General features: G+C 58.3%; 58 protein-coding genes, 1 other RNA gene and 2 pseudogenes (1 of these 61 only partly in view). 18 read left to right on the top strand and 43 right to left on the bottom strand.

All coding sequences use genetic code 11. The features are described from left to right. Nucleotides 1-655, bottom strand: a pseudogene (secA, locus tag AO277_RS29840) (preprotein translocase subunit SecA) (its annotated part extends 1,052 nt beyond the left edge of the window); the annotation flags it as partial. A 304-nt stretch (nt 656-959) separates the two neighbouring features. On the opposite strand from secA, the gene AO277_RS00850 reads away from it, so the two are divergent. After that, entirely contained in the window at nt 960-1,415 is a 456-nt protein-coding gene (locus AO277_RS00850; protein WP_005733432.1) for a DUF721 domain-containing protein, read from the top strand. A 117-nt stretch (nt 1,416-1,532) separates the two neighbouring features. Here AO277_RS00850 and lpxC read toward each other — a convergent pair whose 3' ends face one another. From lpxC to rsmI, 18 genes are all read right to left on the bottom strand, one after another. Then, nucleotides 1,533-2,444, bottom strand: a complete 912-nt coding sequence (gene lpxC / locus AO277_RS00845; protein ID WP_002555040.1) for a UDP-3-O-acyl-N-acetylglucosamine deacetylase — start codon at nt 2,442-2,444, stop codon at nt 1,533-1,535. Nucleotides 2,445-2,556: 112 nt separating this feature from the next. Continuing rightward, nucleotides 2,557-3,744 carry a cell division protein FtsZ gene (gene ftsZ / locus AO277_RS00840; protein ID WP_002555041.1) on the bottom strand — a complete coding sequence of 396 codons (1,188 nt, stop codon included), beginning with the start codon at nt 3,742-3,744 and terminating at the stop codon, nt 2,557-2,559. A 100-nt stretch (nt 3,745-3,844) separates the two neighbouring features. Continuing rightward, nucleotides 3,845-5,101, bottom strand: a complete 1,257-nt coding sequence (gene ftsA, locus AO277_RS00835; protein ID WP_002555042.1) for a cell division protein FtsA — start codon at nt 5,099-5,101, stop codon at nt 3,845-3,847. A 14-nt stretch (nt 5,102-5,115) separates the two neighbouring features. After that, nucleotides 5,116-5,985, bottom strand: coding sequence for a cell division protein FtsQ/DivIB (locus tag AO277_RS00830; RefSeq protein WP_044317628.1), 870 nt, complete (start codon nt 5,983-5,985; stop codon nt 5,116-5,118). 3 nt (nt 5,986-5,988) lie between these two features. After that, the gene (locus AO277_RS00825) at nt 5,989-6,948 is read right to left on the bottom strand and encodes a D-alanine--D-alanine ligase (protein WP_005733430.1); all 960 of its coding nucleotides are present in this window, start codon (nt 6,946-6,948) and stop codon (nt 5,989-5,991) included. Further along, nucleotides 6,945-8,405, bottom strand: coding sequence for a UDP-N-acetylmuramate--L-alanine ligase (gene murC / locus AO277_RS00820; protein ID WP_044317629.1), 1,461 nt, complete (start codon nt 8,403-8,405; stop codon nt 6,945-6,947). Before murC ends, AO277_RS00825 begins: the two co-directional genes overlap by 4 nt. Then, complete coding sequence (gene murG / locus AO277_RS00815; RefSeq protein WP_044317630.1) at nt 8,398-9,468, bottom strand: undecaprenyldiphospho-muramoylpentapeptide beta-N-acetylglucosaminyltransferase; 1,071 nt, start codon at nt 9,466-9,468, stop codon at nt 8,398-8,400. The genes murC and murG overlap by 8 nt, the downstream gene beginning before the upstream one ends. Then, nucleotides 9,458-10,672, bottom strand: coding sequence for a putative lipid II flippase FtsW (gene ftsW / locus AO277_RS00810; protein ID WP_044317631.1), 1,215 nt, complete (start codon nt 10,670-10,672; stop codon nt 9,458-9,460). Before ftsW ends, murG begins: the two co-directional genes overlap by 11 nt. Next, entirely contained in the window at nt 10,669-12,015 is a 1,347-nt protein-coding gene (murD, locus tag AO277_RS00805) for a UDP-N-acetylmuramoyl-L-alanine--D-glutamate ligase (RefSeq protein ID WP_044317632.1), read from the bottom strand. The genes ftsW and murD overlap by 4 nt, the downstream gene beginning before the upstream one ends. Before the next feature lie 5 nt (nt 12,016-12,020). Continuing rightward, the gene (mraY, locus tag AO277_RS00800) at nt 12,021-13,103 is read right to left on the bottom strand and encodes a phospho-N-acetylmuramoyl-pentapeptide-transferase (protein ID WP_044317633.1); all 1,083 of its coding nucleotides are present in this window, start codon (nt 13,101-13,103) and stop codon (nt 12,021-12,023) included. After that, nucleotides 13,103-14,473 carry a UDP-N-acetylmuramoyl-tripeptide--D-alanyl-D-alanine ligase gene (locus tag AO277_RS00795; protein ID WP_005733427.1) on the bottom strand — a complete coding sequence of 457 codons (1,371 nt, stop codon included), beginning with the start codon at nt 14,471-14,473 and terminating at the stop codon, nt 13,103-13,105. The genes mraY and AO277_RS00795 overlap by 1 nt, the downstream gene beginning before the upstream one ends. Then, nucleotides 14,466-15,929, bottom strand: coding sequence for a UDP-N-acetylmuramoyl-L-alanyl-D-glutamate--2,6-diaminopimelate ligase (locus AO277_RS00790; RefSeq protein ID WP_004666183.1), 1,464 nt, complete (start codon nt 15,927-15,929; stop codon nt 14,466-14,468). The genes AO277_RS00795 and AO277_RS00790 overlap by 8 nt, the downstream gene beginning before the upstream one ends. Next, complete coding sequence (locus tag AO277_RS00785) at nt 15,929-17,659, bottom strand: peptidoglycan D,D-transpeptidase FtsI family protein (protein WP_044317634.1); 1,731 nt, start codon at nt 17,657-17,659, stop codon at nt 15,929-15,931. The genes AO277_RS00790 and AO277_RS00785 overlap by 1 nt, the downstream gene beginning before the upstream one ends. Continuing rightward, entirely contained in the window at nt 17,656-17,949 is a 294-nt protein-coding gene (gene ftsL, locus AO277_RS00780; protein WP_002555053.1) for a cell division protein FtsL, read from the bottom strand. Before ftsL ends, AO277_RS00785 begins: the two co-directional genes overlap by 4 nt. Further along, nucleotides 17,946-18,887, bottom strand: coding sequence for a 16S rRNA (cytosine(1402)-N(4))-methyltransferase RsmH (gene rsmH, locus AO277_RS00775; protein ID WP_080899152.1), 942 nt, complete (start codon nt 18,885-18,887; stop codon nt 17,946-17,948). Before rsmH ends, ftsL begins: the two co-directional genes overlap by 4 nt. Nucleotides 18,888-18,889: 2 nt before the next feature. Continuing rightward, nucleotides 18,890-19,345 (bottom strand): division/cell wall cluster transcriptional repressor MraZ, encoded by a 456-nt coding sequence (mraZ, locus tag AO277_RS00770; RefSeq protein ID WP_044317636.1) that lies wholly within the window; start codon nt 19,343-19,345, stop codon nt 18,890-18,892. Between the two features lie 307 nt (nt 19,346-19,652). Continuing rightward, nucleotides 19,653-20,010, bottom strand: an RNA gene (gene rnpB, locus AO277_RS00765) — RNase P RNA component class A. A 97-nt stretch (nt 20,011-20,107) separates the two neighbouring features. Beyond that, entirely contained in the window at nt 20,108-20,977 is an 870-nt protein-coding gene (gene rsmI / locus AO277_RS00760; protein ID WP_029240916.1) for a 16S rRNA (cytidine(1402)-2'-O)-methyltransferase, read from the bottom strand. Between the two features lie 271 nt (nt 20,978-21,248). Here rsmI and AO277_RS00755 point away from each other — a divergent pair, with 271 nt between their 5' ends. The 4 genes from AO277_RS00755 (at nt 21,249) to AO277_RS00740 (ending at nt 24,772) form a co-directional block, all read left to right on the top strand. Beyond that, the gene (locus AO277_RS00755; protein ID WP_044317637.1) at nt 21,249-23,063 is read left to right on the top strand and encodes a penicillin-binding protein activator; all 1,815 of its coding nucleotides are present in this window, start codon (nt 21,249-21,251) and stop codon (nt 23,061-23,063) included. Continuing rightward, nucleotides 23,060-23,434: a YraN family protein gene (locus AO277_RS00750; protein ID WP_080899153.1), complete on the top strand. Its 375-nt coding sequence runs from the start codon at nt 23,060-23,062 to the stop codon at nt 23,432-23,434. Before AO277_RS00755 ends, AO277_RS00750 begins: the two co-directional genes overlap by 4 nt. 169 nt (nt 23,435-23,603) lie before the next feature. Next, complete coding sequence (locus tag AO277_RS00745; RefSeq protein WP_002555059.1) at nt 23,604-24,197, top strand: phosphoheptose isomerase; 594 nt, start codon at nt 23,604-23,606, stop codon at nt 24,195-24,197. Then, the gene (locus AO277_RS00740) at nt 24,194-24,772 is read left to right on the top strand and encodes a BON domain-containing protein (RefSeq protein WP_002555060.1); all 579 of its coding nucleotides are present in this window, start codon (nt 24,194-24,196) and stop codon (nt 24,770-24,772) included. The genes AO277_RS00745 and AO277_RS00740 overlap by 4 nt, the downstream gene beginning before the upstream one ends. Before the next feature lie 60 nt (nt 24,773-24,832). Here AO277_RS00740 and AO277_RS00735 read toward each other — a convergent pair whose 3' ends face one another. From AO277_RS00735 to rplM, 4 genes are all read right to left on the bottom strand, one after another. Beyond that, nucleotides 24,833-25,243, bottom strand: a complete 411-nt coding sequence (locus AO277_RS00735; RefSeq protein ID WP_044317638.1) for a ClpXP protease specificity-enhancing factor — start codon at nt 25,241-25,243, stop codon at nt 24,833-24,835. Between the two features lie 17 nt (nt 25,244-25,260). Next, the gene (locus AO277_RS00730; protein ID WP_044317639.1) at nt 25,261-25,878 is read right to left on the bottom strand and encodes a glutathione S-transferase N-terminal domain-containing protein; all 618 of its coding nucleotides are present in this window, start codon (nt 25,876-25,878) and stop codon (nt 25,261-25,263) included. Between the two features lie 281 nt (nt 25,879-26,159). After that, entirely contained in the window at nt 26,160-26,552 is a 393-nt protein-coding gene (gene rpsI / locus AO277_RS00725) for a 30S ribosomal protein S9 (RefSeq protein ID WP_002555064.1), read from the bottom strand. Nucleotides 26,553-26,566: 14 nt separating this feature from the next. Further along, on the bottom strand, nt 26,567-26,995 hold the full coding sequence (gene rplM / locus AO277_RS00720; RefSeq protein WP_044317640.1) for a 50S ribosomal protein L13: 429 nt from the start codon (nt 26,993-26,995) through the stop codon (nt 26,567-26,569). Nucleotides 26,996-27,448: 453 nt separating this feature from the next. Here rplM and AO277_RS00715 point away from each other — a divergent pair. Then, nucleotides 27,449-28,395 (top strand): annotated as a pseudogene (locus tag AO277_RS00715) (GlxA family transcriptional regulator). A gap of 58 nt (nt 28,396-28,453) precedes the next feature. Here the strand turns inward: AO277_RS00715 and zapE are convergent. From zapE to AO277_RS00700, 3 genes are all read right to left on the bottom strand, one after another. After that, the gene (gene zapE / locus AO277_RS00710; protein ID WP_044317641.1) at nt 28,454-29,548 is read right to left on the bottom strand and encodes a cell division protein ZapE; all 1,095 of its coding nucleotides are present in this window, start codon (nt 29,546-29,548) and stop codon (nt 28,454-28,456) included. A gap of 62 nt (nt 29,549-29,610) precedes the next feature. After that, entirely contained in the window at nt 29,611-30,960 is a 1,350-nt protein-coding gene (locus tag AO277_RS00705) for a tryptophan--tRNA ligase (RefSeq protein ID WP_044317642.1), read from the bottom strand. Between the two features lie 39 nt (nt 30,961-30,999). After that, nucleotides 31,000-31,635 (bottom strand): alpha/beta hydrolase, encoded by a 636-nt coding sequence (locus AO277_RS00700; RefSeq protein WP_044317643.1) that lies wholly within the window; start codon nt 31,633-31,635, stop codon nt 31,000-31,002. Nucleotides 31,636-31,780: 145 nt separating this feature from the next. Between AO277_RS00700 and AO277_RS00695 the strand changes: the two genes are divergently transcribed. Further along, a complete protein-coding gene (locus AO277_RS00695; protein ID WP_002555069.1) occupies nt 31,781-32,224 on the top strand; it encodes a Z-ring associated ZapG family protein in 444 nt (147 codons plus the stop codon). Between the two features lie 202 nt (nt 32,225-32,426). Here AO277_RS00695 and cysN read toward each other — a convergent pair whose 3' ends face one another. The 3 genes from cysN to AO277_RS00680 all read right to left on the bottom strand — a co-directional run bounded on the left by cysN (nt 32,427) and on the right by AO277_RS00680 (nt 36,165). Continuing rightward, on the bottom strand, nt 32,427-34,325 hold the full coding sequence (gene cysN / locus AO277_RS00690; RefSeq protein ID WP_044317644.1) for a sulfate adenylyltransferase subunit CysN: 1,899 nt from the start codon (nt 34,323-34,325) through the stop codon (nt 32,427-32,429). A 10-nt stretch (nt 34,326-34,335) separates the two neighbouring features. Then, nucleotides 34,336-35,253 (bottom strand): sulfate adenylyltransferase subunit CysD, encoded by a 918-nt coding sequence (cysD, locus tag AO277_RS00685; RefSeq protein WP_002555071.1) that lies wholly within the window; start codon nt 35,251-35,253, stop codon nt 34,336-34,338. Nucleotides 35,254-35,406: 153 nt separating this feature from the next. Further along, the gene (locus AO277_RS00680) at nt 35,407-36,165 is read right to left on the bottom strand and encodes a Nif3-like dinuclear metal center hexameric protein (protein WP_044317645.1); all 759 of its coding nucleotides are present in this window, start codon (nt 36,163-36,165) and stop codon (nt 35,407-35,409) included. A gap of 111 nt (nt 36,166-36,276) precedes the next feature. Here AO277_RS00680 and algW point away from each other — a divergent pair, with 111 nt between their 5' ends. After that, complete coding sequence (algW, locus tag AO277_RS00675; RefSeq protein WP_002555073.1) at nt 36,277-37,437, top strand: Do family serine endopeptidase AlgW; 1,161 nt, start codon at nt 36,277-36,279, stop codon at nt 37,435-37,437. Between the two features lie 670 nt (nt 37,438-38,107). On the opposite strand, the gene hisC is transcribed toward algW, so the two are convergent. From hisC to AO277_RS00620, 10 genes are all read right to left on the bottom strand, one after another. Then, the gene (gene hisC / locus AO277_RS00670; RefSeq protein WP_044317646.1) at nt 38,108-39,160 is read right to left on the bottom strand and encodes a histidinol-phosphate transaminase; all 1,053 of its coding nucleotides are present in this window, start codon (nt 39,158-39,160) and stop codon (nt 38,108-38,110) included. Further along, a complete protein-coding gene (gene hisD, locus AO277_RS00665; RefSeq protein ID WP_004666188.1) occupies nt 39,160-40,506 on the bottom strand; it encodes a histidinol dehydrogenase in 1,347 nt (448 codons plus the stop codon). Before hisD ends, hisC begins: the two co-directional genes overlap by 1 nt. Nucleotides 40,507-40,630: 124 nt before the next feature. Beyond that, nucleotides 40,631-41,266, bottom strand: coding sequence for an ATP phosphoribosyltransferase (gene hisG, locus AO277_RS00660; protein ID WP_044317647.1), 636 nt, complete (start codon nt 41,264-41,266; stop codon nt 40,631-40,633). A 154-nt stretch (nt 41,267-41,420) separates the two neighbouring features. Continuing rightward, nucleotides 41,421-42,686, bottom strand: a complete 1,266-nt coding sequence (murA, locus tag AO277_RS00650; protein WP_002555078.1) for a UDP-N-acetylglucosamine 1-carboxyvinyltransferase — start codon at nt 42,684-42,686, stop codon at nt 41,421-41,423. A gap of 22 nt (nt 42,687-42,708) precedes the next feature. Continuing rightward, entirely contained in the window at nt 42,709-42,948 is a 240-nt protein-coding gene (locus AO277_RS00645) for a BolA family protein (protein ID WP_002555079.1), read from the bottom strand. 114 nt (nt 42,949-43,062) lie between these two features. Beyond that, nucleotides 43,063-43,368 carry an STAS domain-containing protein gene (locus tag AO277_RS00640; protein ID WP_002555080.1) on the bottom strand — a complete coding sequence of 102 codons (306 nt, stop codon included), beginning with the start codon at nt 43,366-43,368 and terminating at the stop codon, nt 43,063-43,065. After that, nucleotides 43,365-44,015: an MlaC/ttg2D family ABC transporter substrate-binding protein gene (locus tag AO277_RS00635; protein WP_002555081.1), complete on the bottom strand. Its 651-nt coding sequence runs from the start codon at nt 44,013-44,015 to the stop codon at nt 43,365-43,367. Before AO277_RS00635 ends, AO277_RS00640 begins: the two co-directional genes overlap by 4 nt. A gap of 19 nt (nt 44,016-44,034) precedes the next feature. Next, a complete protein-coding gene (gene mlaD / locus AO277_RS00630; RefSeq protein ID WP_044317648.1) occupies nt 44,035-44,502 on the bottom strand; it encodes an outer membrane lipid asymmetry maintenance protein MlaD in 468 nt (155 codons plus the stop codon). Then, entirely contained in the window at nt 44,502-45,299 is a 798-nt protein-coding gene (mlaE, locus tag AO277_RS00625) for a lipid asymmetry maintenance ABC transporter permease subunit MlaE (RefSeq protein WP_002555083.1), read from the bottom strand. Before mlaE ends, mlaD begins: the two co-directional genes overlap by 1 nt. Beyond that, on the bottom strand, nt 45,299-46,108 hold the full coding sequence (locus AO277_RS00620) for an ATP-binding cassette domain-containing protein (RefSeq protein ID WP_044317649.1): 810 nt from the start codon (nt 46,106-46,108) through the stop codon (nt 45,299-45,301). Before AO277_RS00620 ends, mlaE begins: the two co-directional genes overlap by 1 nt. Nucleotides 46,109-46,412: 304 nt before the next feature. On the opposite strand from AO277_RS00620, the gene AO277_RS00615 reads away from it, so the two are divergent. From AO277_RS00615 to AO277_RS00570, 10 genes are all read left to right on the top strand, one after another. Then, nucleotides 46,413-47,387 carry a KpsF/GutQ family sugar-phosphate isomerase gene (locus AO277_RS00615; RefSeq protein WP_044317650.1) on the top strand — a complete coding sequence of 325 codons (975 nt, stop codon included), beginning with the start codon at nt 46,413-46,415 and terminating at the stop codon, nt 47,385-47,387. Then, a complete protein-coding gene (locus AO277_RS00610; RefSeq protein WP_004666191.1) occupies nt 47,387-47,926 on the top strand; it encodes a KdsC family phosphatase in 540 nt (179 codons plus the stop codon). The genes AO277_RS00615 and AO277_RS00610 overlap by 1 nt, the downstream gene beginning before the upstream one ends. An 8-nt stretch (nt 47,927-47,934) precedes the next feature. Then, entirely contained in the window at nt 47,935-48,507 is a 573-nt protein-coding gene (gene lptC, locus AO277_RS00605) for an LPS export ABC transporter periplasmic protein LptC (protein WP_002555087.1), read from the top strand. After that, entirely contained in the window at nt 48,494-49,042 is a 549-nt protein-coding gene (gene lptA / locus AO277_RS00600; RefSeq protein ID WP_002555088.1) for a lipopolysaccharide transport periplasmic protein LptA, read from the top strand. Before lptC ends, lptA begins: the two co-directional genes overlap by 14 nt. Then, nucleotides 49,043-49,768 carry an LPS export ABC transporter ATP-binding protein gene (lptB, locus tag AO277_RS00595; protein ID WP_002555089.1) on the top strand — a complete coding sequence of 242 codons (726 nt, stop codon included), beginning with the start codon at nt 49,043-49,045 and terminating at the stop codon, nt 49,766-49,768. Nucleotides 49,769-49,950: 182 nt separating this feature from the next. Then, on the top strand, nt 49,951-51,444 hold the full coding sequence (locus AO277_RS00590; protein WP_044317651.1) for an RNA polymerase factor sigma-54: 1,494 nt from the start codon (nt 49,951-49,953) through the stop codon (nt 51,442-51,444). Nucleotides 51,445-51,519: 75 nt separating this feature from the next. Further along, a complete protein-coding gene (hpf, locus tag AO277_RS00585) occupies nt 51,520-51,828 on the top strand; it encodes a ribosome hibernation-promoting factor, HPF/YfiA family (RefSeq protein WP_002555091.1) in 309 nt (102 codons plus the stop codon). Between the two features lie 11 nt (nt 51,829-51,839). Then, nucleotides 51,840-52,304, top strand: coding sequence for a PTS IIA-like nitrogen regulatory protein PtsN (gene ptsN, locus AO277_RS00580; RefSeq protein ID WP_044317652.1), 465 nt, complete (start codon nt 51,840-51,842; stop codon nt 52,302-52,304). 2 nt (nt 52,305-52,306) lie between these two features. Beyond that, nucleotides 52,307-53,164 carry an RNase adapter RapZ gene (gene rapZ / locus AO277_RS00575; RefSeq protein ID WP_044317653.1) on the top strand — a complete coding sequence of 286 codons (858 nt, stop codon included), beginning with the start codon at nt 52,307-52,309 and terminating at the stop codon, nt 53,162-53,164. Between the two features lie 16 nt (nt 53,165-53,180). Continuing rightward, nucleotides 53,181-53,453 (top strand): HPr family phosphocarrier protein, encoded by a 273-nt coding sequence (locus tag AO277_RS00570; protein ID WP_002555094.1) that lies wholly within the window; start codon nt 53,181-53,183, stop codon nt 53,451-53,453. 184 nt (nt 53,454-53,637) lie between these two features. On the opposite strand, the gene AO277_RS00560 is transcribed toward AO277_RS00570, so the two are convergent. From AO277_RS00560 to AO277_RS00545, 4 genes are read right to left on the bottom strand one after another with little or no spacing between them, the layout of a single operon-like run. Next, nucleotides 53,638-54,249, bottom strand: coding sequence for a superoxide dismutase (locus AO277_RS00560; protein ID WP_044317654.1), 612 nt, complete (start codon nt 54,247-54,249; stop codon nt 53,638-53,640). 1 nt (nt 54,250) lies between these two features. Beyond that, on the bottom strand, nt 54,251-54,712 hold the full coding sequence (locus AO277_RS00555) for a DUF2753 family protein (RefSeq protein ID WP_044317655.1): 462 nt from the start codon (nt 54,710-54,712) through the stop codon (nt 54,251-54,253). A gap of 34 nt (nt 54,713-54,746) precedes the next feature. Continuing rightward, nucleotides 54,747-56,123, bottom strand: coding sequence for a class II fumarate hydratase (locus tag AO277_RS00550; protein WP_099258707.1), 1,377 nt, complete (start codon nt 56,121-56,123; stop codon nt 54,747-54,749). Then, nucleotides 56,116-56,511, bottom strand: coding sequence for a hypothetical protein (locus AO277_RS00545; protein ID WP_044317657.1), 396 nt, complete (start codon nt 56,509-56,511; stop codon nt 56,116-56,118). The genes AO277_RS00550 and AO277_RS00545 overlap by 8 nt, the downstream gene beginning before the upstream one ends. Between the last annotated feature and the right edge of the window lie 216 nt (nt 56,512-56,727).

Raw genomic sequence — 56,727 nt, 5'->3', positions numbered from 1 at the left:
CTTCGTCGATCAGAATCGAGTCGACTTCGTCGATTACGGCGAAATTGAGTTCGCGCTGGAACTTGTCGTCCATGCTGAACGCCATGTTGTCGCGCAGGTAATCGAAGCCGTATTCGTTATTAGTGCCGTAGGTGATGTCGGCAGCATAAGCAGCGCGTTTTTCTTCCGGCGGCTGGAATGGTGTGACGATACCTACGGTCAGACCGAGGAATTCGTACAACGGACGCATCCAGTTGGCATCTCGGCGAGCGAGATAGTCGTTCACGGTGACTACGTGAACGCCCTTGCCGGAAAGCGCATTGAGGTACACAGCCAACGTACCGACCAGGGTTTTACCTTCACCGGTACGCATTTCCGCGATCTGACCTTCGTGCAGGGTCATACCGCCGATCAACTGAACGTCGAAGTGGCGCATGCCCATGACGCGCTTGCCCGCTTCACGAGCGACAGCAAAGGCTTCCGGCAGTAATTGATCGAGGGTCTCGCCTTTGGCTATGCGGGCCTTGAACTCTTCGGTCTTGGCGCGCAATTGCTCGTCCGAAAGGGCCACCATTTGCTCTTCGAAGGCATTGACGATCTGTACCGTCTTGAGCATGCATTTTACTTCACGCTCGTTCTTGCTTCCAAAAAGTTTTTTCAACAAAGGCGCAAACATATCGACAGGATCTTCCACACATAGGAATGGAGGGCGGCCCCGTGAGTCGCCCGTGCAGCCCAGATGGCCGCATGCGAACGAGCATTCTACCCGGAAACGATGGTGAGGAAAGTGGCGTTATTCCACGATGCTGGCACAGCGCTGTTATGGGGCAGGTTTACAATGGGGCCAATTTCAAGCACTTCAACCCATAATCCGGGGAAGTTACTCATTGATTTGCATATGAAAGCACGGAAATGCCCTGAAAAGCAGCCGTTAGAACGCTTTCTGTTAAGATGTTCATCTTGTTACCAGGCACTCCACCATGGCCTTTCGTCCTCTGAACGCCCGCCCGCCCGCGGTTCTGCTGCGTGAAGCCAAGCCTCTGAAGGCTATCTTTCGTCACGCCGAACGCCTTAGCCATTTGCAGCGCCTGCTCGAAAGTCAGCTGCAACCAGCCGCGCGCGAGCACTGTCGTGTGGCCTCGTGGCGCGAAGGCACCTTGTTGCTGATCGTGACGGATGGTCACTGGGCCACGCGCCTGCGCTATCAGCAGAAGCGCCTGCACCGGCAACTGATGGCCTTCGACGAATTCATCAACCTGACGCGCATTGTCTTCAGGGTGCAGCCACCTGAAGCCCCGCGCGGAGCGGCCACGCACACCATCGACCTGTCTTCGATTGCCGCCGAGAACATTCAGGCCACCGCCGAGGGCATCACTGATCCCAAGCTGCGGGCAGCACTTGAGCGGCTTGCCAGCCATGCCAAGGACAAGAAATAACGTCTGAGTGATTTTCGCCAGATCCTCTGCGCAACTGGCTTTGCCCAATGAAGCCGATAAAAAAAGGCCACCCGAGGGCAGCCTTTAAAGAACAAAAGGAAAGAGAGTAAAGCTTGCCTACACGGCCGCGACAGGGCGCATGTAGGAAATAGGTGCCGTACTGGCATCCTCGAAAGTCACCACTTCCCAAGCGTCTTTCTGCTCGATCAACGTGCGCAGGAGACGATTGTTCAGTGCATGCCCCGATTTGAAGCCACGGAACTCACCGATCAGGCTATTGCCCAGCAGGTAAAGGTCACCGATGGCGTCGAGGATTTTGTGTTTGACGAATTCGTCCTCGTAACGCAGGCCGTCTTCGTTCAGTACGCCGTCCTTGTCGACCACGATGGCGTTTTCCACACTGCCGCCGAGTGCGAGGTTGTGCTTGCGCAGGTACTCGATGTCACTCATGAACCCGAAGGTCCGGGCACGGCTGACTTCCTTCACGAACGAAGTGCTGGAAAAGTCCACGCTTGCACTCTGGGTGCGATCACGGAAGACGGGGTGATCGAAATCGATCTCGAAACTGACCTTAAACCCTTCGAAAGGCACGAAAGTAGCGCGTTTACCACCCTCCTCCACTGTGACTTCACGCAGGATGCGGATGAATTTCTTCGGCGCGTCCTGTTCTTCCAGGCCAGCCGATTGAATCAGGAATACGAAAGGGCCTGCGCTGCCGTCCATGATAGGAACTTCGGAGGCAGAGAGCTCGACGTAGGCGTTATCGATGCCAAGGCCAGCCATGGCCGAGAGCAGGTGTTCTACCGTATCAACTTTGACATCACCATTGACCAGAGTGGTCGACAGAGTGGTGTCGCCGACGTTTTCCGCACGCGCAGGGATCTGCACGACGGGGTCAAGGTCAGCTCGGCAAAACACAATGCCGGTATTCACAGGTGCGGGCTTGAGGGTCAGGTAAACCTTCTCCCCGGAGTGCAGGCCTACACCTGTGGCACGGATAATATTTTTCAGGGTGCGTTGTTTAATCATGGCATGGGCCGCTTCAGCGCAAGTTGCGAACTGGTATCAACAAAGGCTGGCGATGATAGCAGACCATGCCTTTGCTGAACACCAATCACCCTAATACCCCTGATACATTTCATCAATCGGCCTGACGACGCAGGAAAGCCGGGATATCCAGGTAATCCAGATCATCGTTAGGGTTCATCTTCGCCGCTGCCGTAGCGCCTGCGTGTGCCTGATTGCGCATCACGGTAGGACGGTCCAGATCGCGGTAGTTGACCGAAGGTGCTTCCTGGCGCGACGCCTGCTGGGCAGGAGCCTGCTGGGTGGTCTGCAGCGTGTTGTCGATGACCTTGACCGGCTTCTCGATTTTCGCGCCCAGGCCGGTGGCAACCACAGTCACGTGCAACTCGTCACGCATGTCCGGATCGATAACCGTACCGACCTTGACCATCGCGTGCTCGGAAGCGAACGCTTCGATGATGCTGCCCACGTCCGAATACTCACCCAGCGACAGGTCAGGACCGGCAGTGATGTTGACCAGGATGCCGCGAGCGCCCTGCAGGTTGACGTCTTCGAGCAACGGGTTGCGAATGGCCGCTTCGGTGGCTTCACGCGCACGGTTAGGACCGCTGGCGCAGCCAGTACCCATCATCGCCATGCCCATTTCGCTCATCACGGTGCGGACGTCGGCGAAGTCGACGTTGATCATGCCCGGACGCTTGATGATGTCGGAGATACCGCGAACGGCACCGGCCAGTACATCATCAGCCTTGGCGAAAGCCGACAGCAGGCTGGCGTCCTTGCCCAGGATGGTCAGCAGCTTCTCGTTGGGGATGGTGATCAACGAGTCGACGCTTTCGGACAGCATGCGGATGCCTTCATCGGCGATCTGCATACGCTTGCGACCTTCGAACGGGAACGGACGGGTCACGACTGCGACCGTCAGAATGCCCATTTCCTTGGCCACTTCAGCAATGATCGGTGCTGCACCGGTACCGGTACCGCCGCCCATGCCAGTGGTGATGAAAACCATGTTGGTGCCCTGCAGAACTTCTGCAATGCGCTCACGATCTTCCAGTGCGGCCTGACGACCGACTTCAGGGTTGGCGCCAGCGCCAAGGCCTTTGGTCACGCCGGTGCCCAGTTGCAGAATGGTCCGCGCGCCAATGTTTTTCAGCGCTTGAGCATCTGTGTTGGCGCAGATGAATTCCACGCCTTCGATGTTGCTCTTGACCATGTGATTGACAGCGTTTCCGCCACCACCGCCTACACCGATAACTTTGATAACCGGGCTTTGCGGGACGTTGTCTACGAGTTCGAACATTTCTCTCTCCTTCCGCTTTCTAGTTAGTTTTGCCTACTGCCTGCCGATATTGCTTTTGAAGCCCTGAATCTGAAGCTGTGAAACTTTTAAACGTTGAAACTTAGAAATTGCCCTGCACCCAACGCTTGATACGCTCAAGCACCGGTGCCTTGGTTTCGTCGCTGTAACTGCTGTTGCCGACCATCCCGGACAGCGAAATGCCGTCCGACTGTTTTTGCAGCCCGTACATCAACAGGCCTACGCCGGTCGAGTAGATCGGGTTGCGCACGACATCAGCGAGCCCTTTGACGCTGTGCGGCACGCCAAGGCGCACCGGCATGTGGAAGATTTCCTCGGCCAGTTCGACCGCACCTTCCATTTTCGCTGTGCCCCCGGTCAGCACGATGCCAGCCGGGATCAGGTCTTCGTAACCGCTGCGGCGCAGCTCGGCCTGGATCAGGGTGAACAGCTCGTCGTAACGAGGCTCTACCACTTCGGCCAGGGCCTGACGCGACAGCTCGCGAGGTGGACGGTCGCCCACACTCGGTACTTTGATGGTTTCACCGGCACCGGCCAGTTTGGCCAGGGCGCAGGCGTAGCGAATCTTGATTTCTTCGGCGTACTGGGTCGGGGTACGCAACGCCATGGCGATGTCGTTGGTGACCTGATCGCCCGCAATCGGGATAACCGCCGTGTGACGAATGGCGCCTTCGGTGAAGATCGCGATGTCGGTCGTACCGCCACCGATATCCACCAGGCACACGCCCAGCTCTTTCTCGTCATCGGTCAGTACGGAATACGCCGACGCCAGTTGTTCAAGAATGATGTCGTCGACTTCCAGACCGCAGCGACGCACGCACTTCTCGATGTTCTGCGCGGCATTCACTGCGCAGGTCACGACGTGAACCTTGGCTTCCAGACGTACACCGGACATGCCCAAAGGCTCACGCACGCCTTCCTGGTTATCGATCACGTAATCCTGAGGGAGGGTGTGCAGCACGCGCTGGTCGGCAGGAATGGCCACCGCCTGAGCAGCATCGAGCACACGCTCCAGGTCCGCAGAACTGACTTCGCGATCACGAATCGCCACGATGCCGTGCGAGTTCAGGCTGCGAATATGGCTGCCTGCAACGCCGACAAATGCCGAGTGAATACGGCAACCCGCCATCAGCTGCGCTTCTTCGATTGCGCGCTGGATCGACTGCACGGTCGACTCGATATTCACTACCACGCCCTTCTTCAGGCCGCGGGAGGGATGGGTACCGATACCCACGATTTCCAGCGAGCCATCGGCCGCGACTTCGCCTACCAGTGCCACCACCTTGGAGGTACCGATATCCAGCCCGACGATCATTTTGCCGCTTTGCACGTTTGCCATGGTCCTGCCTCTTATCAATTCTTCGCGACGGCGGGTTTGTCCGTCGTTGCCGCTGCCTGTTCGCGCCAACCGACCGCAAGGCCGTTGGAGTAACGCAAGTCGACGCGCGCGATATTCGTGATTTGTTCTTTCAGCGTTTTGTCGTAAATCGCGATGAAACGGCGCATTTTTTCGACGAGGTGGTCGCGTCCAAGCAACAATTCGATTCCCGGGCCAGCACTACCGGCGCCTGTCGTCAGGAACCAGCTGCCGCGCTCGCGCAGCTCCAGGCGCACGATGGAGAAGCCCAGCGGGCGCAACATCTGACTCAACACCTGATACTGCTGCATCACCTGCTGCTGGGCCCGCTGCGGGCCAAACAACTGGGGAAGATGTTCGTAATTGGACAGTTCACGCGGCGTGAAAGCCTGCCCCTGGTTATTCAACAGCGCTTCATCACCCCAACGGGCAACCGGCAACTGCTCCTCAAGACGAATCACAACCTGATCCGGCCATACACGACGAACTTCGGCGTGGGCGATCCAGGGCATCTGCTCAAGCTCGGTGCGCATGCCGGTCAGATCGATCTTGAAAAAGCTCGACGCCACATAAGGCGCAATCCGCTGTTGCACAGCCTGCTGGCTGATGTAACTCAAATCGCCCTGCACATTGATGCGGGTAATCGGACGGTCGGCGTACGGCAGCAGACGTTGCGCTGCCTCATAAGTGCCGAAGCCCAGAACCACCAGCAACACAGGCCAGAGCAAACGCTTCAGAAAACTGAAGTTGGCCTTGGGCAGGCGCGCCGACAAGAGCTCCTTGGCCACCATACGGCTGGCGCCGCGCGGCACCGGCTTGTTGCGGCCGGGAGCAGGTGGCTGAGGACGTGTCGACGCGCCGTACATGCCTTAACCTCTCGCCTGAACGCTGTCGGCCAGAATCGCCAACACCAGTTGTTGAAAATCCAGACCTGCCGCACGGGCCGCCATAGGCACCAGACTGTGATCGGTCATGCCGGGTACAGTATTGACTTCCAGTAACCAGAACTTGCCTTGTGCGTCCTGCATGACATCCGTGCGCGCCCACCCTGCAATGCCGATGGCTTCGCAAGCACGTGCTGCAAGTTGTTTGAGTTCCTGTTCCTGCGCATCGCCAAGTCCGCACGGAATCCGATACTGGGTATCGGACGCCAGGTACTTGGCATCGTAATCATAAAAACTATGAGGAGTGCCCAGGCCGATGGGAGGCAACACCTGGCCACGCAGAGACGCCACAGTGAACTCAGGTCCCTGAATCCACTGTTCGACTAATACTTGCGAATCGTAGGTACTGGCGGCTTTCCAGGCGGCGATCAATTCATCGACGCTGTTCACCTTTGCCATACCGATACTTGAACCTTCATGGGCCGGTTTGACGATCAAAGGCAGGCCCAGTTCCGTCACGGCGCAAATACAATCACTCTCGTTTTCAAGAACGGCATGCAGCGGTGTGGCGAGGCCGAGACTCTGCCAGACCTGCTTGGTGCGCAACTTGTCCATCGCCAGGGCAGAAGCCAGTACGCCACTGCCGGTATAAGGGATTTCCAGGCATTCCAGCAGGCCTTGCATGGTGCCATCTTCACCGCCACGTCCGTGCAGAACGATAAAGGCACGGTCGATTTTCTCGCTGACCAGTCGCTGCAGAAAGTCATCGCCCACATCGATGCCGAACGCATCCACGCCAGCCTCGAGCAACGCCCCGAGCACGGCATTACCCGAGTTCAGCGAGACCGCCCGCTCGGCACTCTTGCCACCGAAGAGCACGGCGACACGGCCGAAGCTTTTCGGCTCGAGTGTCGAGCGCAGGGACGGCTGGGCGACGGCTGTCATTTCAGCTTCCCTTCGGTGGGGGCCACTTTGGCACCGGCGAACAGTGGGCTTTTCAGCAGCTGTGGCGCAAGACCAGCGATGTCGCCAGCGCCCTGACACAACAGGATGTCGCCGGCACGCAACAGCGGCTTGACCAGCGGCGCCAGCTCGACACCACGCTCGATGTAGATCGGGTCCAGCTGGCCACGCTGACGAATGCTGTGGCACAGGTTGCGGCTGTCCGCACTAGGAATCGGTTCTTCACCGGCCGGGTAGACTTCCATCAGCAGCAGCACATTGGCGTCTGCCAGCACCTGGACGAAATCGTCGTACAGGTCACGGGTGCGGCTGAAACGGTGTGGCTGGTAAACCATCACCAGACGACGGTCAGGCCAGCCGCCACGCACAGCGTTGATAACGGCAGCGACTTCGCGCGGATGGTGACCGTAGTCATCGACCAGCATCACGTTGCCGCCGTCAACCGGCAGCTCGCCGTAGACCTGGAAGCGCCGACCGACGCCCTGGAACCCGGAAAGGCCCTGAACGATGGCCTCGTCGCTGACGCCCTCGTCGGTGGCGATAGCGATGGTCGCCAGCGAGTTGAGTACGTTGTGATTGCCGGGCATGTTCACCGACACATCCAGCGGCTCGCGGTCGCGGCGCAGTACGGTGAAGAATGTCAGCATGCCGTCCTGACGCACATTGATTGCACGTATATCGGCAGACTCGCTGAAGCCATAGGTCAGCGTCGGACGCTTGACCAGCGGCAGAATTTCACGCACTACCGGATCGTCGATGCACATCACCGCCAGCCCGTAGAACGGCAGGTTGTGCAGGAACTCGACAAAGGTCTTCTTCAGTTTGTTGAAGTCGCCTTCGTAGGTCGCCATGTGATCGGCGTCGATATTGGTGACCACAGCGACCAGAGGCTGCAGGTGCAGGAAGCTGGCGTCGCTCTCATCGGCTTCGGCGATCAGGTAGCGGCTGGTGCCCAGCTGCGCATTGGTGCCCGCCGCGTTGAGACGGCCGCCAATCACGAAGGTCGGGTCCAGGCCGCCGGCAGCGAATACCGAAGCGATCAGGCTGGTGGTGGTGGTCTTGCCGTGCGTACCGGCAACAGCGATGCCGTGGCGATAACGCATCAGCTCGGCGAGCATCTCGGCACGCGGTACGACCGGAATGCGGCGCTCCAGCGCGGTGGCCACTTCCGGGTTGGAGGTGTTGACGGCACTGGACACTACCAGCACGTCGGCACCGATGGTGTTCTCGGCACGATGGCCGATAAAAATCTGTGCGCCGAACGATTCCAGGCGCTCGGTCACGGCCGAGCCCTTCAGGTCGGAGCCCGAGACTTCGTAACCCAGGTTCAACAACACCTCGGCGATCCCGCACATGCCGACACCGCCGATACCGACGAAGTGGACACGACGGATACGGCGCATTTCAGGTTGTGGCATGGCGCGTTGATTCTCAACCATGGGCCACCTCCACACAGACGTTGACGACAGTGCTGGTTGCATCAGGCATGGCCAGGCTGCGTGCAGTGCGGGCCATGCTGTTCAATTGTTCGGGTTGCATCAAAACCTCTTTCAGGCGTGCTGCCATCTCGGCGGCGCCAGTTGTCGCTTGCGGCATGACGAAGGCTGCGCCTTCGCGAGCCAGATAGTCAGCGTTACGTGACTGATGGTCATCAATCGCGTGGGGCAGCGGTATCAGCAACGACGGCAGGCCGGCGGCGGCCAGTTCGCTGATGGTCAATGCGCCTGCGCGGCAGACCACCAGATCGGCCCAGCCATAGGCTTGGGCCATGTTCTGTATGAATGGCGCAACCTGCGCCTCGACGCCCACGTTGCGATAGCGCTCGGCGGTGACTGCGTCATGATTCTTGCCCGACTGATGAAACACTTCGGGCTGGATGTCCTGAGGCAGCTGAGAAAGCGCCTCGGGCAGCAGTTTGTTCAACGGCTCCGCGCCCAGGCTGCCGCCCAGTACCAGCAGACGAGCCTTGCGTCCGGCCAGAGCCTGACGCGGTGTTTCCAGAAACAGCTCGACACGCACCGGGTTGCCGGTGGTGCGACGCTTGGATGAATCCGCAAAGGTGTTCGGGAACGCTTCGCACACCCGGCTGGCGAACGAGGCCAGACTGCGGTTGGCGGTACCGACAACGGCATTCTGCTCGTGAATGATCAACGGTACGCCTGCCAGCTTCGCCGCCAGACCGCCAGGGCCGGTGACGTAGCCACCGAAGCCGACCACGCAGACCGGTTTCACCTCACGCACAACCTTGCGTGCCTGCATCAGGGCCTTGAGCAACATGAACGGCGACTTGAGCAGCGACAAGCGGCCCTTGCCACGCAGACCGGTAACGTTGATCAGGTGCAGCGTCAGACCGGCCTGCGGCACCAGTTCGTTTTCGATACCACGCGGCGTGCCCAGCCAATGGACCTTGTAGCCGCGTGCCTGGAACTCGCGCGCACAGGCCAGCGCCGGGAATACATGCCCGCCGGTGCCGCCAGCCATGATCAGCACATTAGCGTCCATGGGGCGTCTCCTCGGCGAAGTCGCTTTCCTTGAACTCGGCTTCTTCACTGCCCATGTTGTTGCGCGATTCCCACTCGATGCGCAGCAGCAGGCCAAGACTCGCGCAGCAGATCACCAGCGAGCTGCCGCCGTAGCTGAGGAATGGCAGAGTCAGACCCTTGGTCGGCAGCAGACCGACGTTCACACCGATGTTGATCAGGAACTGGCCGATCCACAGGAACGATAGACCGTAGGCCACATAGGCACCGAAGAACTGCTTGGCGCGCTCGGCCCACATGCCGATGTACATGCCGCGAATACTGACGAACAGGAGCAGTGCGACGGTGATCAGCGAACCCACCACGCCCAGCTCTTCTGCAAGTACCGAGAACACGAAGTCGGTGTGCGCTTCCGGCAGATAGAACTGCTTCTGCACACTGTTGCCCAGTCCGACGCCGAACCACTCGCCGCGACCGAAGGCGATCAGTGCCTGGGTCAATTGATAGCCGGAACCGAACTGGTCGGCCCATGGGTCGGTAAAGTTGGTCAGACGCGCCATCCGGTAAGGTTGGGCCTGGACCAGCACCACCACAGAAGCGACCGCCAGCACCACCATCAGCGAGAAGCGGAACAGGCCGACACCGCCGAGAAACAGCATGGCTGCGGCCGAGCCCATCATTACCACGGTCGCACCGAAGTCAGGCTCCATGAGCAGCAGACCTGCCATCGGCAAAAGCACAATGAACGGCTTGAAAAAGCCCATCCAGCTTTCGCGAACTTCCTGCTGCTGACGAATCAGATAGCCCGCAAGAAAGATCACCACAAACACCTTGGCGATTTCCGACGGCTGCACGTTGAACGCGCCGAAGCCGATCCAGCGCATCGAACCGTTTACCTCGCGCCCGATTCCCGGCACCAGTACCAGCAGCAACAGGCCGAACGCGCCAAGCAGCATCATCCAGCCCAGGCGTTGCCAGGTGGCGACCGGAATCATCATGGTCACGCCGCAGGCACCCAGACCGATCAGCAGATAAACCAGGTGACGGGTCATCATGTACAGCGTGTTGCCCGACTGAACTGCAGCAACTTCCGACGAGGCGGAAGTAATCATTACCAGCCCAAGGCCCAGCAATGCCAGACAGCCGACCAGCATCGGGAAGTCGAGGTCAATGCCGCGCCCGCTGATCAGTGGCGATGGATAAGGCTTGATCACACCGAAGATCATGACAAGCACTCCACTGCCTGCGCGAACACACGTCCGCGCTCTTCATAATTCTTGAACATGTCCAGGCTGGCGCATGCAGGCGAAAGCAATACCGCATCGCCCCGCTGCGCCAGCTTTGCACTGTGCTCGACAGCAGCCTGGACGGTGTCGACACGCACCAGAGGAACGGCATCACCCAATGCCTGGGCAATCAGCTCGGCGTCGCGGCCCAGTAACACCGCAGCGCGGCAATGCTCAGCGACTGGCGCACGCAATGCGCTGAAGTCAGCGCCTTTGCCATCGCCGCCAGCGATCAGCACCAGCTTGCCGTCGATATCCGAACCCAGACCTTCGATGGCAGCCAGTGCGGCACCGACGTTGGTGGCCTTGGAGTCGTTGTAGTAATGAACGCCGTCATGCTCACGCAGCCACTGGCAGCGATGCTCCAGGCCGGTGAATTCGCGCAGGCTTGCAAGCATCGCATCGAACGGCAGGCCAACCGCATGCCCAAGCGCCAATGCAGCAAGGGCGTTGGCCTGATTGTGAGCACCACGAACTTTCAGCTCACGTACCGGCATCAGGTTTTCGAACTGGAACGCCAGGTATTTTTCGCCGTTTTCTTCACGCAGACCAAAGCCGTGGAAATCAGGCTTGTTGAGACCGAACGTCCAGCAAGGAAGGCCTTCACCAATCAGCGGACGGGACAGGGCATCCTGACGATTGACCACCACTTGCCGCGCGCCACGGAAAATCCGGTGCTTGGCAAGGTGGTAAGCCGGCAGGCCGCTGTAGCGGTCCATATGGTCTTCGCTGATGTTCAGCACGGTTGCCACTTCAGCATTGAGCTGGTCGGTGGTTTCGAGCTGAAAGCTGGACAGCTCCATTACGTACAGTTCGACATCGTCGCTGAGCAGGTCCAGCGCCGGAGTACCGAGGTTGCCCCCGACCGCAACGCGTTTGCCTGCAGCGACGGCCATTTCACCCACCAGCGTTGTCACGGTGCTTTTCGCATTCGAACCGGTGATGGCGATGACCGGTGCCTTCGCGTAACGCGCGAACAGCTCGATGTCACCGGACAGCTTGACGCCACGCGCGTGCGCCTGCTGCAGGGCCGGTGTGGCCAGCGCCAGACCGGGGCTGACATACAACTCGTCGGCACGGCAGAGGAAATCCACATCCAGCTCGCCACAACGCACTTCCACATGCGGATAGTCACGACGCAAGGTCGCCAGCTCAGGAGGATTCTCCCGCGTGTCGGCCACGGCAAAGGACACGCCCCGGTTCGCCAGGAAGCGAACCAGGAACATGCCACTTTTGCCAAGCCCCACAACAATGCGGAAGCGGTCGGAAACGATCAGGGACACTCGTTCTACCTCAGTTTCAGTGTGGCAAGGCCAATGAGCACCAGAATCACGGTGATGATCCAGAAACGGACGATCACGCGCGGCTCGGGCCAGCCTTTGAGTTCAAAGTGGTGGTGAATCGGCGCCATGCGGAACACGCGGCGACCGGTGAGTTTGAAAGACGCAACCTGAATGACCACTGAAAGGGTTTCCATCACGAACACGCCACCCATGATGAACAGGACAATTTCCTGACGCACGATCACGGCCATGGTGCCCAGCGCAGCCCCCAGCGCCAGCGCACCGACGTCACCCATGAACACCTGAGCCGGATAGGTGTTGAACCAGAGAAACCCGAGTCCCGCGCCAATCAGTGCACCGGAGAAGACAATCAGCTCACCTGCCCCCGGTACGTAGGGAATCAGCAGGTACTCAGCAAACTTCACGTTACCCGACAGGTAGCAAAATATGCCCAGCGCACCGCCCACCATCACCGTCGGCATGATCGCCAGACCGTCCAGGCCGTCAGTCAGGTTGACTGCGTTGCTGGAGCCGACGATCACGAAATAGGTCAGCACGATGAAACCGATACCCAACGGGATGCGCACATCCTTGAGCATCGGCACGATCAGCGTGGTTTCGGTAGCCGACGGTGCAGTCGTATAAAGGAAGATCGCTGCACAGAGGCCGAATACCGACTGCCAGAAATACTTCCAGCGGCTCGGCAGGCCACGCGAGTTCTTTTCGATCACTTTGCGGTAGTCATCGACCCAGCCGATGGCCCCGAACAGCAGTGTCACCAGCAACACAACCCAAACGTAACGATTGCTCAGGTCAGCCCACAACAGCGTACTGATACCGATGGACGAGAGGATCAGCGCACCGCCCATGGTCGGCGTACCCGATTTGGACAAGTGCGACTGCGGACCGTCGTTGCGGACCGACTGGCCGATATGGCGCATCTGCAAGGTACGAATCATCCAGGGGCCCAGGCACAGCGACAGTGTCAGCGCAGTGAGCACACCAAGGATCCCGCGCAAGGACAGGTACTGAAAGACCGCGAAGCCTTTGTAGAACTGTTGTAAGAACTCGGCCAACAGCAGCAGCATTAATGTTTCTCCAGGCTAGAACCGCACAAGGCAGCCACGACGTTTTCCATCGCAGCGCTACGCGAGCCCTTGATCAGTAAAGTGGTATTAGGGTCCTGCTCGGCGCCCAGCGCCGCGATCAGCTCTGCCTGACTGGCAAAGTGGTACGCATGTTCACCAAAGGCGCTGACGGCATGAGTCATCAACGGGCCGACGGCATACAGCGCCGAGACCTTGCCAGCGGCATAGGCCCCTACGTCGCGATGGCCTTGTTCGGCCCACTCGCCCAGCTCGCCGATATCGCCCAGCACCAGCACGGTACGACCGGTAAAACCGGTAAGGATGTCGACGGCTGCGTTGATCGAGGCAGGGTTGGCGTTATAGGTGTCATCAATGACGCGCGTGCCGTTGCTGGCGATTTGCACAACCGCACGGCCCTTGACCGGCTGCACGTTGTTCAAGCCCGCGACAATGCCTTCCAGCGTCACGCCCAGTGCGCAGGCTGCAGCCGCGGCCGCCAGGGCGTTGGTCACGTTATGCGCGCCCAACAGATTCAACTGAACCTGGGCGACGCCGAGCGGGCTGTTGATGGTGAAGCCTGGGCAGCCGCGGGCATCATTACTAAGGTCGCTGGCGTGCAGATCCGCCGCAGGGTCAGCCAGTGCGAAGGTCAGAATGTTGCGATTGCCGGCACGCTTGCGCCAGACAGGGAAAGCCTTGTCCTCCAGATTCAGCACCGCGGTGCCGCTGGCATTGAGTCCTTCCAGAATCTCGCCCTTGGCCTCGACAATTTTGTCCGGCCCGCCAAACTCGCCGACATGGGCGGTTCCAGCGTTGGTAATGATGGCAACGTGTGGCTTGGTCAGGCTCACGGTGAAGGCAATTTCGCCCACCCGCGATGCGCCCAGTTCGATGACCGCCGCACTGTGCTCGGGAGCCAGCTCCAGTAACGTCAATGGCACGCCCAGCTCGTTGTTCAGATTGCCACGAGTGGCCAGCACAGTGCCGCGCGTACGCAGGATGCTCGCGAGCATTTCCTTGACCGTGGTCTTGCCGCTGGAACCGGTCATCGCTGCAACCGGCTTGTCGATGAACGCATTGCGGTTCATTGCGCCCAATTGCGCGAGCGCCTTGCGGGTATCGAGCACGACCAGTTGCGGCAGGCTTGCGCCCTGCACTTCGCGCTCGACCAGAGCACCGACCGCACCTTTGGCAGCCACCTGCTCAAGGTACTCATGGCCGTCGAAGCGCGGCCCGGTCAGGGCCACGAACAGCTGGCCCGGCTGGATACCACGGCTGTCGGTGCTCACACCGTCAAAGCTGCAGTCGCCAGCGACCAGACGGGCGTCAAGCGGCACGACCAGTTCGCTGAATGTCATTGACTTAATCATTCGCAGGCCCCCACGCAGCAAGCGCCTTGGCAGCTTCTTGCAGGTCAGAGAACGGATGGCGCTGACCGTCGATCTCCTGATAATCCTCATGCCCTTTACCGGCCAGGACTACGACATCATCGGCATTGGCGCTGGCGATCAACTCGGCAATGGCCTGGCCGCGACCTTCGATGAAGCGCACCTTGTCAGCAGCAGCGAAGCCAGGGCGGATATCGTCAAAAATACTGGCTGGCGATTCGGAGCGCGGGTTGTCGTCGGTGACCCACACACCGTCGGCCAGGCGTTCGACCACTTCAGCCATCAGCGGACGCTTGCCGCGATCACGATCACCGCCGCAGCCGAACAGGCACAACAGGCGGCCTTTGGCGTGCGGGCGCAGTGCTTCGAGGACTTTTTCCAGCGCATCCGGAGTATGCGCATAGTCGACAACCACCAGCGGCTTGTCGGCACCGCCCAGACGCTGCATGCGCCCGACCGGGCCTTCGAGTTTCGGCAACACCTTGAGAATTTCGTCCAGCGCGTAATCCAGGCCCAGCAAAGCGCCCACCGCAGACAGCACGTTGCTCAGGTTGAAGCGACCCAGCAGGCTGCTGCGCAGGAAGTGCTCGCCCTGAGGCGTGACCAGCGTAGCGCGCACGCCATCGTCATCGAATTTCGCATCGCGGCAATACAGGTAGGCCGAGCTGTCCAGCTGGCTATAGGTGATCAACCGCGACTCTTGCTTGATACCGGCCAATTCACGACCGAAAGCATCATCCAGGTTGATTACCCGGCATTTCAGGTTGGACCACGCAAACAGCTTGGCCTTGGCGGCAGCGTACGCTTCCATGGTGCCGTGATAATCCAGGTGATCACGGGACAGATTGGTCAGCACCGCCACATCAAACGCCAGCGCCGTCGCCCGCCCTTGATCCAGCCCATGAGACGACACTTCCATTGCCACTGCGCGCGCACCGGCCTTTTTCAGGTCGGTCAGCGTCGCCTGAACGGCTATCGGGTCGGGCGTGGTATGACGGCCGCTTTGCAGCGCGCCGTAGAAGCCTGTGCCCAGCGTGCCGACGATGCCGCAGTGCTGACCCAGTGCATCAAGCGCCTGGGCAACCAGTTGAGTGACGCTGGTCTTGCCGTTGGTGCCGGTAACGCCTACCAGATTCAGGCTGCGGCTCGGATCGCCGTAGAAGCGGCCGGCAATATCGGACAACTGCGCGGCGAGCCCCTTGACCGGGATCAGCGGCACGTCGGTGATCGGCAGAACGGTCGAGCCTTCTACTTCGTAAGCCACAGCCGCAGCGCCACGCTTGAGCGCGTCGGCAATATGCGCACGGCCATCGACCTTGATACCCGGCACGGCCAGAAACAGATCACCCGGACGGACATTGCGGCTGTCGAGAGTCAACTCGCGAATCAAGGGATCGCGGTCGGTGTGAGCGAAAATCTTGCTCAGATTAAAGGCCATCAACCACGCCCTCCTTTGGCTGCCGCTGCTGCATTGACTTGTTCCGGTGGGGCAAGGTTGTCAGGCGTGACGTTCATCAGACGCAACGTACCGGACATGACCTTGCTGAATACCGGAGCCGAAACCAGACCACCGTAGTAACCGCCCTTGCTCGGCTCGTCGATGACCACGACGATGGCATAACGCGGGTTACTCATCGGGCCGAAACCGGCGAACAGGGAACGATAGGAGTTCTCTGCGTAGCCCTTGGTGCCGATGGACGTCTTACGCGCCGTACCGCTCTTGCCGCCGACGTGATAGGACGGCACACGGGCGCGATAAACGCCGCGCGGGTCTTCGATAACCTGCTGCAACATGCCCTGCAGCGTCTTGGCGGTTTTCTCGGGAATAGCCTGGGTCGATTCCGGTTCTTTATCCGTTTTCAAAATGGTCAGTGGCACGATGCGGCCGTTATTGGCCAGCGCGCCATAGGCGTGTACCAATTGCAAAGCGGTAACTGACAGACCGTAGCCATAGGACAGCGTGGCGGTCTCGGCCTTGCGCCACTCGCGATAGTTGGGCAGGTTGCCAACGCGCTCGCCAGGGAAGCCGAGGCCGGTGTACTGACCAAAACCAACGCGTTGCATGGCACGGAAGATCGCTTCGCCGCCCACATCGAACGCGACCTTGCTCATGCCAACGTTACTGGAGTTGATCAGGATGCCGGTCAGATCGAGGATCGGGCCCTCGGTCTTGGTCACGTCACGAATCGTGTACTTACCGATCTGCAGTGTGCCTGGATAAACCTCGACCTTATCGGTGGGCTTCCAGCGGCCACTGTCCAGCGCTGCAGTCATGGAGATGGGCTTCATGGTCGAGCCCGGCTCGAACACGTCAATGATTGCCCGGCTGCGCATGGCAGCAGGCACCATGGTGCGGCGATTGTTCGGGTTATAGGTCGGCTGATTGACCATCGCCAGAACTTCACCGGTCTTGACGTCCATGATCACCATGCTGCCTGCCTTGGCCTCGTTTTCCACGATGGCGTTGCGCAGTTCACGGGTTGCCAGGTATTGCAGACGCAGGTCAATAGACAAAGCCAAGGTCTTTCCGGCCTTGGCATTCTTGGTCACCTGAACATCCTTGATCAGTCGGCCGCGCCGGTCCTTGATAACCTGACGCTTGCCGGGCACTCCCGCAAGCCAGTCGTCATAAGCCAACTCGACACCTTCGCGACCGTGGTCATCAAGGTCGGTAAAACCAACCATGTGCGCGGTAACATCCCCTGCCGGGTAGAAACGGCGGAATTCTTCGATGCCGTAAACGCCAGGGACTTTCAGATCCAGTGCTGCCTGGCCCTGCTCCGGCGTCATGCCACGAACAAGGTAGATAAACTCCTTGGTGGATTGCGATTCCAGGCGATCAGTCAACGCTTTCAGATCCTGCCCGGTAGCCGCTGCGAGCATCGGCCACTTGGACTTGTCCTGCTGCATTTCGCGCGGGTTGGCCCACAGCGTCGTCACCGGAGTACTCACGGCAAGCGGCTCGCCGTTGCGGTCGGTGATCAGGCCACGGTGAGCCGGAATCGGGATATGCCGCAGGCTGCGGGCATCGCCCTGCTCCTTGAGAAAGGTGTGGTCGATAACCTGCAGGTCAACGATGCGCCAGCAAATGGCGAGCACAAGGGACACCAGCAGCCCCACGACCACGCGAAAACGCCACGGATAAAGCGCGCCTTCAAGTTTCATCATGGCGCCACCATCCGCACTTCGGCAGCGCTTGGAATGCGCATTTTCAGCTGTTCGGTGGCCAGATTCTCGATGCGGCTGTGTGCAGTCCAGGTGCTCTGCTCAAGGATCAGCCGGCCCCACTCTGCCTGCGCCTTGTCGCGCACGCTCATTTCCGAGTACAGCGAGTTGAGCAGTTGACGATTCCAATGTGCGCTATAGGAAACGCCAATCGCTGAAATCAGGACAGCAATGAACAGCAGCAGCATAATGAAGCTGCCGCCGGGCAAAGGTTTCAGAAACAGACGGCTCACCTGAGCTTCTCCGCTACGCGCATGACAGCGCTGCGCGAACGCGGGTTGGCTTTGGTTTCGGTATCCGAGGCGAATTGAGCCTTGCCGTGAATTTTGATTTTCGGTTCGAACGGCTTGAACTGGATCGGCAGATTGCGTGGCATGTTGTCGGCTTCGCCCTTGGCGAGCTTGCGCATGAACAATTTGACGATACGGTCTTCCAGCGAGTGAAAACTGATGACGACGAGGCGACCACCGACTTCAAGGGCATCCAGTGCGGCTTCAAGACCGGCTTCCAGATCACCCAGCTCGTTGTTCACGTGAATACGCAGCCCTTGAAAGGCTCGCGTTGCAGGATTCTTGCCCTTCTCCCAGGCAGGGTTGGCGACCTTGAGCACTTCTGCCAGATCAGCGGTACGCTCGAAAGGCTGGACTTCACGGCGCGCGACGACGGCATTAGCCATGCGCTTGGCAAACCGCTCTTCGCCGTATTCCTTGAATACGCGGGCAATTTCTTCAGCGGGTGCAGTCGCGATGAGCTCGGCAGCGCTCACGCCACGGGTTGGGTCCATGCGCATGTCCAGCGGGCCGTCGTTCATGAAACTGAAGCCGCGCTCGGGGTCATCCAGCTGCGGGGACGAAACGCCCAGATCCAGCAGAATACCGCTGACCTTGCCCGCCAAACCGCGTTCCTGAGCCTCGGATCCCAATTCGGCAAAGCTGCGCTGCACAATGACAAAGCGGCCGTCTTCGGCCGCTAGCGCTTGCCCTGTGGCAATCGCTTGAGGGTCCTTGTCGAACCCAAGAAGCCGACCATCAGGGCCAAGCTGGCTCAATATCAGACGACTATGCCCGCCACGTCCGAACGTGCCGTCCAGATAGCAGCCATCGGCACGCACCGCGAGAGCCTCCACGGCTTCTTCAAGCAGCACGGTGATGTGGGTAAAGCCGCTGTTCATAGTCACAGGATCAAATCACGTAATTCGTCGGGCATAGCGCCAGGTTTTTGAATGGCAGCCAGGTCAGCATCAGCAAGAGCGTTCCAGGCGTCCTCGTCCCACAGTTGAAACTTGTTGAGCTGGCCCACCAGCATTACGCGCTTATCCAGCCTGGCGTAATCGCGCAAGCGTGGCGGCACCAGAAAACGCCCGCTGCCATCGAGTTCCAGATCGACAGCATTACCAATCAAAAGCCTTTGCAGACGACGGTTCTCTTCACGAAACGTCGCCAGATCACGAAGTTTTGCCTCTATCAGCTCCCATTCGGAAAGCGGGTACAGGCAAAGACAGGGATCAACGGCGTCAATGGTCACGATAAGTTGCCCGGCACTACGCGAATCCAACTCGTCACGGTACCGGCTCGGCATAGCGAGACGGCCCTTGGCATCGAGATTGATCGCGTTGGCACCACGGAACACAGGCGCATTCTCCGAATTTTAGCTTTTTGCGCTGAAAAAACCCACTTCGTGCCACTTTCTGCCACTTGTGCACACTATAGGAACGCGCCCACCACACCGTCAAGGCACGGTCTTAAGGAAAACCCTTACATTTCGGAGATTTAGGAGAGGTATTGGGTATAAAAGGGTAATTTTACGAACGATCTGACAGATAAATCCCACACAACTCAAATCGTTGCGATTCAAAGTTAATGTGATTTATGAGCTGTAAGATTTTTTTGGTATTACGAGAGGGTTTTGCTGCTTGAAACGAAGGGTGAGAAAAAAGGTGGAGAGTCGATCTGTAAGCCGGGTTCTGTCGAGAACAGTCATTCCTCTACGACGGCCATCGCTGGACGTCTTTAGCAACCTACCCGGTTCCAGCGCGGACCACGCCTAGGAACCCTATTTGGTCTTGCTCCGAGTGGGGTTTACCTTGCCACGAACTGTTACCAGACGTGCGGTGCGCTCTTACCGCACCTTTTCACCCTTACCGGCACCGAAGTGCTTAGGCGGTTATTTTCTGTGGCACTTTCCGTAGGCTCACGCCTCCCAGGCGTTACCTGGCACTCCGCCCTATGGAGCCCGGACTTTCCTCCCCCCCCTGTTGCGGAACAACAAGAGGCAGCGACTGTCCAATCGACTCTCCGCCGCCAAGGTTAGCGGCACATGCCTTCAAGAACAAGCTTTAATAGCACGTGGGGCGCACTTGTCCCCGTTATCCACCCCTTTAAAGGCAACCCATCATTCCTTCTGTTTCTCCAGTGCCACCTGATAAAGCAGGTTCTTGCGCACGCCGGTTATTTCGGCTGCCAAGGCTGCGGCGCGCTTGAGAGGCATCTCTGCAAGCAGTAAATCCAGTATGCGGCGCGCCTCCTCACCAATGACATCCTCGTCCTCGGGTGGCGTCCAGCCGGCTATCAGCACCACGCATTCGCCACGCTGCTGATTACTGTCAGCCTCGACAAAAGCCCGCAGCTCACCCAAAGGCAGACCCTTGAGCGTTTCAAAAGTTTTGGTTATTTCACGTGCCAGCAAGGCCTGACGGTCGGCACCGAAGACTTGCTCCATGTCCTGCAGACACTCAAGAATCCGGTGCGGCGCTTCATAATAAATAAGCGTGCGCGGCTCTTCCTTTACTCGCTCAAGCTTTGCCTTGCGCCCTGCAGCCTTGGCGGGAAGAAAGCCCTCGAAAATGAATCGGTCCGAAGGCAGCCCGGCCGCAGAAAGAGCGGCGATCAGGGCGCAAGCGCCCGGCACGGGCACAACCGGTACACCTACAGCACGCGCCTGACGCACCAGGTGATAACCGGGATCAGAGATCAGCGGCGTGCCCGCGTCGGAAATCAGCGCCACATCATCGCCAGCCAGCAGACGCGTTATGAACCGACTACCCTCATCACGTTCGTTATGCTCGTGACAGGCGGCCAACGGAGTGGATATCCCGAAGTGCTGCATCAGCCGTGCAGAATGGCGCGTGTCTTCAGCCGCAATCAGCGCGACTTCACGCAACACCTTCAATGCCCGCACGCTCATGTCGTCCAGATTGCCGATAGGAGTCGCCACTACATAAAGCGAGCCCGGAGTGGAATTCGAAACAACCGGAACAGTCAAAACGCAAACCTCACAGGTTAAAGCTGATACTTGGAAAGAATGCATTGTACAGGCTGAAGCACGGCCGAGCGGTTCGCGCATCAGGGATGCCGATAAAAAACATGATCAAGGCCGGACACAACACAACGCAGCCCCCTCGAATTGAACGATTTGGCCGCCAGATGACCCTAACGCGACCAATATCACGGCTTTAAACACCTTCGACATCGCACCCCGGCCAGCGCTTGGGTACAATTCCCCGCTAATTCGCTCGAGTTTCAGGAACATACCAATGATCGCTTGTCTGCGGCTGCTCTCTGCCCTCTGCCTCGCTGCCCTTCTCGCAGCCTGTGCCAGCTCGCCCTCGTCCAGCCTTGGCGAGCTGCCTCGAACCCCTGACGCCAGCATCGAGCAGTTGCTTGATCAGGCCGCCACAGCCAAAACACCCGAGCAGGCTGCAACGCTGCGCTTGAGTGCAGCCGACCTGGCCGCCCGCCAGAATGACGCAGGACGCGCTGCGCAGATCCTCGGACAGGTGCAAATCGATCAACTCAAACCCGGACTGCAGGTTTTCGCCAGCACATTGTCCGCAGAGCTGGCGATGGGCCGCAATCAGCCCAAGGCAGCACTGACCGCACTGAACCACCCAAGCATGCAACGCCTGGGCGAACTGTCGGTCGAGCAGCAGGTTCGCACCCACATGGTCAAGGCGCGCGCCCTGGAGGCCGATGGCCAGGCCCTGGCGGCCGTCAATGAGCGAGTATTCGCCGGCCCTCTGCTGCAAGGCGCAGAGGCCAGCGCCAACAATGATGCAATCTGGACGCTGGTCTCCGCTCTGCCGGCCGAGCAGCTGCAAAGTACCGCCAGCGGAGATATGGGCGGCTGGCTGAATCTGGCCCGCTCGATCAAAGGCGCAGGCACACTTGAGCAGCAACAGGCGGCCATCGACAACTGGAAAGCCCAGAACCCGAAACACCCGGCAGCGCTGCAACTGCCTACCGCCCTCGCCCAACTGCGCGCCCTGACCAGCGAGACGATTACCAAAATCGCTCTGCTGCTGCCGCAGGACGGTCAACTGGCCGCAGTTGCCAAAGCGTTGCGCGAAGGTTTCATGGCCGCGCACTTCCAGGCACAACAAGCAGGACAGAATCCACCCGCCATCCAGGTGTTCGACAGCTCGCGCGTTACCTCGATGGATGAGTTCTACCGTCAGGCCCAGGCCGCTGGCGTACAGCTGGTCGTAGGTCCGCTGGAAAAGAACCTCGTCAAACAACTGAACAGCCGCCAGCAGCTTCCGATCACTACCCTGGCGCTGAACTACAGCGACACCAGCAACGAAGGCCCCGCTCAGCTGTATCAGTTTGGTCTGGCTGCCGAAGACGAAGCCCGCGAAGTTGCACGTCGCGCCTGGGCCGATGGCAAGCGCAGCGCTGTAGCAATGGTGCCGAAAGGCGAATGGGGCGACCGCGTACTGGATGCCTTCCGCAAGAGCTGGCAGGCCAAGGGCGGTACGCTGATCGCAGCCGAGCACGTTGACCAACCCGTAGAACTGGCACAACAGGTCGCCGATCTGTTCCAGTTGCGCAACAGTGAAGGCCGCGCCCAGCGCCTGCAGAGCACTGCCGGCACTCAGGTAGCCGCGCAGCCAAGCCGTCGCCAGGACATTGACTTCATGTTCCTCGCCGCGACGCCGCAACAAGCGCAGCAGATCAAGCCAACCATGGTTTTCCAGTACGCAGGCGATGTTCCGGTCTACGCCACCTCGCACCTGTTCACCAACAGCAACGATCATGCGCAGTACATGGACCTCAACGGTGTGCGCTTCTGCGAGACGCCATGGCTGTTGAACGCTGAAGACCCACTGCGCCAGCAAGTCACCGCGCAATGGCCACAAGCTGCAGGCAGCCTTGGTCGCCTGTACGCAATGGGCATCGACGCCTACCGTCTGGCCCCACGCCTTGCGCAACTCAAGGCGATGCCTGACAGCCGCATCGATGGCCTGTCGGGCAGCCTGAGCATCAACCCTGGCCGTCGCGTCGAGCGTCAGTTGCCATGGGCGGAGTTCGTCGACGGCAAGATCCAACGCCTGCCGGACACAGCGCCTTGATACCAAGCAGCAGCCGCCAACAGGCAGGGCGCGAGGCTGAAGCCTTCGCCCTGCAGTTTTTGCAACGACAGGGGCTGCACCTGATTGAACAAAACTGGTTATGCAAACGCGGCGAGCTTGATCTAGTCATGCTTGACGGCGATACAGTAGTATTCGTCGAAGTTCGCTACCGGCGCCATTCAGGCTGGGGTGGCGCTACGGAAAGCGTTGATTTTCGCAAGCAGGCAAAACTTGTCACTGCCGCACAGCTTTTTCTGCAGCAAGCAACAGACTGGGCCAGTCACCCCTGCCGTTTCGACGTGATCGCCATTGAAGGCCAGCCTGGCAACGCTGCACCGCTGAACTGCATCAAGAGTGCTTTTGACAGCTGACCTTGCGCTCGAGCAAAGCAGCTCCGCCGTGCTGATGATCTGCAATAGCTTCTACGCTCACCGATTTCGCCATTTGTTTTGCCGGCTGCACACCTTGTGTGCCGGATAGCTCCCGGGAGAACCCGGCGCATCCGTCCCGCCGCCGTACGCTCTAATTAAGGTCACATTGATGGACATGCAATCCCGAATTCGCCGGCTGTTCCAGGCCAGCATCGAAACCAAGCAACAGTCGATGGAAGTCCTTGCACCCTATATCGAGCAAGCCAGTCAGGTCATGGTCAATGCCCTGCTCAACGAGGGCAAGATGCTCGCGTGCGGCAACGGCGGATCGGCTGGCGATGCACAGCACTTTTCCTCGGAACTGCTCAACCGTTTCGAGCGCGAGCGGCCGAGCCTGCCAGCCATCGCCCTGACAACCGACAGCTCGACGATCACCTCGATCGCCAACGATTACAGCTACAACGAAATCTTTTCCAAGCAGATCCGCGCACTGGGCCAGCCAGGTGATGTGCTGCTGGCCATTTCCACCAGCGGTAACTCGGCAAATATTATTCAGGCCATCCAGGCCGCACATGATCGCGAAATGATTGTCGTAGCATTGACGGGACGCGACGGTGGCGGCATGGCTTCCCTGCTATTGCCCGAGGACGTGGAGATCCGCGTACCTGCCAATGTCACGGCACGCATACAAGAAGTCCATCTGCTGGCGATCCATTGCCTTTGCGATTTGATCGACAGCCAACTGTTCGGGAGTGAAGAATGACCCCTAATCGTCTCAGCCTATTGGTTCTGACACTGTGCCTGAGCGTCACCGGATGCAGCTCGGTGATCACGGCCACTCGCGACAAGCCGATCGAAGATGATCGCGGCACCCGCACCTTCGGCAGCAAGATCGATGACTCGCTGATCGAGACCAAGGCAGCCGTCAACATTTCCAAAGCCAACCCTGATCTCGCAGAAGGCTCGCACATCGTTGTGACCAGCTTCAACGGCATCGTGTTGCTGGCTGGCCAGACACCCCGCGCCGACCTAAAGGCAATTGCCGAACAGGCCGCCAGCTCGGTCCAGCGCGTCAAGAAGGTCAACAACGAGTTGCAGGTCATGGCGCCCTCTTCGCTGCTGGCGCGTAACAACGATGCCTGGCTGACCACCAAGATCAAAAGCCAGATGATTGCCGACGCATCCATCCCCGGCTCGCGCATCAAGGTGGTGACCGAGAACGGTATTGTGTTCCTGCTGGGTCTGGTGACTCAGGATGAAGCCAATCGCGCCACCAACCTGGTACAGGGCGTTTCCGGCGTGCAGAAGATCGTCAAACTGTTTGAGTACATCGACTGACGGGTAACTGGCAGGCGAAAAAAAGGCGATCCGGAGATCGCCTTTTTTATTGCGCATTTTTTACTTCACGACCTTCAGACTCGGCCGGCCACTCGGGCGCGGTGGCTCGCTGTCGGGCGGAGTATCATCTTCGATCTCGATTTCCTCACCATCGTCCATGGAAGGGTCCAGATCGAAAACCATACCCTGACCGTTCTCACGGGCATAAATGCCCAGGATGGCAGCTACAGGCACATAAAGCGTGTGTGGCACACCGCCGAAGCGGCCTTCGAAGCTGACGGCCTCGTTATCCATATGCAGATGACGCACCGCACTTGGCGAAACATTCAGGACAATCTGCCCGTCATTGGCAAACCCTTGCGGGACCTGCACCGAGGGGTAATCCGCATTGACCAGCACGTGCGGGGTGCAATCGTTATCGACGATCCACTCATAGAGAGCGCGAACAAGATAAGGGCGACTGGAGTTCATTAACGGCTCCTTAAGCCTTAGCGCATTTCACGTTCGGCAGCAGACAGACTCGCCTGAAAAGCCTCACGCGCAAATTGGCGCTCCATGTAATCAAGCAACGGCTTGGCAGGCCGCGGCAATTCAATACCCAAAATTGGCAAACGCCAGAGTATGGGGAGTAGACAGCAGTCAACAAGACTTAGCTCGTCGCTCATGAAAAAAGCTTTTTCCGCGAACAACGGTGAAACCCCGGTCAGACTTTCACGAAGCTCCTTGCGCGCCTGAACACGAGCAGGCTCTTTGCTGCGCGTATCAAGGATCAGGTCCACAAGGCCACACCAGTCTCGCTGGATGCGATGGATCAGCAGACGGCTGTTGGCGCGGGCCACGGGATAGACAGGCAGCAAGGGCGGATGAGGATAGCGCTCATCCAGGTATTCCATCACCACCGTCGACTCGTACAACGCCAGGTCACGATCAACAAGAGTCGGCAAGCTGCCATACGGATTTACTTCAATCAGCTGCGGCGGATGACGACCTGCCAAAACCTCAATGATTTCGGCGCTGACACCCTTCTCGGCGAGCACAATACGCACACGATGAGAATAGTGGTCGGCGGGGTCGGAGTAGCAGGCCAACCGGTTGGTCACGCCCATGGCGATCCTCCTCGCTTGTTAAAATTTATCGGACAGACGAACGAATACGCCTTAAGGGCGCATCCGATAATGAACGCAACAGGACAGGTGTTCGTCGCGGGCCACAAGATAGCTCATTTACGCGATGTAAATTCTGTAATCTTCGCCGACAGGCTTACAAATCTCGCAATATCGACGTGACACGCCCAGCTTGAAAACACCTCGACCGCAAAAATCACACCCATAAAAAAACGCCCAGCCCCGCGAGGGGATGGACGTTCTTTCTTTGAACGAAGAACGAATTAACGCTTCGAGTACTGCGGACGCTTACGCGCTTTACGCAGACCGACTTTCTTACGTTCAACTTCACGAGCATCGCGAGTCACGAAGCCTGCTTTACGCAGAGCGCCACGCAGAGTCTCGTCGTATTGCATCAGAGCGCGAGTGATACCGTGGCGGATTGCGCCAGCCTGACCACTTACACCGCCACCGATAACGGTGACGTAGATGTCGAACTTTTCAACTGTCTCGGTCAGTTCCAGCGGCTGACGAACTACCATGCGGGCAGTTTCGCGACCGAAGAAATTGTCCAGGGAGCGGTTGTTGATCGAGATGTTACCAGTACCCGGACGCAGGAAAACGCGAGCGGTTGCGGTCTTGCGACGGCCAGTGCCGTAATTTTGAGTCGCCGACATAATGAACTATTCCGTTAAAACTTCAGTTCTTGGGGCTGCTGAGCAGTATGAGGGTGTACAGCGCCCGCATAGACTTTCAGCTTACTATACATGTCACGACCCAGCGGGTTCTTAGGCAGCATGCCTTTGACCGCGGTCTCGATCACGCGCTCAGGAGCTTTGGCGATCAGCTTTTCGAAGTTGATCGACTTGATCCCGCCCGGAAAACCGGAGTGTGAGTAGTAGATCTTGTCGGTGGTTTTGGCACCAGTAACGCGGATCTGCTCGGCATTGATCACGACGATGTAGTCGCCGGTATCAACGTGCGGAGTGTATTCCGGTTTGTGCTTGCCACGCAGACGGCTCGCGATTTCGGTGGCCAGACGACCCAGGGTCTGACCAGCAGCGTCGACGACGAACCAGTCGCGCTTAACTGTTTCCGGTTTAGCAGTAAAAGTTTTCATTCTTTATAGCCTCAGGGGCCGCCCTGAAAATTAGACGGCGGATCTTACTGAATAGTGCGTACTTTGACAAGTCAAAGGCAGCCGGAAACAGACGCTATCGGGGGCTCGGGTCAGCGCGTCCGTTATACGGCAAGATTCTTCGGCAGACGGCGCATCACTTCCACTGCAAAGAGCTGGCGAATTATACAGACTGTAAAAATAACCTCAACCGGATTTTTTGTTCACATTCTGTTTATTGCCTGCGAGGCGTGGATTGGCGGATATTTACCCGCTTAGCACAAAGCCATCATGCGCACCTCTCGCAGAGATCCTGGCATGAGGAGGCTGGACACACCCGACAAAAAATAAGACGATCCAGCCGTTGCTTGACCATTTACCCATATAAGAATAACGATTATGCCGATCCAACACGCTACTCTGCTGCGCCGCGTAAGCATTCTGACCACCGACAAGATGTTTGCCTCGACGGTCATGCAGGCCAAAGACTTCTTCCACTTAGCCAGCCTGCGCTACAGCAAACAACTGGGCCATGGCCTGGTCCCCGCTTTCGAAACCCGCCTCGTCAGCCCGGACGGACTCTCCGTCAGCAGCTTCAGCGACGTCACATTGCCAGTCGACGGCGTGCTGTGCCAAAGCGACATCATCGTTATCCCGGCCTTTTGGGATGATTTTGAAACCCTGTGCGAACGCTACCCGCAGATCCTGCCCTGGCTGCGTGAGCAACACGCCAACGGTGCCGTACTCTGCGCCGAAGCCACCGGGGTCTACTGGCTTGCCGAGGCAGGATTGCTCGACGGCAAGGAAGCGACTACCTACTGGCGCTTCTTCGGTGCATTTGCCGAACGCTACCCCAAGGTGCTGCTCAACCAGGAAAAGCACCTGACTGACGCCGATAACGTGTACTGCGCAGGGGGCACGACGTCAGCGTGCGACCTCTACATCTACCTGATCGAGCGGTTCTGCGGTGCCAACGTCGCGCAGGCCGTGGCCCGCGATATTCTTTACGAGGTACGCCGCACCTACTCACCGGGCCGCATAGGCTTTGGCGGGCAGAAACTGCATCAGGACGTGGTGATCCTGCAGATTCAGCACTGGCTGGAAGAGCACTTTGCCGACAAGTTCCGCTTTGAAGATGTGGCCCGAGGCACGGTATGAGCATTCGCAATTTCATGCGCCGCTTTCAGACCGCAACCGGTGACAAGCCGCTGCATTACCTGCAACGGCTGCGGATCGAAACGGCAAAGGGATTGCTGTCAGGGTCTCGCAAAAGCATCAAGACCATCAGCTACGAGGTGGGCTATGACGACGCCAGCTTCTTCGCCCGGCTGTTTCGCCAACACACCGAGCTGTCACCCAACCAGTACCGGCAGCAGTTCGAGAGCCAGAAGGAAAAGCTGTGAGCTGCAGCATGGGCGAGCTTCAAGCGTGCAGCTTGAAACTTGCCGCTTGCAGTCGCTGCTAGGGCTTGTGCGCCCGCGAGAGGAATTCGTGGGATTGCATTTCCAGTAGACGGCTCAGGGTGCGTTGAAACTCGAACATCAACCGGCCACCGGTGTACAGGTCCTTCAACTCAACCTCGGCTGAAATGATCAGCTTGACGTTGCGATCGTAGAACTCGTCGACCATGTTGATAAAACGTCGGGCGATGTCATCGGTAGAAACGTCCATCTGCTCGACGCCACTGATCAGCACAGCATGAAAGATCTTGCCCAGCTCGATGTAGTCGTTCTGGCTGCGTGGCCCGTCGCACAGCTCGCGGAAGTCGAACCAGGCCACATCATCACAGGTACGCAGGGCACGGATCTCGCGGTTTTCGATCATCAACACATCGTTTTCGATGGTTTCGGCGCAATCCGCGGTCAGGGCCTTGAAGCTTTTGCGCAGGCTTTCCTGCGCAACTTCGTTGAGCGGGAAGTGAAACAGCTCAGCCTGCTCCAGGTGACGCAGACGGTAATCGACGCCGCTGTCGACGTTGACGATGTCGGTGTTCTGTTTGATCAGCGCAATTGCAGGCAGGAAACGCGCGCGTTGCAGGCCGTCCTTGTACAAACCGTCCGGAACGATGTTGGAGGTTGCCACCAGCGTTACGCCATTTTTGAACAGTTCTTCCATCAGCGTGCCCAGAATCATGGCATCGGTGATGTCGGAAACAAAGAACTCGTCGAAACAGATAACCCGTGCCTCGTCGGAAAAACGCTTGGCGATGATCGTCAGCGGATTTCGCTCGCCCTTGAGGGTCTTCATCTCTTCGTGCACGCGCTTCATGAAGCGGTGGAAGTGCGTACGGACCTTGTCCTGAAACGGCAGCGCGTCAAAGAACGTATCGACCAGGTAGGTCTTGCCACGGCCCACGCCCCCCCAGAAGTACAAACCCTTGACCAGGGTCGGCTCTTTCTTGCCAAACAGCTTGCCGAACAGGCCGGGCTTGCTGTCGTGAGCGGCAACCAGATCGTCATACAGGCGCTGCAAATGGCGCACAGCATTTTCCTGCGCGGCATCGTGAAAGAAGTCCGGGCGTTTCAGATCAGATTGATATCGTTCTAGGGGCGTCATAATTCGTTAGCAAGGCAACAAAAACGGGTCGTCACTGTAGCGACGACCCCGGGGATTGGCAATCAGTCCTGTTGAGGAGCAAGTGCCAGCTTAAGGGTTTGAATCGCGTTGTCGCGCGCAATGGCATCGGCGAACTCCGGGCTATCGGCTACACACTCGCCGTCCAGCCACAGCGTGAAACCATTGGCTTCACTGCGCAGATCCAGCTCACCGCCCTGCTGCAACTGCTTGCTGGCGATGCCGGCCGCCTTGCCGTCGGCAAAATTGCGCGACAACAGCAGCTGCTCGCCATCGGCGGCCAGCAGGCGGAAACGGAAGCTGCCGTCGTCTTCAAGGAAGCTGACGAAACGAGCGCCCTTGGTGGCCTTTTTCTTGCCGGTATCGGCGTTTTGCACCGTGGCGCGGAACGAGCGCAGGCCCACCGCCTCACGCAGTTCCTCCAGAAACGGCGTGGCAACCCGGCGTGCCTTCTGCGCGCCGGCGAGCAGGATATCTTCGAGATCGGCAGGACGCTCGATCAGCCACAGATATTTTTCACGGGGCTCACTCAATTGCGCATCCAGCAAGGTGAACAGACGATTCTTCGCTTCGCCCCAGCCCAGCCCCTGCAATAGATCGGAACGGAATTCAGCGCACTGCTCTGCCGTCGAAAACGCTTGATACAGGGTGAACAGGTGCGAGGTGTCCGGATCCTTCGCTTCACCCGGCGCGCGCGAGTCGGTGACGATGCGCGATATGGCGCTTTTCATCTCCTTGGCGCTGCTGAACAACGGAATGGTGTTGTCGTAGCTTTTCGACATCTTGCGCCCGTCCAGACCGGGTAGCGTGGCGACGCTCTCTTCGATCAAGGCCTCGGGCATGACAAAGAATTCCTTGCCATTGCCAAACAGGTGGTTGAACCGCTGGCCGATGTCGCGGGCCATTTCAACGTGCTGGATCTGGTCGCGCCCCACAGGAACCTGATGCGCATTGAACATCAGAATGTCAGCGGCCATCAGTACCGGATAGCTGTACAGCCCCATGGTGATGCCCGCATCCGGGTCCTCGCCACCTTCGACGTTCTTGTCCACTGATGCCTTGTAGGCGTGCGCGCGGTTAAGCAGGCCCTTGGCCGCCACGCAGGTAAGCAGCCAGGTCAGTTCCGGGATCTCTGGAATGTCCGACTGGCGATAGAAGGTCACACGATCAACGTCCAGGCCAGCTGCCAGCCAGGTCGCAGCGATTTCCAGACGCGAGCGCTGAATGCGCAGCGGGTCATCGCATTTGATCAACGCGTGGTAGTCGGCCAGAAAGTAGAACGAGTCGAAATCGCTCTGACGGCTGGCGACAATGGCCGGGCGAATCGCGCCCGCGTAGTTACCCAGATGGGGAGTGCCGGTGGTCGTGATACCGGTCAGGATACGAGTGGTCATGGCAGGTCGCTTATCTAAAGGATGCAATACGGGCTGCAATCAGTTGGAAAGTCGCGGCAGAAGCAGATCTTTCAGATCGGTCAGCTTGCCGTGAAAAAAGTGTCCGCATTCTGCCACTTTCAGCAGCTCATGGGGGCGTTGCAGCGCTGCCGACCATTCATAGACCGTTTCGGGATCGATCACTTCATCGTCTTCTGGCTGAATGATCGTCAGCGGGCAGGCTTGCGGCAAGACGCTTTGATCCTTGAGCCGCGAGGCAGCTGCAGCAATCAGAAACAAATGCGTCAGTTTTTCGCCCTGCCCTTCAAGACGACCGCCCAGGTTGGCGGCAACGTAGCCACCGAAAGAAAAACCGAACAGGGTCATGGGCAGATCAGGATGTTGCGCGCGCAGCCACTTGGCAGCAGCCTGGGCATCATCGATCTCACCTGGCCCGGCGACCGACGTACCGGCACTGGCACCGACACCGACACCGCGATAATTGAAGCGTAAGGTGATCAGACCTTGATCCCTTGCGGTACGCTGCAACGTCGAGACGACTTTATTGAGCATCGTTCCACCCTGTATCGGGTTAGGATGGCAGATCAGTGCAACGCCTCGGGCGTCGGGTACATCCTGATACAGCGCTTCGAGCTGGCCTTCTGGGCCATCGATAAATAATGGGGTTTCACGCATGAGTAAAACAGAACTCCGTGACCTCGAAATGGGTCGACTCGTCTAGCTGATTGTCTGCGGCTTGCATATCAACGATACGTCGCGGGTATACAGCGCAGGTTCCAGCCGTTAACGTAAAGCAAAGCCGTTTATAGAGGAAGGACTCGTGGAACACTCGCTCTTAGTCTGGTTGTTGCCGACGCTCGCCCTGGTGGCCGGTGTCGTCATTGGTTTTCTGGTAGCACGCCTGCTGCCCAACACCGTTCCGAACAGCACCCAGCGCCAGCTGGATGACATTCAGGAGCGTTTCGACACCTATCAGAACGAGGTAGTCACGCACTTCAACAGCACGGCCAATCTGGTACAGAAGCTTTCGCAGAGCTATCAGGATGTTCAGGAACACCTTGCCGAGGGCGCCAACCGTCTGGCTCTCGACGAGCTGACCCGCCAACGCTTGCTGGCTGCCCTGCACCCTGAGGCCAATCATGCGCACCGCGATCATCGCGACCGCCTGACCCCTCCGCGCGACACCGAGACACCCAAGGACTACGCCCCCAAGTCGCCCAACACGCCTGGAATGCTGGATGAGCATTACGGCCTGAAAAGGTAAGGATTCACAGCCACACAAAAGCCCGCTACAGAGAACATCTGCAGCGGGCTTTTTTGTGCCCTACCCCTTCGCGAGCAATGCGGATTGCCACGCCGGTCGCTCCCACAAGATCGTGCGTGCGCACCATTGTGGGAGCGAGCTTGCTCGCGAAGAGGCCAATGCAGGCGCTGAAAACCATTGGGCTTTCACGCCTGCATGCGTATCAGATCACGCTGCGGCTGCGCAGCAGATCCAGCACCTGTTTAACGCTTTCTTCCAGGTTGAGTGTCTGCGTATCGATCACCAGATCGGCATTCAGCGGCACGTCATACGGAAAGGACTCGCCAGGAATGTTGTCGCCATCAGCGGCATACAGGCCTTGCGGGTCACGCTCGCGGCAGACTGCTGGCGACGCCTGAACATAGACGGTCAGCAGACGATCCTTGCCGATCAGCGCCTTGGCGCGCTCACGGCCCTCGGCATCCGGCGCCACAAAGGCAGCCAGGGTCAGCAGGCCCGCTTCGTTGAACTGGCGCGCCACGTGGGCGGCACGGCTCCAGTTCTCGGTACGCCCGGCACGGTCCTGTGGCAAGCCCTTGTTCAGGTCATGACGCAGGTTCTGACCGTCCAGCACATAGACCGCACGGCCCATGTCGAACAACTTACGCTCGACCGCATACGCCAACGTACTTTTGCCTGCGCCGGACAGGCCGCTGAACAATACGGTAGCCGGCTGCTGGCCGAAACGCTGCGCACGCTCTTCAGTCGAGACGTGGGCCAGCTCGCCATGATGCTGCGAGCCACCGCCTGAAACCGGCCTGGCAATGATCATGCCCGCGGCCACAGTGCCATTGGTCAGACGATCGATGACGATGAACGAGCCAGTGGTGGGGTTTCTGTCATAGCCGTCCAGCGCGATGGGCGCATCGAGGCTGACTTTGACGCGTCCGATCTCGTTCAACTGCAACGAGCTGGCAGGGCCTTCCTGCAGCGTGTTCACATCGACCCGATGAGTAATGCTGGCAATAGAGCCAGGCACATAGCTGGTAGCGCGCTTGATGTCGTACTTCTTGCCCGGCAGCATGGGCTCTTCGGCCATCCACACCAGCATCGCGTCGAACGCATCGCTGACCTGTGGGACGTTGTCGGCATGCACCAGCAGATCACCGCGGGAAATGTCGATCTCGTCTTCCATGGTCAGCGTCACGGCCTGCCCCGGACCGGCCTGCTCCAGCTCGCCTTCAAAAGTGACGATGGACTTCACACGGCTGCTCTTGCCCGACGGCAGCACGACGATCTCGTCGCCCTTGTGCACGATACCGCTGGCCAGCGTACCGGCGAAACCGCGGAAGTTCAGGTTTGGACGGTTGACGTACTGCACCGGGAAACGCAGGTCCGCATAGTTGCGGTCGCTGGCGATTTCGACGGTCTCGAGAATTTCCATCAGCGACTGGCCGGTGTACCAGGGCGAACGCTCGCTCTTGTTCACCACGTTGTCGCCCTTGAGCGCTGACATTGGAACAAACGCCATGGTGGTCGGCTTGAACGCGATACCCTCGGCGAACTTCAGGTAATCGGCCTTGATCGACTCGAACACGCCCTCATCGAAGCCGTTGAGGTCCATCTTGTTGATGGCGACGACGATGTGCTTGATACCCAGCAGAGAGGCGATATAGCTGTGACGACGGGTCTGGGTCTGCACGCCATAGCGCGCGTCCACCAGAATGATCGCCAGGTCACAGGTCGAAGCGCCGGTGGCCATGTTACGGGTGTACTGCTCATGGCCCGGTGTATCGGCAATGATGAACTTTCGCTTGGCCGTGGAGAAATAGCGATAGGCAACATCGATAGTGATGCCCTGCTCCCGCTCGGCCTGCAGACCATCCACCAGCAACGCCAGATCGACGTCATCGCCAGTGGTGCCGGACTTCTTCGAGTCCCGGGTGATGGCTTCAAGGTGATCTTCATAGATCATCTTCGAGTCATGCAGCAGACGCCCGATCAGCGTGCTCTTGCCGTCATCGACGTTGCCACAGGTAAGAAAGCGCAGCATTTCCTTGCGTTCGTGCTGGCCCAGGTAGGCGAGGATGTCCTCGCTGATCAAATCAGATTGATGCGACATGTGACACCCCTTAGAAATAACCCTGACGTTTCTTTTCTTCCATCGAGCCAGCGCCGTCATGGTCAATGACCCGGCCCTGGCGCTCGGAAGTTCGCGTCAGCAACATTTCCTGAATGATGTCGGTCAGGCTGGTCGCTTCGGACTCTACAGCACCGGTCAGCGGGTAGCAGCCGAGGGTGCGGAAACGGACCTTTTTCTTGACGATGCGCGACTTCTCTTCATCGGTGAGATGCTCGAGGATGCGCTCGTCGTCGATCATGATCAGCGTACCGTTCTTCTCGATCACGTCGCGCTCGGCGGCGAAGTACAGCGGCACGATAGGGATGCCTTCAAGGTAGATGTACTGCCAGATGTCCAGCTCGGTCCAGTTGGAGAGCGGGAACACCCGGATAGACTCGCCTTTGTTGACGTTGCCGTTATAGACATTCCACAGCTCGGGGCGCTGGTTTTTAGGGTCCCAGCGATGTTTGCTGTCGCGGAACGAATAGACGCGTTCCTTGGCCCGGGACTTTTCTTCGTCGCGCCGGGCACCGCCGAAAGCGGCATCGAAACCATGCTTGTCGAGCGCCTGCTTCAGGCCCTCGGTCTTCATGATGTCGGTATGTTTGGCGCTTCCGTGGGTGAAGGGGTTGATGCCCTGCGCCACACCATCGGGGTTGATGTGAGTGATCAGGTCCAGGCCCATTTCCTCGACCATCTTGTCGCGAAAACGATACATCTCCTGGAATTTCCAGCGAGTATCGACGTGCATGACCGGGAATGGCAATTTACCGGGGAAGAATGCCTTGCGCGCCAGGTGCAGCATCACGGCCGAATCCTTGCCGATCGAGTACAGCATCACCGGGTTATCGAACTCGGCGGCGACCTCGCGGATAATGTGGATGCTTTCCGCCTCCAGCTGTTTCAGATGCGTCAGTTTGTCAACCATGGCTACTCACGGATTGCGTTCGTTATGGACCGGGAAACCCCGGGGCGGCCTGCGGGCCGTATTCGAGCCGAGCACTTTAACATGCGTGATATCGCTAATCAGCGATGCAGCTAGATCGAAACGATCTATGCATATGCCCTGCTGTTTGATCGTTCAAATCGGGTTCGGGCAGTCGATGAAGATATGCTCGAGCGCAAAGCGTCGGGCCAGGTAATCACCCAGGGCCTGAACGCCATATCGCTCGGTGGCGTGATGACCGGCCGCGATGAAGCTGATGTCGTTCTCCCGTGCGCTGTGGAATGTCTGCTCCGACGCTTCGCCACTCAGGAACAGATCGACGCCTTCCCGCACTGCCTGATCAATGTAGTTCTGACCACCGCCCGTGCACCAGCCGACACGGCGAATCATCTGACTGCCTTCGATAAGCAATGGCTCACGCCCCAGCGCATCCTGCACGCGACGGGCAAAATCCCGCGGCGTCATGGGTTCGGACAACGAACCGATCAAGCCGACCACTCGCGAATTTTCGGGGTCCAGCGGGCCTTCGACAGTGATGTCCAACTGACGTGCCAGCTGCACGTTATTGCCCACTTCAGGGTGCACGTCCAGCGGCAGGTGGTAGGCAAGCAGGCTGATGTCGTGCTTGAGCAGAGTTTTCAGGCGACGCTGCTTCATGCCGACAACACAGGGGTTTTCGCCTTTCCAGAAATAACCGTGATGGACCAGAATCAGATCAGCCTGAGCCTCTACGGCAGCGTCCAGCAATGCCTGGCTGGCCGTCACGCCGCTGACGATGCGCATCACTTGAGGCCGACCCTCGACCTGAAGGCCATTAGGGCAATAATCCTGAATCCGGGCACTGTTCAGATAGCGGTCGGCTTCTTCGACCAGGGTGCTCAGGGCAACAGCCATAAAAGACTCCTAAATATGCAGTTCAGAGCTGCGTTGTACTCGTATAATGCCCGCCATTATGGCGCACCCGTGGCAAAACTTTCTGCGCCTGCAACCATCAGGACTTGTTAAATGTTCAAGGCACTGCGTTTTTTCGGCTGGCCATTGCTGGCTGGCGTGCTTATCGCCATGCTGATTATTCAGCGCTATCCGCAGTGGGTCGGCCTGCCGAGCCTGGATGTCAATCTGCAACAGGCTCCGCAGACCACCAACGTCATGCAAGGTCCGTCGTCCTATGCCGATGCGGTCATTGCCGCAGCGCCCGCGGTGGTCAACCTCTACACCACCAAGATGGTCAACAAGGGCAACAACCCGCTTTTCGAAGACCCGCAGTTCCGGCGCTTCTTCGGCGACAACACGCCCAAGCAGAAGCGCATGGAGTCGAGCCTTGGCTCTGGCGTCATGATGAGCCCCGAAGGCTACATACTGACCAATAACCACGTCACCACAGGCGCGGACCAGATCGTGGTGGCGCTAAAAGACGGCCGCGAAACCATTGCCCGGGTCATCGGCAATGACCCGGAAACCGACCTGGCGGTGCTCAAGATCGATTTGAAAAACCTGCCCGCGATTACCATCGCGCGCTCTGACAGCATTCGCATCGGCGACGTTGCACTGGCGATCGGCAACCCGTTCGGGGTCGGTCAGACCGTGACCATGGGGATCATCAGTGCCACCGGGCGCAATCAATTGGGCCTCAACACTTATGAAGACTTCATTCAGACCGATGCGGCCATCAACCCGGGTAACTCGGGCGGTGCGCTGGTAGACGCCAGCGGCAATCTGATCGGTATCAATACCGCGATTTTTTCCAAGTCCGGCGGCTCCCAGGGCATCGGCTTCGCTATTCCGACCAAATTGGCAATGGATGTCATGAAGTCGATCATCGAGCACGGTCAGGTCATTCGTGGCTGGCTGGGCATCGAAGTTCAACCGCTGACCCAGGAACTGGCCGAATCCTTCGGGCTGAAGGATCGTCCAGGTATCGTTGTGGCCGGCATCTTCCGCGACGGACCGGCGCAGAAAGCCGGCCTGCAACTGGGCGACGTGATCCTGAGCATCAATGGCGAACCTGCCGGCGACGGTCGTCGCTCGATGAACCAGGTGGCGCGCACCAAACCCAAGGACAAGATTGCTATCGACGTGATGCGCAACGGCAAGGAGATGCGCCTGAGCGCCGAGGTCGGCCTGCGCCCACCACCCGCCCCGACACCCGCCGCAGCGCCGGAGTGATGCGCCATTACCTGAAAGTGCGGTACAGCACAGATCTGTGACGCCGGGAATAAAGGGCATCCGGGCTTCTGCCCGAAGGGCGTGGGGGGGCGAGCTTGCTCGCGAAGAAAGTGTTTCAATCGATGCATTTTCGGCGCTAGTGCAGGCCCTTTCGCGAGCAAGCTCGCTCCCACAGATCCGGAGTGTTTTCAAACCATGCGAGACACTCACACAGGTCCTGGGTGTTTCAAGCCATGTGGATGCTCTGCGGCAGCGATGATCTTGTGGGAGCGAGCTTGCTCGCGAATACGGTGTTTCAGTCGATGCATTTTCGGCGCTTGTGCAGGCCCTTTCGCGAGCAAGCTCGCTCCCACAGGTCCGGAGTGTTTCAAGCCATGCGAGACACTCACACAGGTCCGAAGTGTTTCAAGCCATGTGGATGCTCTGCGGCAGCGATGATCTTGTGGGAGCGAGCTTGCTCGCGAAGGCGGATTACCTGATCAATGGAGTTTCAGCGGCTGCACGGGCTTCTTCGCGAGCACGCTCGCTCCCGCAGACCCGGAATGTTTTCGAGCCATTTGGATTACTCACATAGGTCGGCGGTGTTTCCAGGCCATGCGGATGCTCTGCGGCATCGATGATCCTATGGCAGCGCAAGGTCAGCCCGTTTTCGGGCTGACCGATCCGCGTCTCAGATATCGCTCAACCCTTCCAGCAACGCATGATGCTGCTCTGGCGTGCCGATGCTGATGCGCAGGAACTGGGCGATTCGCTGCTGTTTGAAGTGGCGAACGATGACGCCCTGCTCGCGCAGTTTCGCAGCCAGGGCTGCAGCATCGTGTTGCGGGTGGCGGGCGAAGATGAAGTTGGCTGCCGATGGCAGCACTTCAAAGCCTTTGCCCTGCAACTGTTCGACCAGCGCCTCGCGGCTTTCGATGACCTTGTTGCGCGTCGACTCGAAGTGCTCGCGATCCTCGAAAGCTGCCGCACCACCCACATTGGCCATACGGTCCAGCGGATAGGAGTTGAAGCTGTTCTTGACCCTCTCCAGCGCTTCGATCAGATCAGGATGCCCCACCGCCAGGCCGACACGCAGACCGGCCAGCGAGCGCGACTTTGACAAGGTCTGAGTGACCAGCAGGTTCGGGTAGCGATCAACCAGCGTGATCGCGGTCTCGCCACCAAAGTCGATGTACGCTTCGTCAACGACGACCACTGAATCCGGGCTGGCCTTGATAATCTGCTCGACCTTGTCCAGACCGAGCAGGCAACCGGTCGGTGCATTCGGGTTAGGGAAAATGATCCCGGCATTGGGTCTGGCGTAGTCTTCGGCACGAATCTGGAACTGATCGTCCAGCGCGATCATTTCGTAATCGATCCCGTACAGACCGCAGTAGACCGGATAGAAGCTGTAGCTGATGTCCGGAAACAGCAGCGGAGCATCGTGCTGAAACAAAGCGTGGAAAATGTGCGCCAGCACTTCATCCGAGCCATTGCCCAGGAACACCTGATTGGGCTGCACCTTGTAGTAATCGGCGACAGCGTGCTTGAGCAGGTCGCTGTTGGGGTCCGGGTACAGACGCAAGTCGTCGGTCAGCGCGGCACGCATGGCCTCGACAGCCTTGGGCGACGGGCCATACGGGTTTTCATTGGTATTGAGCTTGACCAGCCGGGTCAACTTCGGCTGCTCGCCCGGCACATAAGGCACCAGATCGCTGACGAAAGGACTCCAGAATTTGCTCATTATTTGCCGTCCTCTGTATTGCCTGCTTTCCAGTCGGGATCAGTAATTCGATATTCAGCACTGCGGGCATGGCCGCTAAGGGATTCGCCACGAGCCAGCACCGACGCTGTCTTACCCAGCTCGGACGCACCCTGCGGCGAGCAGTAGATGATAGACGAGCGCTTCTGAAAATCGTACACGCCCAGCGGCGAGGAAAAACGTGCCGTGCCGGAGGTCGGCAGTACGTGGTTGGGACCTGCGCAATAGTCGCCCAGTGCTTCGGAGGTGTGGCGCCCCATGAAGATCGCACCCGCATGGCGGATCTGTGGCAGCCAGGCTTCCGGATCGGCGACGGACAATTCAAGGTGCTCAGGCGCAATGCGATTGGCAACTTCGATGGCTTGCGCCATGTCTGCCACTTTTATCAATGCGCCGCGACCGTTGATCGACGTTTCGACGATAGCCGCGCGCTCCATGGTTGGCAGCAGACGCGTGATACTGGCGGCAACCTTGTCGAGAAAATCGGCATCCGGGCTGACCAGAATGGCCTGGGCATCTTCATCGTGCTCGGCCTGGGAGAACAGGTCCATGGCAATCCAGTCAGGATCGGTCTGGCCGTCACACACCACAAGAATCTCGGAAGGACCGGCGATCATGTCGATCCCGACCTGACCGAATACGTGGCGCTTGGCGGTGGCCACATAAATATTCCCGGGGCCGACAACCTTATCGACCTTTGGCACGCTTTCAGTGCCGTAGGCCAGCGCTGCCACAGCTTGCGCACCGCCGATGGTGAACACCCGGTCGACACCCGCAATACAGGCAGCGGCCAGCACCAGTTCGTTGATTTCACCACGCGGTGTCGGCACGACCATGACCACCTCGGTCACGCCCGCCACTTTGGCCGGAATGGCATTCATCAATACCGAAGACGGGTACGAGGCTTTGCCACCGGGCACATACAGGCCTGCGCGGTCCAGCGGCGTAACCTTCTGGCCCAGCACCGTGCCATCGGCCTCGGTATAGCTCCAGGAATCCTGTTTCTGTTTCTCGTGGTAGCTGCGCACACGCTCGGCGGCTTTTTCCAGCGCCTCGCGCTGGACCGGCGTGATGCGGGTCAATGCCAGTTCCAAGCGCTCGCGAGGCAGAATCAGGTCGGCCATCGACGCGACCTGCAGCCCGTCAAACTTCTGGGTGAACTCGACCAACGCCTCGTCGCCGCGCTCACGTACCGCCTTGATGATGTCGAGCACGCGCTGGTTGACCGAGTCGTCAGACACGCTTTCCCAGCTCAGCAGGTGATCCAGATGTCGTGCGAAATCCGGGTCAGCAGCGTCGAGTCGGCGAATTGCAGTGGGCGTGGTCATAGCGGGGGCCTCAATAATTGGCGGATGCTCAGGAGCCTAAAGCTACCAAGCTATCCGCGCAGGCACCTGAGAAATTTGGCTATGACACGGATAGCTGGACGCAACTCAACGTTGCGTGAATGAATCAGCTACGGTGTCGCGACTCCACTGCCTTGCGCAGGGTGTCGATGAGGGCCTGAATGCGTGCGTGCTGCATCTTCATGGAAGCCTTGTTGACTACCAGACGCGAGCTGATGGTAGCGATCAGTTCCTGAGGCTCAAGGCCATTGGCTCGCAAGGTATTACCGGTGTCGACTACGTCGATGATCTTGTCTGCCAGACCGATCAGCGGTGCCAGCTCCATGGAACCGTACAGCTTGATGATATCGACCTGACGACCCTGTTCGGCGTAGTAACGCTTGGCAACGTTGACGAACTTGGTCGCCACGCGCAGACGGCCCTTGGGCTCGACCGCACCGATGGCACCGGCAGTCATCAGCTTGCACTTGGCAATCTGCAGGTCCAGAGGCTCGTAAAGGCCCTGGCCGGTATATTCCATCAACACATCCTTGCCCGCGACGCCCAGATCGGCGGCACCATGCTCGATATAGGTCGGCACATCGGTGGCACGCACGATCAGCAGGCGCACATCGGCCTGAGTCGTGGGGATGATGAGCTTGCGGCTCTTGTCCGGATTCTCGGTCGGCACGATGCCCGCTTCAGCGAGAAGCGGCAGGGTGTCGTCAAGAATGCGGCCCTTGGACAGTGCGATGGTCAACATGGGAAACGTAAGTCCTTATCAGGAAACTTTTGTCACGACGCAAGCGGCGCATGACAACCCTCAAGCGTGTTCGGCCTGAAGTGAAACGAATCAGAAATCACACCCGCGACAGAACAGGCGGCCCCGATGCCAGTGGCATCAGGGCCACGCGCTACTAGCCCGGAACGCGGCGGATCTTGGCGCCCAGCATTTGCAGCTTCTCTTCGATGCACTCGTAACCACGATCGATGTGGTAGATGCGGTCGATCAGCGTGTCGCCCTGGGCAACCAGCGCAGAGATCACCAGACTGGCCGATGCACGCAGGTCGGTCGCCATGACTGGCGCGCCCTTGAGCACTTCGGTGCCGGTGACAATGGCAGTGTTGCCTTCAACCTGGATCTGAGCGCCCATGCGGTGCATTTCATACACGTGCATGAAGCGGTTTTCAAAGATGGTCTCGATGACCGCACCCGTACCTTCGGCAATCGCATTGAGCGAGATGAACTGCGCCTGCATGTCGGTCGGAAACGCAGGATACGGCGCGGTACGCACGTTGACAGCCTTTGGACGCTTGCCGTGCATGTTCAGCTCGATCCAGTCTTCACCGGTCGTGACTTCGGCACCGGCTTCCTGAAGCTTGAGCAGCACCGCTTCAAGGATGGTCGGATCAGTGTCCTTGACCTTGACGCGACCACCGGTAACGGCAGCGGCTACCAGATAGGTGCCGGTCTCGATACGGTCAGGCATGACCTTGTAGGTGGCCGGGCCCAGACGCTTGACGCCATCGATAGTGATGGTGTCGGTGCCTGCGCCGTGAATTTTTGCGCCCATCGCGATCAGGAAGTTGGCCAGATCGACAACCTCGGGCTCGCGAGCAGCGTTCTGCAGAACGCTGCGGCCGTTGGCGAGGCTGGCGGCCATCATGATGTTTTCAGTACCGGTCACACTCACGGTATCGAAGAAGAAGTTGGCACCACGCAGGCCACCCTCGGGTGCCTTGGCCTTGATGTAGCCACCCTCGACATCGATGATCGCGCCCATGGCCTCAAGACCGCGGATATGCAGATCAACCGGACGCGAACCAATGGCGCAGCCGCCTGGCAGCGCCACTTCGGCCTCGCCGAAGCGAGCGACCATCGGGCCCAATACCAGAATCGACGCACGCATGGTTTTCACCAGTTCGTACGGGGCGACCAGAGTCTTGATGGTGCGCGGGTCGATCTCGACGCTGAGCTTTTCATCGATCACAGGCTCGATGCCCATGCGACCGAACAGCTCGATCATGGTGGTGATGTCGTGCAGGTGGGGCAGGTTCTGAACAGTAACCGGCCCGTCAGCCAGCAATGTGGCGGCAAGGATCGGCAAGGCAGAGTTCTTTGCCCCGGAGATGCGAATTTCGCCATCAAGACGAACGCCGCCGGTAATAATCAATTTATCCATTAGAGTCTCGACACCAATTGGCTCAGGAACGCTCGGCCCATGCAGCGCGGCTGAAAAATTTCATGGTCACCGCGTGGATGCTGCCATCGGCAATCCAGGGGTTCAGATGGGTATAAATCTGTTGCTGACGCTTGACCGGACTCAGGCCGGCCAACTCGTCGCTGATAATATTCAGCTGGAAGTTGCAGCCTTCGCCTTCGACTTCCACTTTGATTTCCGGCAGCTTTCCTTCAAGGAAGCTTTTAACTTCTACGGCCTGCATGCTTAACCTCGATCGGCGCTGTACGCGCGCGGGTCTGCCATCATACAAAAAAGCCCATGTTATGCGAAGCCCGACAAGCAGGTCCCGGATAAAGGGCTTTTTCGATGACGCCTGTCAGTGGGTGTCCAGTAGCTCGGTCAGACCTGATACACGGGCTATCTGACGCATGTCTTCAGGCATCGAGCGGACAGTGATCGACTTGCCTGCCTCCTGTGCATCACGCATGAAAGCCAGCAGCAAGGCGAGGCCTACACTGCTGGATTTCTCGACGCCCGAGCAATCAAGTGTCAGATCGGCCAGATCACCCGACTTGATCAGCGCCGCACCCTGCTTGCGCAGCTGTGGCCCGGTGCGGTAATCCAGCACACCAATCAGCCTGAGCTCGCCAGGCCCGACGAGGCGGACGGCGGACTCTGTCATTGTGCAGGCTTCTGCGCAGCGTCTACGGTGGACTTGGTCTTGGCCACTTCGCCAGCCCAGTTGTTGATGGTGGTATCCAGGTTGTTGCCGTTGCGCTGCATGGCATCGGCGAACTGATCACGGAACAGCTTGCCGATATTGATACCGTTGATGACAACGTTACGCACTTTCCACTCGCCGTTCAGCTTGACCAGCGTGTAGGAAACCGGATAGATCGCGCCGTTATTGCCTTTGACCTGCATGTCAACGCTGGTGCGGTCATCGCCTTCGTCCTTGGCAGGTGCGACGGTGATGCCCTGGTTGTTGAATTCAAGCAAGGCATTGCCGTAGAACTGCATCAGGCTGCGCTTGAAGTTTTCCTCGAAACGCTTCACCTGTTCAGGGCTCGCCTTGCGGGAGTACTTCACGGTCATGATGCTTTTGGAAATGCCATCGGCATCCACGACAGGACCGACAATGCGGTTCAGTGCATCGTAGAAGGCACTCGGATTCGACTTGTACTGCTCACGGTTGGTCGCCAGGTCACTCAACAGCTCCTTGGTGGTACGTTCCACCAGATCGTGAGCTGAGGGCGTTGCCGCAGCGTTGGCCAGCATCGGCAAGGTGGCCAGCAATATCAACAGACCACGGCGCAGGATAGAGATCATTTAAAGCTCCTTACTTGGCTTACTTGGCGTCTTTGCTTACGGTATTGAGCAGGAATTTCCCGATCAGGTCTTCCAGCACAAGCGACGACTGCGTGTCATGAATGGTTGCACCGTCTTTGAGCAGCTTGTCATCGCCACCGACGCTGAGACCAATGTACTTCTCACCCAGCAGGCCAGCAGTCAGGATCGACGCCGTGGAATCGGAAGGCAGGTTATCGACCTTCTTTTGAATCTCCAGCGTGACGCGACCGGTGAAGGTGTCGTGATCCAGATCGATCGCCATCACCTTGCCGATCGTGACGCCAGCCATGCTTACCTTGGCTCTGACAGTCAAACCGGCAATATTGTCGAAGTAGGCATAAAGTTTATAAGTGTCGGTGCTCGCGCTCGTGCTCAGACCACTGACTCGCAGGGCCAGCAGGAGCAGAGCCAGTATCCCCGCCAGCAGGAACAGACCGACTCCGGTTTCGATGGCACGGTTTTGCATCAGAAATCTCCAAACATCAATGCGGTCAAAATAAAGTCCAGTCCCAGCACGGCCAACGAGGCGTAAACGACGGTTCTGGTCGTCGCGCGGCTGATCCCCTCGGAAGTAGGATCGCAATCGTACCCCTGGAAAACGGCAATCCATGTCACCACGAAGGCAAATACGACGCTTTTGATCACCCCATTGAGCACATCGTTCGTGAAAGAAACGCTGTTCTGCATGTTCGACCAGAAAGAACCGTCATAGACGCCCAGCCAATCGATCGCTACCCAGGAAGCGCCCCAGATACCGACCACACTGAAAATCATCGCCAGAATCGGCATCGAGATGAAACCTGCCCACAGGCGTGGCGCAACGATGTACTTGAGTGGATCGACACCGATCATCTCAAGGCTCGACAACTGCTCGGTGGATTTCATGTTGCCGATCTCGGCGGTCAGCGCAGAACCTGCACGCCCGGCGAACAGCAGGGCTGTAACCACAGGCCCCAGCTCACGCAGCAGGGTCAGTGCGACCATCTGGCCAACGGCCTGCTCGGAGCCGTACTTGGTCAGAATGCTGAAGCCCTGCAGCGCCAGCACCATGCCGATGAACATGCCGGACACCACGATGATGACCAGCGACATGACACCGACCGAATACAGCTGCCTTACCAGCAGTTGAAAACTGCTGCCCGCACCGCCGCGGCCAAGCAGGGCGTTTACCAGAAACAGACCGGAACGGCCCAGAACAGTAACAATATCAATGGCCGAACGCCCTAACAGGCGTACCCGGTCCATCAGTGACTTATTGCGCATCAGCGCTTCCCCAATAGATCTTCGCGAAAATCCGGCGCCGGATAGTGGAACGGTACAGGGCCATCAGGCTCGCCGGTCATGAATTGACGAATGCGTGGGTTGTCCGAGGACATCAGTTCTTCAGGCGTGCCCTGCCCCAGCACCTGCCCGCCACCCACTACATAGAGATAGTCGGCAATGCTCGCTGTCTCGCTGAGGTCATGGGACACCACGATACTGGTGATGCCCAATGCGTCGTTGAGCAAGCGGATCAGGCGTACCAGCACGCCCATCGCAATCGGGTCCTGCCCTACGAAGGGCTCGTCATACATGAGAATCTGCGGATCGAGAGCGATGGCCCGGGCCAGCGCGACACGACGCTTCATACCACCCGACAGTTCATCGGGCATCAGTTCGACCGCACCGCGCAGGCCCACAGCCTGAAGCTTGAGCAGCACGATGTCGCGGATCATTTCTTCCGGCAGTTCAGTGTGCACGCGCAAGGGAAAAGCGACGTTTTCGAAAACGTCCAGATCGGTAAACAGTGCTCCGCTCTGAAACAACACGCCCATCTGCTTGCGAGCATCGAACAGATCACTGCGCGACAGCTCAGGCAGGTTCTGACCATTGACCCACACCTGCCCTTCGCTTGGACGCAACTGAGCCCCCATCAAGCGCAGCAAGGTAGTCTTGCCACAACCGGACGGCCCCATGATCCCGGTGACCTTGCCCCGCGGAATACGAATATCAACGTTATTGAAAATGCTGCGCGTACCGCGTTTGAAAGACACACCTTTCAACTCGACCGCATAGGCGTCATCAGGGCTCATCTAAACTCCTTGCGATACAGCCTCCGCCCTCAGCCGTCGGTTCTTGGAGGCCGACCAGCTGTCCAGGCGCGCCGAACAGGCCGCGAACTATACCACCGCCGCCACCCGCCCCCAAGAAGAGAACCGAGCGGTTCAGGTAATCGTTGAATTATTCTGTACCACAATGTTATGGCATCAGGCGTGGATACAGACCCTCAAGTGCGTAGGAAATTCGTTTAAAAACAACACAACGACGATCAGACGTGAGGGAATCGTTCATTACCGCTATAATCGCCGCCTTTCAGCAGGCTGACCCTTTCCAGACATGAACCAATCCAGTGACCTGATCCAATCGGCGCAACGCACCATTCGCCTTGAGATAGAAGCCATACAAGGCTTGCTTGAACGTCTTGACGGCGATTTCGTGCGCGCGTGCGAAATGATCCTCGCCAGCAAGGGCCGAGTTGTTGTGGTCGGCATGGGCAAGTCCGGACACATCGGCAACAAGATTGCCGCCACACTGGCGAGCACGGGCACTACCTCTTTTTTCGTGCATCCAGCTGAAGCCAGTCATGGCGACATGGGCATGATCACCCGCGATGACATCATCCTGGCCCTGTCGAACTCCGGCAGCACCCACGAGATCGTGACCCTGCTGCCGCTGATCAAGCGCCTGGGCATAAAGATGATCAGCCTGACCGGCGACCCCGAGTCCGTTCTGGCCAAGGCTGCCGACATCAATCTCAACACCCACGTCGTGCATGAGGCCTGCCCGCTCAATCTGGCACCGACCTCTTCGACCACCGCGGCACTGGTCATGGGCGACGCTCTGGCCGTGGCGCTGCTGGACGCACGGGGTTTCACCGCTGAAGACTTTGCATTCTCCCATCCGGGCGGAGCGCTGGGTCGTCGCCTGCTGCTCAAGGTTGAGAATGTCATGCACTCCGGCGACGCACTGCCCAGCGTTCAACGCGGCACGCTGCTCAGGGATGCGCTGCTGGAAATGACCCGCAAGGGCCTGGGCATGACCGCGATTGTCGAAGCTGACGGCACACTGGCCGGTATCTTCACCGACGGCGATTTGCGCAGAACGCTGGACCGCCCCGTCGATATTCGCCAGACCATCATTGATGAAGTCATGACCCTTCACGGCAAGACGGCCCATGCAGAAATGCTGGCCGCCGAAGCGCTGAAAATCATGGAGGACAACAAAATCAGTGCGCTTGTTGTCGTAGACCAGTACGACCGGCCGGTTGGCGCGTTCAACTTGCAGGATCTTTTGCGCGCAGGCGTCATGTAATGGAAACCGAAACGATGACCCAGGACCTCATGCAACGCGGCAAGGCTATCAAGCTGGCCGTTTTCGACGTCGATGGCGTACTGACCGACGGCCGCCTTTACTTCATGGAAGATGGCAGCGAGATCAAGACATTCAACACTCTCGACGGCCAAGGCATAAAAATGCTGATAGCCTCAGGCGTCACAACAGCCATTATCAGCGGCCGCAAGACTGCGATAGTCGAGCGCCGGGCAAAGAGCCTGGGCATTGAACACCTGTTTCAGGGACGTGAAGACAAGTTGGTAGTACTGGACAAACTGCTCGCAGAACTCCAGCTTGGTTACGAACAAGTCGCCTATCTGGGTGATGATCTGCCAGACTTGCCAGTCATCAGGCGCGTCGGTCTGGGCATGGCGGTTGCCAATGCCGCGAGTTTTGTACGCGAGCATGCACACGGAATAACCAGAGCGCGGGGCGGCGAAGGTGCGGCACGCGAATTCTGCGAACTGATTCTGAGTGCGCAAGGCAACCTTGAAGCGGCTCACTCCGTCTATTTATAGAAGCCATTATGTTCACTAAAAAAATTCGCAAGTTCCTGCTGCTCGGGGTACTGGCGCTGCTGCTGGCAGCGGTCGGTTACTGGAACATCAGCCCGGAAAGTTTTATGGATCAGCCGGTGTCGACCGTTGACGACACGGTCATCGACTACTATGCGATCAATGCCCACAGCGTGCAGTACCTGCCCGATGGCACGCTTCAGTACGACATGACCTCCGACAAAGTCGAGCACGTGAAAGCCACTGACGTGACCCTGTTGACCACGCCCGACCTGCACATGTACCGCGGTGGCGAGTTTCCATGGCACGTACAGAGCAAGAAAGGCGAAGTTTCGTCCGGCGGCGACCAGGTCGAGCTGATCGATTCCGTTCGTGTCGAGCGTACCGATGAAAAACAACGTACGACTATTATCACTACCAGTCGAATGACCGTATTCCCTCAGAAGCAATATGCGCAGACCGAGCAAGACGTTAGAATCGACGGCGCCGGCGGTGTGACTACGGCCAAGGGAATGAAAGCATATTTGAAAGACAGCAGGATGGACCTGCTGTCCAACGTAAGAGGACAGTATGAGGCTCGTTAAAACTCTTCCTTTATTGCTCGGCCTGGGCGCAGCACTGGGAAGCGCGAGCGCCTGGTCCCTGCCAACCGACCGCGATCAGCCGATCCACATCCAGTCTGACGATGCTCAGCTCGATGACAAGAAAGGCGTAGCAACCTACAAGGGCAACGTCATCATCACCCAGGGCTCGATGAAGATCACCGGTAACACTGTGACGATCACGCGTAATGCCCAGGGCGAAGTGGATGTGTTCACCTCTGTCGGCAATCTGGCCTATTACGAGCAGAAGCCTGCCGTAGACAAACCGATTGTGCAGGCCTATGCCGTCACTATTCAGTACTACGCCGGGCAGGACCGTATCGTCCTCATCGACAAGGCCAAGGTCATCAATGATGGCAATACTTCCGAAGGCGAGAAAATCGTTTATGACACGGTCAGACAGGTCGTCAGCGCCGGTCGGGCCAATGGCGGTGCCAAGGTGACCACACCACGTCCGCGTATCGACATGGTCATCCAGCCGAAAAAGAAAACCGACCAACCTCAGAAGGCCCAGTAAATGGCGACGCTCAAAGCCCAGCATCTGGCTAAAAGCTACAAAAGCCGGCAGGTCGTGCGCGATGTGAGCATTTCCATCGACAGCGGCCAGATCGTCGGCCTGCTGGGCCCCAACGGTGCCGGCAAGACCACCTGCTTCTACATGATCGTAGGTCTGGTCCAGGCTGATCAGGGTCGCGTGCTGATTGACGATCTGGATGTCAGCCATCAACCCATGCACGGTCGCGCCCGAGCCGGCATCGGCTACCTGCCGCAGGAAGCCTCGATTTTCCGCAAGCTTTCAGTGTCCGACAACATCATGGCGATTCTCGAGACCCGCAAGGAACTCGATGCCGGAGCACGCCGCAAGGAGCTCGAAAGCCTCTTGCAGGAGTTTCACATCACCCACATTCGCGACAACCTGGGCATGAGCCTGTCGGGCGGCGAGCGCCGCCGCGTGGAAATTGCCCGCGCCTTGGCCACTGCGCCGAAATTCATCCTGCTGGATGAACCTTTCGCAGGCGTAGACCCTATTTCGGTAGGTGATATCAAGCAGATCATTCACCACCTCAAGGCCAAGGGTATCGGCGTACTGATCACCGACCACAACGTCCGTGAAACGCTGGACATCTGCGAAACTGCCTACATCGTCAACGATGGACAGCTGATCGCAGAAGGCGATTCCGAGACCATTCTGGCGAATCAACTGGTAAAAGAGGTCTACCTCGGCCACGAATTCCGCCTTTAATCGACTGCCCTTTGCGCTTAGCGGCCGGTTGATGCCAGTGCAGTGTGTTGACAATATTTTATTTGTCATACCACTCTAGGCAAAGGTACAGGTTTCAGGCATATAATTTGCTTAAGTTGGCGCTCCGGCGCCTGTAGTAGATGGCGCATGAGCGCCGGCGAATAAGGTGTTTAGCCCCTGCCATGAAACCATCGCTAGTTTTGAGAATGGGCCAGCAGCTGACGATGACACCGCAGCTGCAACAGGCAATCCGCTTACTCCAGCTTTCCACACTGGACCTCCAGCAGGAGATCCAGGAGGCGCTGGAATCGAACCCCATGCTGGAACGGCAGGAAGAAGGCGACGACTTCGACAACTCCGACCCGCTTGCCGACAACATCGAACAAAAGCCCAACCCCGACGTTCAGGAACCGACCTACCAGGAATCCGCGCCTACCGTGGATAACCTTGAAGACGGCGAATGGAACGAGCGCATTCCCAACGAACTGCCCGTCGATACCGCATGGGAAGACATCTACCAGACCAGCGCCAGCAGCCTGCCAAGCAACGATGATGACGAGTGGGACTTCACCACACGCACATCTGCAGGCGAAAGCCTGCAAAGCCACCTGCTGTGGCAATTGAACGTCGCCCCGATGTCCGACAAGGACCGCCTGGTGGCGGTTACGCTGATCGACTGCATCAACAACCAGGGCTATCTGGACGAAACCCTCGAGGAGATTCTCGAGTCTTTCGATCCCGAGCTGGACATCGAACTCGACGAAATCGAAGCCGTATTGCACCGCATCCAGCAGTTTGAGCCGGCAGGCATCGGCGCCCGAAACCTGAGCGAATGCCTGCTCCTGCAGCTTCGCCAGTTGCCAGCCAAAACACCTTGGCTGATGGAAGCGCAACGGTTGGTCACCGACTACATCGACCTGCTGGGAAGTCGCGATTACGGCCAGTTGATGCGGCGCATGAAGCTCAAGGAAGACGAGCTGCGCCAGGTCATCGAGCTGGTCCAGAGCCTCAACCCGCGCCCTGGCTCACAAATCGAATCCACAGAAGCCGAGTACGTCATTCCCGATGTAATCGTGCGCAAGGACAACGAGCGCTGGCTGGTCGAGCTCAATCAGGAGTCCGTACCGCGCCTGCGCGTCAATCCGCAATACGCAGGTTTTGTACGCCGGGCCGATACCAGCGCAGACAACACCTTCATGCGCAATCAGTTGCAAGAGGCGCGCTGGTTCATCAAGAGCCTGCATAGCCGCAACGAGACACTGATGAAGGTCGCCACCCAGATCGTCGAACATCAGCGCGGCTTTCTTGAGTACGGCGACGAGGCGATGAAGCCGCTTGTCCTGCACGACATTGCCGAGGCAGTGGGCATGCATGAATCGACCATCTCGCGCGTGACCACCCAGAAGTTCATGCACACGCCACGCGGCATTTACGAGCTGAAATACTTCTTCTCGAGCCATGTGAGCACTTCCGAGGGCGGTGAATGCTCGTCCACGGCAATTCGCGCAATCATCAAAAAACTGGTTGCGGCGGAAAATCAGAAAAAGCCGTTGAGTGATAGCAAGATCGCTGGTTTACTGGAGGCACAAGGCATTCAAGTAGCCCGTCGCACAGTCGCCAAGTACCGCGAGTCACTCGGGATAGCGCCTTCCAGTGAGCGCAAGCGGCTGATGTGATGCAGGCCCAGCCACAGCGTCCCAGAGACAGGAGCCATGCCTGCCTCTTTATGCACTGGCAAAGGAGAAAGCTGTATGCAAGTCAACATCAGTGGACACCAACTGGAAGTGACCAAACCCCTTCGTGAATACGTTGAGCTCAAGCTCAAAAAGCTCGAGGGGCATTTTGACAAGATTACCAACGTGCAGGTCACGATGACGGTCGAAAAGCTCAAGCAGAAGATCGAAGCCACGTTGCACATCCATGGTGGAGAGGTCGTTGCCAATGCTGAACATGACGATATGTATGCTGCCATCGACCTGCTCACTGACAAGCTAGACCGACAATTGCTCAAGCATAAGGAAAAGCAGCAAAGCATCCTCAAAGGTGCGGCCGCTCGCTAACGCCCATTTAAATGATCCGAATTGAAAATATCCTGACCCCCGGCCGCTCCCTTGTGAACGTGCCGGGTGGCAGTAAAAAGCGTGTACTCGAAGAAATTGCCAACCTGATCGGTCGTGAAGTACCGGGCATGGTTTCGGAGACAGTATTCGCAAGTCTTGTTGCCCGCGAAAAACTGGGTTCAACCGGTTTCGGCAACGGTATTGCCATCCCTCATTGCCGCCTTGCTGACTGCAGCGAGCCTGTCAGTGCAGTCATTCACCTCGCTACCCCCGTGGATTTCGACGCCATCGATGGCGCGCCGGTTGACCTGCTGTTTGTATTGCTGGTCCCGCAAGCCGCTACTGATGAGCACCTGGAGTTATTGCGCCAGATTGCCAGCATGCTTGATGACAAAGATGTGCGTAAGCGCCTGCGCAGTGCCAAAAGTGCCGAAGCGCTTTATCAAGTGGTGCTGGACGTGCAGAACGGAAACTGAACATGAGCATGATCATCGTCAGCGGCCGTTCCGGCTCGGGTAAAAGTACAGCCCTCGACGTGCTGGAAGACAACGGTTTTTACTGTGTCGACAACCTGCCTGCCGGACTGCTGCCGGAACTGGCCGAGCGAGCGCTGATCAATACTGAACTGGCCGAGCCCTTGCTGGCGGTGTCCATCGATGCGCGAAACCTGCCCAGTCACCTGACCCGCTTTCCGCAAATGCTGGATGAAGTCCGCTCACGCAACATCCAGTGCGACGTGCTTTACCTGGATGCGGATGAAGCAACCCTTCTCAAGCGTTTCTCGGAAACCAGGCGTCGTCATCCTTTGAGCACGGCAGATCGTTCGCTGGCCGAGGCGATACGCGACGAGACAACGCTGCTGGGCCCGATCATCGATCTGGCTGACCTGAAAATCAACACCACCCACCTGAACCTCTATCAGTTGCGCGACGCACTCAAGCTTCGCCTGCTGAACAAGCCCGAGCCAGGCACTGCGTTTCTGATCGAATCCTTTGGTTTCAAGCGTGGCATGCCCGTCGACGCAGATCTGGTATTCGATGTGCGCTGCCTGCCCAACCCGTACTGGAAGCCTGAACTGCGCGACCACTCCGGGCTTGAACAACCAGTTATCGACTACCTGTCGGTGCAACCCGATGTGGAAGAGATGTTTCAGGACATCTTCGCTTATCTGAACAAATGGTTGCCCCGGTTTGCAGCCAGCAACCGTTCTTACGTTACCATTGCCATTGGCTGCACCGGCGGACATCACCGCTCTGTCTACCTGACCGAACGGCTCGGCCAGGTCTTGCAACAATCACTCAAGAACGTTCAGGTTCGCCACCGCGACCTTAGCTGAAAGGATTTTCACTGCGATGCCCGCTCGTCAAATCACCATCATCAACAAATTGGGCCTGCATGCCCGCGCTGCCGCCAAATTCGTCGGCGTCGCAGGCAAGTTCCCTTGCACGATCAGGGTTGGCCGCTCTGAGCAGACCATGGTCGATGGTAAAAGCATCATGGCCGTGATGATGCTGGCGGCAGGCAAAGGCACCGAGATCCATCTGAAAACCGAAGGCGAATTCGAGCAGGAAGCGCTCGATGGCCTGGTTGAACTGATCAACAACAAGTTTGATGAGGGCGAGTAAACCCTCAAATACGTCCCTTCCAAGATCACCAGCAGTGCATCCGCAACCAGCTCAAACCGTGAGCAATCAGTAACGCCATACCTACCAACAGCAGCCCGGTGCCTACGACGAGCCGCAACAACCGCACACCGCTGAGAGCGAATATTCCTGAGCGCATAAGCTGCCTTGAGCCCGGTTACGGGAGTCAGGCCAGAGCGGCCTGATAACGTCGAGACACTTCATCCCAATTGATCACGTTGTAGAACGCGTTGATGTATTCGGGGCGACGGTTCTGATAGCGCAGGTAGTAAGCGTGCTCCCATACATCCAGACCCAGAATCGGCGTATTGCCATTCATCAACGGGCTGTCCTGATTACCGCTGCTTTCAACCACCAGCTTTTTGGCGGGGGTGACGCTCAGCCATGCCCAGCCGCTGCCGAAACGGGTCAATGCGGCTTTGGTAAACGCTTCCTTGAATCTGTCGTAGCCACCCAGCTGCTCGTCGATGGCCAAAGCGACAGGGCCTTTGGGCAAACCGCCTCCGCCTGGCACCATCAACTCCCAGAACAACGAATGATTCGCGTGACCGCCACCCTGGTTGATGACCGCCGGACGCAGGTTTTCAGGCAACTGCTTGATGCTGGCCACCAGCTTCTCGACGGACCAGTCAGCAAACTCGGTGCCTTCGATCGCAGCATTAAGGTTGTTGATGTAGGTCTGGTGATGCTTGGTGTAATGGATCTCCATGGTTTGCGCATCGATGTGCGGCTCCAGGGCATCGTATGCGTAAGGCAGTGCAGGCAAGGTATAAGGCATTTCAATGTGCTCCGTAGAAAAGTCCGGAAGTGGCTGCCGAGTGGCGCTGCAACGATGAGCGCGTGTGCTCGCTGCTGCTGTTCAACAACCGATGAGTGCGCGGGTATTCGCCGTGTTCACTGATAAAGCTCAGCAACTCGGCGTAGGTTTTGCTGCTGTGGCGCAAGGCTGCCTCACGGAGCGCCGGAGGAAAACGCTGATCCTGCATGGTCCGCAATAGATGTTGATGAATGGCACACAGGTATTCAGCGCTTTCCTCAGGCTGACCGAGGCTCAGGTGCAGGTCCGCCAGGTTGTGGTGAGAAATCACACAGGCCGCGACGGCCTCGTCGACATCCGCCCAACGCTCGAACAACACTTGCGCCAACGCCAGCGCCTGAAGGTAAAGCTCGCGGGCTTCGACCCACTCGCCCAGATTGAAACAGCGATTGGCCTGCTCGATAGTGCGTTTCCAATGCTGCATGGTCATACCTCCAGAGGACGTTGGCTGGCTGGAATCAAATACCGCCAGCGGTGAGTTTTTCAGGGTTGAGCAACACTTCCAGTTCGCTACGTTGCAAATCAGTGTGCTCAAGGGCGACGTCAATGACCGGACGGCCCTGCTTGTAAGCGGTCTTAGCGATTTCGGCGGCTTTCTGATAGCCAATGATCGGGTTGAGGGCCGTCACCAGAATCGGATTACGCGACAGCGCTTCCTTGAGCTTGGATTCATTGACCTTGAAGCTCGCAATCGCTTTGTCAGCCAGCAGCCGACTGGAATTGGCCAGCAGCTCGATGCTGCTGAGCAGGTTCTGGGCGATGATCGGTAGCATCACGTTAAGTTCGAAGTTGCCGGACTGCCCCGCCACGGTAATCGTCGCGTCGTTGCCGATCACTTGCGCGGCAACCATGGCGGTGGCTTCCGGAATGACCGGGTTGACCTTACCCGGCATGATCGATGAGCCCGGCTGCAATGCCTCCAGCTCGATCTCACCCAGCCCTGCCAGTGGCCCCGAATTCATCCAGCGCAGGTCGTTGGCAATTTTCATCAGCGATACCGCCGTGGCCTTGAGCTGGCCGGATACCGCGACCGCGGTGTCCTGCGAACCGATCAACGCGAACAGGTTCTTGCCAGGTGCGAATTGCACACCGCTCAACGTGCTCAACTGACGACTGAAACGAGCCGAAAACTCAGGATGCGCGTTGATCCCGGTACCGACTGCGGTGCCGCCCTGTGCCAGTGACTGAAGGCTCGGCTGGAGACCTTGCAGATGCTCGACGTTGGCGCGAATCTGCTGTGACCAGCCGTTGAGCACCTGGCTCATACGCACGGGCATGGCGTCCATCAGATGCGTACGACCAGTCTTGACGAAGGCATGGACCTGCTCGGCTTTGTGTTCGGTCACTCGCACCAGATGGGCCAGCGCAGGCAGCAGTTGTTCGTGCAGAGCCAGTGCAGCGCTCACATGAATCGTGGTCGGGATAATGTCGTTGCTGCTCTGCCCGCAGTTGACGTGGTCATTGGGGTTGACCTCTTCGCCCAGCACACGCGTGGCCAGCGTGGCGATCACCTCGTTGGCGTTCATGTTGGTACTGGTGCCGGAACCGGTCTGAAAGATATCGACCGGAAAATGCGCCATGTAGTCACTGGCCAGCAGGTCTTTCACGGCACTGAAAATCGCCCTGCTCTGCCCCTCGCTGATCTGCTCCAGCTCCAGGTTCGCCTGCGCTGCAGCCGCCTTGGCCAGCAACAGGGCACGAATGAATTGCCGCGGCATACGTTGATGGCTGATCGGAAAGTTTTCCACCGCACGCTGAGTCTGCGCGCCGTAAAGGGCCTCGACCGGGACCTGTAGCTGGCCCATGCTGTCGCGTTCGATACGGGTATTACTCATCGCAATGTCCTTGCACCAGTTCAGAGAGGGAAAAAGAGGGCTGTAGCACGCAGGTCGCCAGTTGATGAACACAGGCTTGCCAGCGCTGACGCCGCGCAGGCGTGGAGGCGATTGCCTGTAAATCACGCAGTGGACGCCAGGCCTGATCCAGACACAGGCAGCGCCAGTGCCACGGCAATGCCGTATCGCGTGCGGTGTCTATCAAAAGACGGAAAGTGGTTTCGGCAATCATGGGCTGGGGCGTGGCAGTAAAACGCGCCAGATAGCGCCCTTCGGCGAGGTAATGCTCGATCAGCCGAGGCTCGTCGGGCTCAAGGGCGCAACGAATCCGCAGACTCAATCCACGCCAGTTTTCCAGATAAGACAGCTCGTGCAGAACGGACCCCATGACCACAGCTCATCTTAATAATGATATTCATTATTAAATGATATAAAGAATCATTACAAGCGCGATCTTGAGCGAGTGCGTCATACACAGGTGCTGAGATGCCCGCTTTGCTGCCGGTTCCCGGCAGTTCGGACGAGTCCGCTCCTACAAAACCTGAATATCGCGGACCAGCGTAGGGCTGCTTCGGCCCGGAGGGCGTGGGAGCGGACTTGTCCG

Origin of the sequence: Pseudomonas amygdali (genome assembly GCF_002699855.1) — a bacterium.
GTDB lineage: Bacteria > Pseudomonadota > Gammaproteobacteria > Pseudomonadales > Pseudomonadaceae > Aquipseudomonas > Aquipseudomonas amygdali.
The sequence above is the reverse complement of the archived record's forward strand: the minus strand, read 5'-3'. Positions and strand labels throughout refer to the sequence as shown.

Coding starts and splice junctions, on each gene's coding strand:
- AO277_RS00850 (WP_005733432.1), top strand. CDS start 960: ATGGCCTTTCGTCCTCTGAACGCCCGCCCGCCCGCGGTTCTGCTGCGT.
- AO277_RS00745 (WP_002555059.1), top strand. CDS start 23,604: ATGGACATGCAATCCCGAATTCGCCGGCTGTTCCAGGCCAGCATCGAA.
- cysN (WP_044317644.1), bottom strand. CDS start 34,325: ATGTCGCATCAATCTGATTTGATCAGCGAGGACATCCTCGCCTACCTG.
- lptA (WP_002555088.1), top strand. CDS start 48,494: ATGAGGCTCGTTAAAACTCTTCCTTTATTGCTCGGCCTGGGCGCAGCA.
- murA (WP_002555078.1), bottom strand. CDS start 42,686: ATGGATAAATTGATTATTACCGGCGGCGTTCGTCTTGATGGCGAAATT.
- AO277_RS00645 (WP_002555079.1), bottom strand. CDS start 42,948: ATGCAGGCCGTAGAAGTTAAAAGCTTCCTTGAAGGAAAGCTGCCGGAA.
- lptB (WP_002555089.1), top strand. CDS start 49,043: ATGGCGACGCTCAAAGCCCAGCATCTGGCTAAAAGCTACAAAAGCCGG.
- ptsN (WP_044317652.1), top strand. CDS start 51,840: ATGATCCGAATTGAAAATATCCTGACCCCCGGCCGCTCCCTTGTGAAC.
- AO277_RS00550 (WP_099258707.1), bottom strand. CDS start 56,123: ATGAGTAATACCCGTATCGAACGCGACAGCATGGGCCAGCTACAGGTC.
- mlaE (WP_002555083.1), bottom strand. CDS start 45,299: ATGCGCAATAAGTCACTGATGGACCGGGTACGCCTGTTAGGGCGTTCG.
- hisC (WP_044317646.1), bottom strand. CDS start 39,160: ATGAGCAAATTCTGGAGTCCTTTCGTCAGCGATCTGGTGCCTTATGTG.
- lptC (WP_002555087.1), top strand. CDS start 47,935: ATGTTCACTAAAAAAATTCGCAAGTTCCTGCTGCTCGGGGTACTGGCG.
- hpf (WP_002555091.1), top strand. CDS start 51,520: ATGCAAGTCAACATCAGTGGACACCAACTGGAAGTGACCAAACCCCTT.
- AO277_RS00705 (WP_044317642.1), bottom strand. CDS start 30,960: ATGACCACTCGTATCCTGACCGGTATCACGACCACCGGCACTCCCCAT.
- AO277_RS00785 (WP_044317634.1), bottom strand. CDS start 17,659: ATGATGAAACTTGAAGGCGCGCTTTATCCGTGGCGTTTTCGCGTGGTC.
- murC (WP_044317629.1), bottom strand. CDS start 8,405: ATGGTTGAGAATCAACGCGCCATGCCACAACCTGAAATGCGCCGTATC.
- AO277_RS00825 (WP_005733430.1), bottom strand. CDS start 6,948: ATGACAGCCGTCGCCCAGCCGTCCCTGCGCTCGACACTCGAGCCGAAA.
- AO277_RS00545 (WP_044317657.1), bottom strand. CDS start 56,511: ATGGGGTCCGTTCTGCACGAGCTGTCTTATCTGGAAAACTGGCGTGGA.
- AO277_RS00735 (WP_044317638.1), bottom strand. CDS start 25,243: ATGAACTCCAGTCGCCCTTATCTTGTTCGCGCTCTCTATGAGTGGATC.
- AO277_RS00755 (WP_044317637.1), top strand. CDS start 21,249: ATGATCGCTTGTCTGCGGCTGCTCTCTGCCCTCTGCCTCGCTGCCCTT.
- lpxC (WP_002555040.1), bottom strand. CDS start 2,444: ATGATTAAACAACGCACCCTGAAAAATATTATCCGTGCCACAGGTGTA.
- ftsZ (WP_002555041.1), bottom strand. CDS start 3,744: ATGTTCGAACTCGTAGACAACGTCCCGCAAAGCCCGGTTATCAAAGTT.
- AO277_RS00790 (WP_004666183.1), bottom strand. CDS start 15,929: ATGGCCTTTAATCTGAGCAAGATTTTCGCTCACACCGACCGCGATCCC.
- rsmH (WP_080899152.1), bottom strand. CDS start 18,887: ATGAACAGCGGCTTTACCCACATCACCGTGCTGCTTGAAGAAGCCGTG.
- AO277_RS00560 (WP_044317654.1), bottom strand. CDS start 54,249: ATGCCTTATACCTTGCCTGCACTGCCTTACGCATACGATGCCCTGGAG.
- ftsA (WP_002555042.1), bottom strand. CDS start 5,101: ATGGCAAACGTGCAAAGCGGCAAAATGATCGTCGGGCTGGATATCGGT.
- rpsI (WP_002555064.1), bottom strand. CDS start 26,552: ATGTCGGCGACTCAAAATTACGGCACTGGCCGTCGCAAGACCGCAACC.
- AO277_RS00830 (WP_044317628.1), bottom strand. CDS start 5,985: ATGTACGGCGCGTCGACACGTCCTCAGCCACCTGCTCCCGGCCGCAAC.
- AO277_RS00635 (WP_002555081.1), bottom strand. CDS start 44,015: ATGATCTCTATCCTGCGCCGTGGTCTGTTGATATTGCTGGCCACCTTG.
- AO277_RS00555 (WP_044317655.1), bottom strand. CDS start 54,712: ATGCAGCATTGGAAACGCACTATCGAGCAGGCCAATCGCTGTTTCAAT.
- hisG (WP_044317647.1), bottom strand. CDS start 41,266: ATGTTGACCATCGCACTGTCCAAGGGCCGCATTCTTGACGACACCCTG.
- AO277_RS00740 (WP_002555060.1), top strand. CDS start 24,194: ATGACCCCTAATCGTCTCAGCCTATTGGTTCTGACACTGTGCCTGAGC.
- AO277_RS00615 (WP_044317650.1), top strand. CDS start 46,413: ATGAACCAATCCAGTGACCTGATCCAATCGGCGCAACGCACCATTCGC.
- AO277_RS00640 (WP_002555080.1), bottom strand. CDS start 43,368: ATGACAGAGTCCGCCGTCCGCCTCGTCGGGCCTGGCGAGCTCAGGCTG.
- mlaD (WP_044317648.1), bottom strand. CDS start 44,502: ATGCAAAACCGTGCCATCGAAACCGGAGTCGGTCTGTTCCTGCTGGCG.
- ftsW (WP_044317631.1), bottom strand. CDS start 10,672: ATGATCTTCGGTGTGATCAAGCCTTATCCATCGCCACTGATCAGCGGG.
- zapE (WP_044317641.1), bottom strand. CDS start 29,548: ATGACGCCCCTAGAACGATATCAATCTGATCTGAAACGCCCGGACTTC.
- AO277_RS00590 (WP_044317651.1), top strand. CDS start 49,951: ATGAAACCATCGCTAGTTTTGAGAATGGGCCAGCAGCTGACGATGACA.
- AO277_RS00795 (WP_005733427.1), bottom strand. CDS start 14,473: ATGATTAAGTCAATGACATTCAGCGAACTGGTCGTGCCGCTTGACGCC.
- cysD (WP_002555071.1), bottom strand. CDS start 35,253: ATGGTTGACAAACTGACGCATCTGAAACAGCTGGAGGCGGAAAGCATC.
- AO277_RS00620 (WP_044317649.1), bottom strand. CDS start 46,108: ATGAGCCCTGATGACGCCTATGCGGTCGAGTTGAAAGGTGTGTCTTTC.
- hisD (WP_004666188.1), bottom strand. CDS start 40,506: ATGACCACGCCCACTGCAATTCGCCGACTCGACGCTGCTGACCCGGAT.
- AO277_RS00730 (WP_044317639.1), bottom strand. CDS start 25,878: ATGGGCGTGACCAACCGGTTGGCCTGCTACTCCGACCCCGCCGACCAC.
- rapZ (WP_044317653.1), top strand. CDS start 52,307: ATGAGCATGATCATCGTCAGCGGCCGTTCCGGCTCGGGTAAAAGTACA.
- AO277_RS00700 (WP_044317643.1), bottom strand. CDS start 31,635: ATGCGTGAAACCCCATTATTTATCGATGGCCCAGAAGGCCAGCTCGAA.
- mraY (WP_044317633.1), bottom strand. CDS start 13,103: ATGCTGCTGCTGTTGGCCGAGTTCTTACAACAGTTCTACAAAGGCTTC.
- rplM (WP_044317640.1), bottom strand. CDS start 26,995: ATGAAAACTTTTACTGCTAAACCGGAAACAGTTAAGCGCGACTGGTTC.
- AO277_RS00570 (WP_002555094.1), top strand. CDS start 53,181: ATGCCCGCTCGTCAAATCACCATCATCAACAAATTGGGCCTGCATGCC.
- AO277_RS00680 (WP_044317645.1), bottom strand. CDS start 36,165: ATGGCTGTTGCCCTGAGCACCCTGGTCGAAGAAGCCGACCGCTATCTG.
- AO277_RS00610 (WP_004666191.1), top strand. CDS start 47,387: ATGGAAACCGAAACGATGACCCAGGACCTCATGCAACGCGGCAAGGCT.
- murG (WP_044317630.1), bottom strand. CDS start 9,468: ATGGACGCTAATGTGCTGATCATGGCTGGCGGCACCGGCGGGCATGTA.
- algW (WP_002555073.1), top strand. CDS start 36,277: ATGTTCAAGGCACTGCGTTTTTTCGGCTGGCCATTGCTGGCTGGCGTG.